This window comes from Pseudolactococcus chungangensis CAU 28 = DSM 22330, assembly GCF_002441885.1.
GTDB classification, from domain to species: Bacteria; Bacillota; Bacilli; order Lactobacillales; family Streptococcaceae; genus Pseudolactococcus; species Pseudolactococcus chungangensis.
On record NZ_JXJT01000016.1, the window covers coordinates 1 to 47,284 of the forward strand.

Here is a 47,284-nt window from a genome sequence, read left to right on the forward strand (position 1 = left end):
AAATCGCTAAAGATTTGTGCTTTTTGTCTACAGTCTGAAAGCCATCGGGCTTTTTTTATTTATCTTAAAAACTTCCGAGGTAAAAGGCAACCGTATCCCCTTTTTTCAAATGAATATCTGCAGCACCTTTTTCGGCCATTTTACCGTTGACATCAAATAGCCAATATTTATTAGCCGCTTGATCTTGAGTTTTACCATCAATCGACGTGATAAAGCCACTTTTTTCCTCAATCTTAAAATTCTCTTTAAGCGCATCAAGTAAAGTTTGATCTTTAATAATCGTGATTTTTTTCGTTTCATCGACTTTTTTATCGTTTTCAAAATCTAGCGTAATGGTTGCAGTATCTTGAGAAACGGTGCTTTTCTTTGGTGATTCAGCTTGCTTGCCACAGGCCACTAAAGAAACAGCAAATCCAGTCGCCACTAAAACCGTCACGGTTTTCTTAAAAGTTAAAGTTGTCATAATAGTCAAATCTCCTTATTCTATATTGTACTATGAATGATGGAAATGGCAAAATAAATTATTTTGTAGGAATGTTATAAGAAGGGGCTATAATCGCAACAGTTGCAAGACTTTATGCTCAAATCTTGAAAGAAAATGGCATTTTATCAAAGGGTGAATTATATGAAGTTGGACGATCTGTTTGAAACTGTCAGTCATCAAAAAGATTTTGGCAATGGGCGTTTTGTCAGAAATTTACTTGAAAAAGCAGAATTGAAACAAGCATCAAGACTTATTGCGTATGGCGTTGAAAACCTTTGCGAAGAAGATTTGACAACATTTATGGCAGAGGATTTTGAAACACCACAGGAAATGTTGGTCTGCAAGAACCAATAGGTTTTTTCTGCTAGTCTAGTTCAATAAACAGTCTTTGCAAATTCCTCGAAATAATGGTAATATAAAACCAGAAATAATGGTAATATAAAATCGAAAATAATGGGAATAGGTAAAAATAATGTATAAAAAAAGATTGATGGATAGCTTATTACAGGAGTATTTGGAAGATTTTCCTGCTGTTTTAATAGAAGGCGCTAAAGCTGTCGGTAAAACGTCAACTTGTCAAGAGTTTTCAAAAACTGAATATCACTTAGATATGCGTGAGCAATTAAGTATTGTGCAAGCAGACGCATCAATTTTATTTAGGCAAGAGTTGCCAGTTTTAATAGATGAATGGCAACGTTTTCCAGAGATTTGGGATATTGTTAGACGTGAAGTTGATGCTGATTTACCACTAGGTTCGGTCTTATTAACTGGTTCTTCTCCTAGTTTACATCAAGGTTTGCATAGCGGCTCTGGTCGGATTGAACGCTTAAAGATGAGACCATTTAGCATTGAAGAACGTGAATTAGCCGAGCCTGTGATAACAATTAAGACCTTATTAACAGGTGTCGCATTGACTGTTAGTGGGAAAACGGCATTGACTTTATTTGATTATATAGATGAAATTTATAAATCAGGTTTTCCGGGTATTCGGGTTAGGAGTGAGCGTGCTATTAAAAGGTCTTTAGCAAGTTATATTGACAATATTATTGAACGAGATTTTCAGGAAAATAATATCATCGTGAGAAAGCCTAAAGCCTTAATGGCATGGCTAAAAACTTATGCAGCAGCGACTGCGACAACAACAAATTTTAAAACGATATTAGAGGCTGCCTTAGTGAATGAAAATATTTCGCCTTCAACTAAAACGGCGACTAGCTATCGAGATTTGTTGCAAAATATTGGTATCATTGAAGAATTGCAACCTTGGATAAAAATGGGGAAAATCTTTTCTAATATTGCCAAAGCACCGAAACATTTTTTATTGGATCCAGCTTTAAGTGTTACACTTTTAAATATTACAAGAGAAACACTACTTGCTGGACAACCGCCTAAAGTAATTGGAACGCTTAATAAAAGTTTTTTGGGACAAATTTTTGAGTCATTTGTTTATCAAAGTTTGGCGGTTTATGCTGAGGTAAATGAGGCTGAATTATCACATTTTAGAACGAGTGACGGCACAAGAGAAATTGATTTTATCATTGAAAAAGATGATGTCATTGTTTTAATTGAAGTAAAATCTAAAAGTGCGATTACAACTCATGATGTTCGGCATCTAAATTGGTTTGAGGAGAAAGTTAAAGGTGAGTTCAAAGTTCAAAAAATAATTGTGACAACAGGTAGTCAAGCTTATACAAGACAAGACGGTGTTCATGTCGTACCCGTTGCCTTACTTGGCGCGATATAATAAGAAAATATAGAGATAGACATTCGTTTAACAAGCCTGTTATTTATAAAATAGGACAGTTAAAATGTCATATTTTAATGAATTAGATGACGGAACAATCAAATTGATGGAAGTATTCGCTGCATAGGGGAATTTATGGATATAAAAGTAATAGCTGAAAATATAGAGAAATTTCGTTCATCTGAATGTAACACTAAAGAAAATGGTAGATATCGGTCATGGGAAATTGTTTTCAAGGATTTTGATGAGCATCAAGATGACAAGGATTACGACTACCTAGCTCGTAGCTTAGCTTTATACCTTGCAAGTTGGGGGATGATGCGAGGGTCATCAAAATTATTGACGGATTATAATTATCTTATTCATATTCCAGCAGTGCAAATAATTTTAGTTGATTTTCCAGAATTAAAAAACTATCCTCAAAATGAAAAAGAGATTGATGCTTATGTCAGACTTGTCTGGAAGAAAATAACCGCTTTAAAAAATTATTATTCAAAGGTAGGTATTTCTCCAACAGATACCCTATTAACAAAAATAATGCTAGGAACCGAAGCAGCTACTCCTGCCTATGACCAATATTTTAGGAAATTTTTGAAAGCTAATGGCTTAGCCCAAAAACTTGGGGAACAATCCTTAAAAGAAGTCTGGGCATTATGGTTTAAAATAAAATCTGATTTATCCAATGAGGTAGATTACCCACCAGTGAAGCTACTTGACATGGCTGGTTTTCAATATGGACAAGAGAATTAAGCACTCAGTAAATCACTAATTTTTTGTTATCAAGACAATGCAGACACTTATATTTTATAGATAGAATTATCTTTAATGTTAAGAGGGAAAATATTTATTTTTGATAGATGGTGATTTAGTTACTACCCCCTAGTGAATTTTGGGCAAAATCAATCCCTCTAAAATCTGCTATAATAGAACTATTATGGATTAAGAAGGCTTATGCAAGAAGAACTATCGGAAATAAACCGATGGGAATAGTATAAAGATGAAATTTAAGAAAGAAGCCCAATGAACGATTTATTTGAAAGACTCATGGATCAGCTCAATATGCCAGCAGAAATTCGTCAGAATCCGGCATTTCGTGGCAATATTGACAAGGTTGAAGTTCATGCCATCAGTAAAGTCTGGCATTTTTATTTGAAGTTTCCAGCGATTTTACCGATTGACTTATATCGAGAGTTAGCCGATCGTCTTGAGCAGGCTTTTTCGGATATCGCGAAAACGCAAATGACGATTCTAACAGAGGATGGTCATTTTGATGAAGACTTGCTCAATAGCTATCTTCCTCTCATTTTTGATTTGCCGGGTTGCGATACGCCAAGTTTTACAGCGATTTTCAAGAAATATAAATTCATAGCGGTTGATGCATCTGCGACAGCTAAACTATTGGTGGGCGAATTGTCAAATCTGGAATATTTTGTCAAACATTATTTTCCAGTTATGGCGCAACATTATCAAAGTTTTGGGTTCACAGATTTACAGATTTTACCAGAGATTGACCATCAGCTAACGGATAAATTAGTCGCTGAGTATGAGAAAAAATCTGAGGAGGCGTTAGCAGATATTCTGGCTAACCAACCCGAAGCCCCTTTCCTAACAGATAATCAAGCCCCTACTCCAAAAGAGGCGGTTGCATCCCCTAATCACCTCGCATTGGGCAAGGAAATTAAGGCGTCTGATACCGTGTTCCAAATGAAAGATGTGGTGACAGAAGAAGCCAATGTCGTTTTTGAAGGTTACGTTTTTGCGGCGGAACATAAGGTTTTTAAAAACCGTACGACCGGTAAAGAAAGCCATATGTTGGAAGTCAAGATGACGGACTACAGCAGTTCTTTTATCGTCCAAAAGTGGGGGCGTAAGCCTGAGGAGCAGGCCATGTTTGATATGGTCAAAAAAGGCATGTGGGTCAAGGTCAAGGGCAGCGTGCAGATGGATCAGTACAAGCATGAGTTGGTCATGAGTGCGCGTGATATGGTCGAAATCAAGGCGAAAAACGTTCGTAAGGATCTCATGCCCGAAGGGCAAAAACGGGTCGAATTCCATGCGCATACCAATATGTCAACCATGGATGCCATTCCAGATGTGTCTGATTTGGTTGCGCAAGCCGCGCGTTGGGGACACAAAGCCATCGCTATCACCGATCATGCTGGGGCGCAAAGCTTTCCGCATGCCCACTCGGCAGGTAAGAAAAATGGTGTCAAAATTATTTATGGGATTGAGGCAAACTTAGTCGAGGACAGGGTACCCATCACTTATAATGAAGATGACAGTAGCCTTTCAGATTCGACCTACGTTGTTTTTGACGTGGAAACGACCGGCCTTTCTGCCGTTTATAACAAATTGATTCAAGTTGCGGCATCCAAAATGCACAAAGGTAATGTCATTGAACAATTCGATGAATTCATTGACCCGGGGCATCCGCTGAGCGAATTTACGACACAGCTGACAGGGATTACTGATGACATGGTCAGAGGCTCTAAACCACTAGAACAAGTCTTAAAAGCATTTCGAGCATTTTGTCAGGGCAGCATTCTCGTTGCGCATAATGCGACCTTTGACGTTGGGTTCATGAATATGAACTATCAGCGTCATGATTTGCCGGTGATTACCCAGCCCGTCATTGATACTTTAGAGTTTGCGCGTAATCTCTATCCAGAGTTCAAGCGTCATGGCTTGGGGCCTTTAACTAAACGTTTCCAAGTTTCTCTCGAGAGCCATCACTTGGCGAATTTCGATGCGGAAGCAACGGGTCGTTTACTCTTTATTTTCTTAAAGGATGCCAAAGAGAAATTTGGCATTGAGTTATTAAGCGATTTGAATACAAAAGTTGTAGATGCAGATTCCTATAAACGTGCGCGGGTCAAGCACGCAACGATTTATGCCAAAACTCAAGATGGTCTGAAAAATCTTTTTAAACTCATCTCCTACTCAAATGTCAACTACTTTTCAGGTGTGCCAAGGATTCCAAAATCAGTCCTTGAAGCACACCGTGAAGGTTTGATTATCGGATCAGCTTGTTCTGAGGGTGAAGTTTTTGAGGCGGTCACCAACAAATCTTTTGATGATGCTTTGAAGGTTGCGGCTTACTATGATTTCATCGAAATCATGCCACCAGCTATTTACCGCCCTTTGATTGCCAAGGAAACCATCAAAGACGAAGTGGAACTCCAACGGATTTTGAAAGACATGATGCAGATTGCTGATAAATTGGGCAAGCCAGTCCTAGCAACAGGAAATGTCCACTATCTCAATCCAGAAGATGCCGTCTACCGTGAAATCATCGTTCGCTCTTTAGGTGCTGGTGCAATCATTAACCGACCTGTTGGTCGCGGTGAGCACGCTATGCCCGCACCATTGCCAGAAGTCCATTTTCGGACGACCAATGAAATGCTGGACGATTTTGCCTTCCTTGGAGCAGAAACGGCACGCCAGATTGTCATTGAAAATACGCAGAAAATGGCAGAGTCTTTCGATGTTCTGACGCCAGTCCGTGATGATCTCTATACACCTTACATTCCTGAGTCTGAGGAAAAAATGGCTCAGATGACTTATGAGAGAGCGCATGCGACTTATGGCAATCCTTTGCCAGATATTGTCGATTTGCGGATTGAAAAAGAGCTGAACTCGATTATCGGGAATGGCTTTTCCGTGATTTATTTGATTTCACAGATTCTAGTTCAGAGGTCTAATGAGCGGGGTTATCTCGTTGGATCGCGAGGGTCTGTCGGCTCCTCATTTGTCGCGACCATGACAGGGATTACTGAGGTTAATCCGCTGCCACCCCACTATGTTTGCCCAGAGTGCCAGTATTCCGAGTTCTTTACTGAGGGGCAATATGGCTCAGGCTTTGATATGCCAGAGAAACAATGCCCAGAATGTGGACACAGGCTCACAAAAGACGGACACGATATACCATTTGAAACTTTTCTAGGGTTCAAGGGGGATAAAGTACCCGATATCGACTTGAACTTTTCTGGTGCTGACCAACCGAGCGCCCATTTGGACGTCCGCGATATATTTGGCGAAGACTATGCCTTTCGTGCTGGAACCATTGGCACGGTGGCTGAAAAAACTGCCTTTGGTTTCGTCAAAGGCTATGAACGTGATTACGGTAAATTCTACCGTGGTGCTGAAATCGAGCGACTTGCAGCAGGGAGTACTGGTGTCAAACGGACGACGGGTCAGCATCCGGGTGGGATTATTGTTATTCCTGGTTATATGGATGTCTATGATTTCAGTCCAGTGGCTTATCCAGCTGAGGATGTCAATGCCGAGTGGAAAACAACTCACTTCGATTTCCACGCCATTCATGATAATATCCTCAAGCTCGATATTCTAGGGCATGATGACCCGACCATGATTCGTAAACTCCAAGATTTATCAGGTATGGACGCCTCGACTATTCCCATGGATGATCCAGAAGTCATGAAAATCTTTGCAGGCACGGAAGTGCTGGGCGTGACGCCTGAGCAGATTTTCTCGAAAACGGGCACTTTAGGGGTACCCGAAATGGGGACCAACTTCGTTCGTGGCATGCTAGAGGAAACAAAACCTAGCACTTTCGCAGAATTACTCCAAATTTCCGGTCTCTCCCATGGGACGGATGTTTGGTTGGGAAATGCGCAAGAGTTAATCAAGCAAGGTATCGCTAATCTGGCAAATGTAATCGGCTGTCGAGACGATATCATGGTTTACCTGATTCACGCAGGGCTTAACGAGTCAATGGCATTTACGATCATGGAGCGAGTGCGTAAGGGCTTGTGGAATAAGATTGACGATGAGGAGCGTGAAACCTATATCGCTGCCATGCGTGAAAACAATGTCCCAGAGTGGTACATCGATTCATGTAGTAAAATCAAATACATGTTCCCCAAAGCCCATGCGGCGGCCTATATCATGATGGCGCTCCGTGTTGCCTATTTCAAGGTGCACATGCCGATTTACTACTACTGTGCCTGGTTTTCTATCCGTGCCAATGCCTTTGACCTTAAAGTCATGGGGGACGGCTTAACCGCCGTCAAAGCTAAAATGCAGGAAATCAAGGCCAAGGGCTTTGATGCTAGTAATGTCGAAAATGCGCTATTTGGGACGCTAGAATTATGTAATGAAATGTTAGAGCGAGGCTTTAAATTTGGTAAGCTAGACCTTTATCGTAGTGAGGCAAGCGATTTTATCATAGAAGGTGATACGCTGATCCCGCCATTTTCTGCCATGGATGGGCTTGGTGGCAATGTCGCTAAGCAAATCGTAGAGGCACGCAAGGCTGGAGAGTTTTTGAGCAAAACAGAACTCCGAAAACGTGCAGGTGTCTCTCAAACATTAGTTGAGAAGATGGATGAAATGGGCATTCTCGGCAATATGCCAGAGGATAATCAGTTGAGCTTGTTTGATGACTTATTTTAAACAATAAAGTTAAAAAATTCGTGAGCAATCACGGATTTTTTTCGTATATAAAAGTAGGAGGCAAAATGATGATAAAGGAAATGGCGCAGACAGTATTGGCAGAAGCTGCGGATTTTGGTGCCAATGATATTTACGTATTGCCGGTCGAAAAAGGCTTTTCAGTTGTTTTTAGAAAGTCAACACATCGATATAATTACCTGCTGCTCTCAAATGCTGATGGTCAAAGTCTCATCTCTCATTTTAAGTTTACAGCTGGTATGAATGTTGGCGAAAAGCGGCGACCACAACTTGGAGCTTGTTTGTATGATTTTTCAGGCAAAAAAATTCGACTGCGACTATCTTCAGCAGGTGATTTTGAGAACCGTGAAAGCCTAGTGATTCGGATTTTACATCATGTAGATAGACCGCTCGTTTTTTGGTTTGATACAGACTTGCAACAGGTTGAAAATTTAGTGACTAAGCGAGGTCTTTATCTATTTTCAGGACCAGTCGGTTCTGGCAAAACGACGCTGATGCATTATATTGCAAAGCAAAAATTCTCAGGTCAACAGGTGATTACGATAGAAGATCCAGTAGAAATTGTCTCACCTGACTTACTGCAGTTTCAGCTGAATGAGGTGATTGGCAATACCTATGATAGTTTGATTAAGTTATCCTTGCGTCATATGCCTGACCTTGTAATTGTCGGTGAAATTAGAGATAGGGAAACTGCACGAGCAGTCATGAGAGCGAGCTTGACCGGCTATACTGTTTTTTCAACAATTCATGCTAAGTCAATTTCAGGTGTTGATGCAAGACTTCTGGAGCTTGGTGTAACGAGAGAAGAAATCAAAAATTCGCTATCAGGTGTTGTCTATCAACGGTTGATTGCTGGAAAGGGGGTGTTAGATTGTGCCGACAAAGCATTCGAAAAGCATACTAACGACAAGTGGCATACCAAAATTGAAAAATTGGTTACAGATGGACATCTCACACCTAGTCAGGCGGAAACGGAAAAAATTAGCGATTAAACAGCAAGTTAAGTTGATGCAACTCATGACGAATCTTTTTTCAAGTGGTTTTCATTTAGCAGAAATTGTCGATTTTTTAGCTCGTTCGAAGTTGGTAGAGTCAAAATTTGTGACGACCATGCGAGAGGGGTTATCAAATTGTAAAAGCCTTTCAGAAATTCTAAATGAATTACGTTTTTCAAACTCAGTCATTACACAAGTCGCTTTGGCAGATTATCATGGGAATACGCAGCAAACGTTACAGTTGATAACAGAAAATTTGACAAAAATGCAGAAAGTTAGACAAAAATTGGTAACAGTAGCGACTTATCCTATTATTTTGCTTGTTTTTCTGATTGTCATCGTGCTTGGTTTAAAAACTTATTTGCTACCGCAAGTGGAGGCTAATAATTTTGCGGGTGAAGTGATTAATGTCCTACCGTGGCTATTTATCGGCTTTGGTGTCATGTTAACTGGTCTTGCACTAGGGATGGCGCGATATTTCAAGACAACATCACCCTTACGTAATATTCAAAAAATAGGGCATTTTCCTTTAGTTCGAACTTATTTGAAACTCTATTTATCGGCTTTTTATGCGAGAGAATGGGGAAATTTGATTAAGCAGGGGTTGGAGATGCGGCAAATCTTTGCAATGATGACTGAACAAAATAATCAACTTTTTCGGGAAATGGGTCAAGACTTGCTAAACGCTATGGCGTTAGGTCAAGAATTTCACGAGAAAATTCATCGTTATCCTTTTTTCACGCCAGAATTGGCATTGATTATCGAATATGGGGACATGAAAGCCAAGCTAGGCGATGAATTACTTGTCTATGCGGACGAATCATGGACTAAATTTTTTGAAAAGGTTGAAAAAACGATGACGCTTATCCAGCCGTTAGTCTTTTTATTTGTAGCTCTGATGATTGTCCTGATTTATGCAGCAATGTTGTTACCGATTTATGCTCAGATGGAACTAGGAATGTAGTTTGAGACGGTAGGGCTTAGTTCGTGAAAGCCTAAGTTATCAAGCGTAACGCTAATACAGAAAGGAAAAAGATGAAAGAAAATTCAATTTTTAGTAAGATAAAGCAAAAACAGGTCGCTGGATTCACTTTGGTGGAAATGTTAATCGTCCTGCTTATTATCAGTGTTCTGATTTTGCTGTTTGTGCCGAACCTCTCCAAGCAAAAAGAGGCGGTCAAAAATACAGGTAATGGGGCGGTTGTGAAAGTGATTCATTCACAAGCTGAGCTTTATAAATTGGACCATACAGATGAAGCTACACTAAGCAAGTTGGTTAGTAATGGCAATATCACGCAAAAGCAGGCGGATGCTTATAATGAATACTACAAGAAAAATACATCTGAAACACGTGATATTGCCAATTAGAGCTTTCACTTTATTTGAGAGTTTGTTGACGTTAACACTTACTTGTTTTGTAGTTTTAATGTTCTCGGCGACCTTACAGAAAACTGTTCATATTATTCGAGGGGAGTTATTTGTCTTGCAATTTGAAATGATTTTGAAAAATCAGCAGGCACAGGCTGTTACAAATGCTGAGCCTAGAAGTCTCTCATCATTCAAAGGGGTAGTCAAAGTCAATGGTGTAAGGCAACCTGTTCCTAAAGAAACGACATTCTCGGATTTCGAGGTTACTTTTAAGGAAAACGGTAATATTCAGTCAATCAAGGATGCTAAAATCGTGATTTCGTTGCCTTATGAGAGCGAGAAGCAAATCACTTATCAGTTACAGCTAGGAAGTGGACAATATAAGAAAACAACAAGTTAAGGGCTATATTTTATTGGAGAGTCTCATAGCTATGGCGTTGTTAGCGGTGTTATCCAGCGTGGTAGTGACAGAAGTTTCAGTTAGTCGTGCACAAGTGGTTAGGCAAAATCAAGCTATTGAGGTCTTAAATGTGGGGGTGATGGCGTTTGATAGTAAGCAACCCAATTTGCATGAAAATGGTGTTAGCGTGACGGTGACACGGACGGATAAAACGGTGGTATTAGAAAATGCTGGGCAGGAGGTATTGCGTCTTGAAATTCTGCAAGAAACGCCTTAGAGCTTTCACTTTACTGGAATGTCTGGTGGCGCTTTTATCAATCAGCTTATCGATGCTTGTGATTCAGGGGATGACGGTACTGGTGACGCAAGAGTTTAAAGCCATTCGGCAATCAGATGACAAAAATTGGCAAAACTTTTCAAATCTACTAAGACGAGAACTTGAAAATGCTGAGCTGGACAAGGTGACAAAATATTTTCTCTATGTGCAGACGCCTAATGGGTCAAGACGCTTTGGGATGAAAACAGGGTCGGATGATTTTCGAAAAACCAATGAGCAAGGACAAGGTTATCAGCCAATGATTTATGGGGTATCTTCTGCTGAGTTTTCAAATGACGGTAACGTTGTCACTATTCATATAACGTTTAGCAAAGGAGGTGAACGAAGATTTATTTACGCATTTTCAAATGTCAAGTGAAAGCAGGTATTATGCTTTATGCCTTAGTGATGGCAGTCATATTCGGAATGATTTTAAGTTTCTATCTGAGTGCTGTAATTGACAATCAAAAAAATCTGATAACTCAGAAATCTTTTTTAAGTGCACAACTGATGGCTAGGATGACACAGGCGCGGGTTGTTAAGCAAAAATCAGGTCAAATTCGATTTAATACTGGCATCTCTGAATATCAACAAATGGGCAATGTCCTGAAAGTAACTGTTCGCTTAGAAAATGCAAGAACTTATCATTTTGAATTACCGAATATGGTAAAATAGATGTATGGAAATTACAGAAAAAGCACCAGCTAAGATTAATCTTGGCTTGGACGTCCTAGGCAAGCGCGCTGATGGCTATCATGAGCTCGACATGATTATGACTAGTGTTGATTTGGCGGATCGTATCACGGTAAGAGAACTTGAGAATGAGCAGGTGATTCGTTTACAATCCAACTCTAGTTTTGTCCCTCTTAACAAAAAAAATCACGCCTATAAAGCAGCCGTGGTTATGAAAAAGGCCTTCGGTATTAAAAAAGGTGTCGAGATTTATATTGATAAAAAAACGCCAGTTGCAGCAGGACTAGCAGGTGGGTCATCAGATGCGGCAGCGACTTTGCGTGCGCTCAATCAACTTTGGCAGCTTAATTTAACAACGCAAGAGTTGGCAAAATTAGGGGAGCAGATAGGTTCAGATGTTCCGTATTGCGTGTATGGTCAAACGGCACGCGTGACGGGACGAGGTGAACACGTCCGACCAATTGATAATCCGAAAAAATTCTGGGTGATTCTTGTGAAACCATCATTTGGCGTTTCAACACCTGAAATTTTTCGGCATGTCGAGATGGATAAAATTCAACATCCCAATATTGACGCCCTGGAAAATGCAGTCGTCAATTCTGATTTTGATGCCCTACTTCAAAATCTTGGCAATGCATTAGAAGCTGTCACATTAGCTAAACATCCCTTGATTTCTAAGATTAAGGAGCGGTTATTGGCGAGTGGCGCAGATGCTGTTTTAATGAGTGGAAGTGGTCCAACTGTTTTTGCGCTTTGTCAACAAGAAAAAAAAGCGCAACGTATTTGTAACAGTATCAAAGGGTTTTGTGACGAAGTTTACCTGGTGAGAATGCTTTAGACTAATGCATTGTCAAGAGTATATTTAGGTCATTAGATGTTTTATTTGCAAAAGTTACTTCAAATTCATGATGATGTCAAAGGAGAGCGTTCAATAATGGAAAATTTAGCTTATTACAATGGAAAAGTCATGCACTTATCAGAAATGATGGTGCCATTTAATGATCGCTCGCATTTTTTCGGTGATGGTGTTTATGATGCTAGTGTTGCGAGAAATAGGATTATCTTTAAACTAGAGGATCATATAGAGCGTTTTTTCAATAGCATGGCACTTATTGACATTCAACCTGATTTTACAAAAAATGAGTTAAAAGAATTGTTACAAAACTTGTGTCAAAAGCTAGAAACAGGAGATTTGTTCGTTTATTTTCAGGTCAGTCGTGGTACAGCCGTCAGAAATCACAGCTATGATCGAACAATCAAACCCAACTTGGCCATTTATATGATACCTTGGACAGGCGATTTTTCTGGCAGTCGTCGTCTTAAACTGATGACCGCGCCAGATCACCGATTTGAGTTTTGTCACATTAAGACACTTAATCTGTTGCCCAATGTTCTAGCCACTCAAGCCGCGACAGCTCAAGGATTAGATGAGGTGGTTTATCATCGGGAGCAACGCGTGACAGAGTGTGCACATAGTAATATCAGCATCTTGACGAATGGTGTTTTCCAAACGGCACCACTAGACCATTGGATCTTACCAGGAATTGCGAGAAAGTATTTATTACTCGCTAGTCAATCACTTGGTTTTGGTATTTCGGAAAAACCTTTCACCATTGAAGAAATGTTAGCAGCGGATGAAATTATTGTGTCAAGCTCGGGGACCCTCTGTGCACCGGTCTCAGAGATTGATGGGTGTGTCGTAGGTGGTAGAGATCCTGAAAGATTGCAACGACTCCAAACTAAAATTTATCAAGATTTTTTCAAGGAAACAGATATCGACTGAATCTGTTTTTTTGATTGACATTTTTATCTAGGATGATATACTTAACTGGTAAAGGAAATGACAAGATATGAAAAAGAAAATACAACCGGTCAGTCAACAAGTTGATATGTTATTCACAAAAATCATGCAACTTGCTGAAAATAAACAAGAAGTGCTTTTGGGCAAATGTGAGTCTGATGCTGGACTGACAAACACACAAGAGCATATTTTGATGTTACTCTTGCATGAAAAGTTAACCAATGCCAAACTCGCTGAAAAACTTAATATATCACCTGCCGCAGTGACTAAGGCATTAAAAAAATTACAGCAATTGCATTTAACGCATTCGGAAAAATCATCTTCTGATGATCGGATTGTACTTTGGAGCCTTTCCGAAACAGGTCAACCGATTGCACAAGAACATGGTCATCATCATCAAGCTACACTTGCAACTTACGATCAGATTGCTGACGCATTTTCAGAAGAGGAACAGCGGACTATCGTTAAATTTCTGGAAAAATTGGAAAAGGAGTTCTAATGGATTATATCAAAGTAAACAATTTAAGCTTTGTCTACGATGCTGAACCAGTTCTGGAAAATGTTGCCTTTAGAATTAGTGCCGGTGAGTTTGTTACTTTGACGGGCGAAAATGGTGCGGCTAAATCGACACTTGTCAAAGCAACTTTGGGTATTATCAAGCCGAAAACAGGTGAGATTAAGATAGCTAAGCAGAATATTAAGGGTAAAAAACTAAGAGTTGCGTATCTGCCCCAACAAATCGCGAGTTTTAATGCTGGTTTTCCAAGTACGGTCAAAGAATTTGTGATTAGTGGTCGTTTTCCACGCAGTGGGTGGTTTAAACGCATCACGCAACATGATTTAGAACATGTTGAGAAATCACTGCGTTCTGTCGGCATGTGGGAACAACGTGATAAACGGATGGGTGCTTTGTCGGGTGGGCAAAAGCAACGTGTGGCGATTGCCAGAATGTTTGCGAGTGACCCGGATTTATTTATTTTGGACGAGCCAACGACAGGGATGGATGATGTCAGTCGTTCAGAATTTTACCGTCTGATGAGCCATGCCGCACATCGACATGGCAAAGCAGTTTTGATGATTACACACGATGCAGAAGATGTTAAAGCTTTTTCTGATCGCAACATTCATCTAGCACGTAAACAAAATACGCATTGGCGTTGTTTTAGTGTTCATGAAAACACAGCTGAACAAAGTAGCAAGGCATTAGAAAATAAGGAGGCAAGCGGTGTTTAGTTTATTTCAGTATGAATTCATGCAACGTGCTTTCTTAGCCATTGTTGCTATGTCTTTATTTGCACCACTTCTAGGTGTTTTCCTCGTTTTGCGTCGCCAAAGTTTAATGAGTGATACGCTCAGTCATGTTTCTTTGGCAGGTGTTGCTTTTGGTCTATTCATCGGGATATCTCCTAATCTCTCAACCATTGTTGTTGTGATTTTAGCAGCCATTCTCCTCGAATATCTGCGAACACTTTATCGTAACTTTTTGGAAGTAGCCACTGCTATTTTGATGAGTGTTGGTTTATCACTCGCTTTGATTTTTGCTAACACCGGTCGCGGGAAAGGCATTAATCTTGACCAATATCTCTTTGGCTCGATTGTGACAGTTTCCCAGACTCAAGTCATCTTGCTGGCGATTTTAGCAGCTGTCGTCTTAGTCGTCTTTGTCCTTTTTATGCGCCCAATGTATGTCATGACTTTTGATGAAGACACGGCTTTCGTTGATGGTCTCCCTGTGAGACTTATGTCAACCTTGTTCAATGTTGTAACAGGAGTTGCTATTGCCTTGATGATTCCAGTTGCAGGTGCCCTATTAGTTTCAGCTATTATGGTCATGCCAGCATCTATCGCTATGCGAGTTGGGTTAACCTTTAAACGCGTTCTAATGTTCTCTGTCATCATCGGCTTCATCGGCATGCTAACAGGCCTAGTCATTTCCTATGAGAGTGGTGCACCAGCCAGTGCTACTATTACTCTTGTCTTTATCTTCGTCTTTGTTATGACGCTAAGTATAAGCAAACTGAAAACAACGCTCAAATAAAATAAAAAATCGTTACAGCTCAGTCTGTAACGATTTTTCTCATGACGCGCTCAAACGATTCAGAAACTGCCGTAACGCGGATTTTTTCTTTGGTAAATGGTTGACTGAGTTCAAGATGTTTCGCGTGTAACATTAAACGTGGGGCTTTGTGGCCTCTGTAAACAGTATCTCCTAAAATTGCATGTCCTAGACTGCTGAGATGCACGCGAATTTGGTGCGTCCGTCCTGTTTCAAGCTGGCATTGAAGCAGAGTATCAGCTGCAAAACGTTTCAAAACATGAAGATGCGTCACCGCACGCTGCCCACCTCGTGAGACGACCATTCGCCTTTTTTTATCATGACGGTCAGTTCCGATAGCTTGATTAATCGTTAACTTATTTTGGGTGAAACGTCCGGCACACAAGGCTTGATAAGTACGATGAATCTGTCTATCATGCAACATTTGATCTAAAATAGGTAGCACAAAAGGATTTTTGGCAAACAAAATGGCGCCAGAAGTTTCAAAATCTAAACGGTGGACGACATAAACGATTTGTCCGCAAGCCGCCGCGATGTGATTCTGTAAGGCGATTTCAGAGGTATCATTGCCATGCGTTTTCATATTTTCGGGTTTATTAACAATGACAAGATGATCATCTTCATATAAAATCAAAGATTTGCCAAGCTGTCTGTCACCAAGAATCAATTTTTTGTCGGGAAAATCTGCCACATCAAATATGACAGTAATTTGATCGCCACCACTAACTAGGTCAGAAAATTTGGCGATATCACCATTGATTAGGATATGTTGTTTAGTCCTCAAAAAATGTCGTTGTTTTTTTGGTACAAGCCATTCGGTCGTTAAAAGTTCTGCCACTGTCATTTTTTTTAAGTTGGTGGGGAGTTTTATCGTGAATTTCATATAGCTATTATACCAAAAATATGCTATTCTATTTTAAAATAAATCATAAAATTTGGCGCCTGACATATCTTGTTTTGCTTAATTAAATACTAGAAAGAACCTTATGTATTACTTAAAAATGAGTAACCTCGTTTTATCTTTTCTCTTAGAGCTCTACGCTCTTTTTATGTCAGGATACTGGGGACTGACATTCAAATTTGATAAGAGTTTAAATGTTCTAATTTGTTTATTAATACCGGTGATGTTAATGATTTTATGGGGGATACTTTGTGCGCCCTCGTCGGTCTATAGATTATCGGGGTTTAAATTGATTGCATTAAAAGTGCTGATATTTGGCGGGATTGCTTTATTATTGCTTAGTATGCACTATCCGAGGCAGGCTACCATTTTTGTTGTGCTTGTTGTCGTAAATCTGTCAATCAATGGCTATTTTAAAACGATATAATCTAATCGGTAATGATAGCTGTATTACCACTAACATCAACTTTGAGGTGCTTTGACTAAAATATGGTAGAATAAGATTATGACAGAAAATGAAGTAAAAAAATCAAGTTTAAGTCGATCGCAAAAAAATGTTGATCCTGAATTAGATAGGAAAGTAAAAACAAAAAAACGACAATTTATTCCTGCGCCGATTAAGCGTTTTTGGAAACGGTATAATTTGACCAAAATCACAATTGCTTTGGTCCTTTTCATGGTACTATCTATTGCTAGCTATCTTCTTTTTCTAGCCAAAACAGCTGATGTTGAGACACTCAAGCAATCGATGGAAGCGCGGACGGAAATTATTGACAAAAACGGGCAGTCTGCAGGTGCCATGTACGGTCAAAAAGGAACGACGGTCAAATTTAATGAGATTTCAGATAATCTTAAAAATGCTGTCATTGCAACAGAGGATCGTTCTTTTTATGACAATAATGGGATTAACTTTAAGCGGACGCTTTTAGCAGTTGTAACTCTAGGAAAATTTGGTGGTGGGTCAACGATTACCCAACAGTTAGCTAAAAATGCTTTCCTATCTCAGAAACAAACCGTTGACCGTAAAGCTAAGGAATTATTTCTAGCCCTTGAAATTAATAAAAAGTACGATAAAAAAGATATTTTAACCATGTACCTGAATAATTCTTATTTTGGGAATGGGATATGGGGGATTCAGGATGCGAGTCTTAAATACTATGGTAAGTCAGCTAAGGATTTGTCAATAGAAGAGGCGGCGACGCTTGCGGGGATTCTCAAGTGGCCGGAAGTTTACAATCCTCTGTATAAGGAGGGGAAATTTGCTAAAGATCGTCGGGATACGGTCTTGCAAAATATGGTAAATGCGGGATATATTAAGCAAGCAGATGCTAAAGCAAATATGCAAATCGGGATTACGAGCAATTTGGCAGATGCTTATGTTGGTAAAGATGATAACTATAATTATCCGAGTTATTTCGATGCGGTGATTCAGGAAGCGATTAATGTCTATGGACTTACTGAACACGATATTTTAAATAATGGTTACAAGATATATACTGGTTTGGATCAGAATATGCAGACAGGAATGCAGACGACTTATGCAAATACCTATCAGTTTCCAGTCGCTGCAGATGGTGTCAGTGCTCAGTCTGCATCAGTTGCAATTAACCCGAGCACAGGGGAAGTGGAAGCGCTGATTGGACGGGTACCGACGACAGATAATAATAGTTTCCGTGGTTTTAACTTTGCAACGCAATCTGGTCGAAGTCCTGGTTCAACGATTAAACCTTTAGTTGTCTATACGCCAGCGATTGAGGCAGGATGGTCAATTAATAAGATGGTTCGTGATGAACCAATGGATTATGATGGCTGGCAACCGCTCAATGCGGATCGACAATGGCATGGTGATATGCCGATGTATCAAGCGCTTGCTAATTCTTATAATATTCCGGCGATTAATACTTTCAAAGCTATCGGCATTAAAACTGGTGTTGCTAAGGGCAAACAATTTGGTCTTAATTTGACAGACAAAAATGATACTTTAACGACAGCGCTTGGTGCGGGTGTTGAGACGAATCCATGGCAGATGGCGCAAGCCTATGCGACCTTTGCCAATGATGGGGTTATGAATGAGGCACATCTGATTAAAAAAATCGTCAGTGCATCTGGTACGACGATTGCAACTGCAAAAGTGAAATCAACGCGCGTGATTGATAGTCAAACGGCACAAAAAATGACCTCGATGATGTTAGGTACTTATACCAATGGTACAGGGATTTATGCAGCACCCTACGGTTATACCTTGGCAGGGAAAACCGGAACGAATGAAGACATTGATCAATGGGTTATCGGTTATACACCAGATGTTGTCATGACGCTTTGGCTAGGCTATGAAAACCCTGAGAGTGAGTTACATCGTTTGGATGATACATCTGCTGGCACGGCTTCGGAAGTATTCAGAACGATGGCAAGTACTATCTTACCTTATACGAATAATACGCAGTTCAAGGAAGAAAATGCCTATAGTTTAGCGGGGTTGAGCTCTGTTTCAACAGCAGCAGAAGATCCAGCTACCAGTGATGTTGTTGAAGATGCCAAGAATAAAGCCAAGGACATCACTGACAAAGCCAAATCTTTTACAGACAAAGCTGGCGAAAAAGCCAAAGAAGTTGGTGATAGCATTTGGGATCGTGTTAAGTCTTGGTTTGACTAATGTATGATATTCTGGTAAAATTATAAATTGGAGATAAATAGATGATTAAAAAAGCAAGCCTAGCTTGTACGGTCTGTGGATCGCGCAACTATTCAATAACTGTCAGCTCAAATGGACGCGATAAACGTCTTGAAGTTAATAAATTCTGCAAAACGTGTGGAAAATATACCCTGCATAAGGAGACTAGATAATGTTTAAATTTATCAATTCAATTGTTGCTGAAATGCGCCTTGTTACATGGCCAACACGCTCAGAAGCAGTAAAAGATTTTGGTATGGTCATTCAATACTCAATATTCTTCATGGTTTTCATCGTGATTTTTGACTGGCTTGTTAAGAGCGGTGTGACACAAGCTGTTAAATTATTGGTACCAATGATCAAATAATGTGGTATAATATTGGAAAAGGGCGAAAAGCCTTTTTCTTGTACCAAAAGGTACTCTAAATTGTCATAAAAGGTCGTCCCATCGGTCAGGCTATAAGCACCTCGGCGCTTATCTATTTATAAGGAGAACTATCATGTCAGACACATTTGAAGAAAACATTGAACAAGAAGCGGCAAAAGAGCAAGTTGTAAACTTTGACCAAGGCTGGTTTGTCATCCAAACCTATTCTGGTTATGAAAACAAAGTGAAAGAAAACTTACTTGAACGCGCGCAAACTTACAATATGACGGATAATATCTTACGCATCGAGATTCCGACAGAAACGGTTGACAAAGAAGTCAATGGTAAACGTAAAGAAGTTGAAGAAAATCTATTCCCAGGTTATGTTCTAGTTGAAATGAACATGACAGATGAAGCATGGTTTGTCGTGCGTAATACGCCAAATGTGACAGGATTCGTTGGTTCCCATGGTAACCGATCAAAACCAACGCCTTTATTTGAAGAAGAAATTCAAGAAATTCTGCAAGGTATGGGTAAAGTCGTTCGTGAAATTACGTTTGACATCCATGTTGGTAAACGTGTCAAAATTATTGATGGTGCCTTCTCTGGATTTGAAGGTCCGATTACAGAAGTGAATGGCGATAAAGTGAAAGTAACGGTTGATATGTTTGGACGTGAAACACCTGTTGAACTTGATTTACAACAAATCGACGAGATTAGCTATTGATCCAGAGGATGAGTACTAGTGTAAAAAAGCTTCCTTTTTTGGAAGTTTTTTTGAAATATTCTGATAATTATGCTACAATATGACTAACCAAAATGCAATCATGAGGAGCCAAAAATGACTTTAATTTACCAATCAACGCGTGACAAAACTAATCAAGTAACTGCTAGTCAAGCCATTCTTCAAGGTCTTGCGACTGATGGAGGGCTCTACGTACCGACTGAAATACCAAATGTTAAGTTGGATTTTGAGATATTAAAAAATGCTAGCTATCAAGAAGTAGCGACGTTTGTTTTGTCCGCTTTTCTGGATGATTTCACAGCTGAGGAGATTGCTTACTGTGTGCACCATGCCTACGATGATAAATTTGATGATGCGGCAATTGCACCACTTGTTAAGTTGAATGGTCAGTATAACCTTGAATTGTTCCATGGTAATACCATTGCGTTCAAAGATATGGCGCTTTCTATTTTGCCTTATCTGATGACAACAGCTGCCAAGAAACACGATGTTGACCGTGAAATTGTCATTTTAACGGCAACTTCTGGGGATACTGGTAAAGCTGCAATGGCTGGCTTTGCGGATGTGCCTGGCACAAAAATTGTTGTTTTCTATCCAAAAGATGGGGTTTCTAAAATTCAAGAGCATCAAATGACGACTCAAGTTGGTAAAAATGTTAAGGTTATCGCTATTGACGGTAATTTTGATAATGCTCAAACTAATGTTAAGGCTATGTTTAATAATGAGGCCTTGCGTGACAAGATGTTTGCTAATGGCAAACAATTTTCGAGTGCAAATTCAATGAACATTGGCCGTCTAGTACCACAGATTGCTTACTATGTTTACGCCTATGCGCAACTTGTTAAATCAAATGAAATTGAAAATGGAGCTGAAATCAACTTCACTGTACCGACAGGTAATTTTGGGAATATTTTAGCGGGATACTATGCCAAACAAATTGGTTTACCTGTTGGTAAATTAATCTGTGCCTCTAATGAAAATAATGTCCTGACTGACTTTTTCCGTACAGGTACCTATGATAAAAATCGTGATTTCTTTGTGACTAGCTCTCCTTCAATGGACATCTTGGTCTCATCTAATTTGGAACGATTAATTTTCCATTTGACTGGTGATAACGATGTGGCGACATCCGAGTTGATGACAAGTTTAAATACAACTGGTCTCTACAAAATCAGTGATGATATGTTAGCAGAGTTGACAGGATTTTATGCAGATTTTGCAGATGAAGGTGATATTTCAGAAGAAATCGCTGCAACTTTCAAAGGTGATCACTATGTTGAAGACCCACACACAGCGGTTGCGAGTGCTGTATACAAAAAATACCTTGCTGAAACGCAAGATAAAACACCAACTGTCATTGTTTCGACGGCTAGTCCATATAAATTTCCAAAAGTTGTTGTTGAAAGCCTGACGCCATTGACAGGGGAAGAAGACGATTTTGATTTAGTTAAAAAACTTGAAGAAATTTCAGGTACACCTTTGCCAAAAGCGGTCTCAGAACTATTTGATGCGCCAGTTTTACATGATACAGTGGTTCCTGCTGCTGAAATGCAATCAGCTGTTGAGCGCTATTTAGCGTTAGATTAATAATTTGTATTGAGAATAGAAGAAAGACCTCAGAAATTAATCTGAGGTCTTTCTTCTATAATAATATAGGTGATTATTTTTGTTTTAATAGATCACGGATTTCTTTCAATGTTTCGACTTCTTCATTGATAGCAGCAACTTCTTCATTTTCTTCTGTTTTGTTAGCAGCGAATAATTTATTAACTGTTTTGATAATGATAAAAACAATAAAAGCCGTAATCAAAAAATTCAAGACGTCGTTCAAAAATTTACCATAAGCGAATGTTGCATTGCCTAACTTGAAACTAAGTTGGGCTAAAGCACCATCTTGAACGAAAATGCCAATGAGTGGATTAATGAGGTTATCAACTAATGATTTGACGATGGCAGTAAACGCACCCCCGATAATGACCCCAACAGCCAAGTCAAGAACGTTACCACGCAAAATAAATGCTTTAAATTCTTTTAACACTATGTTTCCTCCTATATATTATGTAGTCTAATTATATCATAAAGGGCACTGTAAAGGGATGTGCAAAGCAGTTAGAAAAAAATAGATGAAAAGCTTGCAAATAGTCAAGCATTCTGTTATCATAGATAAGTACTGCGTAAAGCGTTGTATGTAGCTGTGAAGCGAGAGGTTGTGATACACCCGGAGGCGTTGCCACGCATCCTGTATTAGTTTTCTCGTGGAGCTAGCCTATTCTAAGAAATAGACGAGAGGAGAAAAAATGGCAAACAAAAAAATCCGCATTCGTTTGAAAGCGTACGAACATGGTATTCTTGATCAAGCGGCTGAAAAAATCGTAGAAACTGCGAAACGTACTGACGCATCTGTAGCAGGTCCAATCCCGCTTCCAACAGATCGTTCAGTTTACACAATCATCCGTGCGACTCACAAATACAAAGACTCGCGTGAACAATTCGAAATGCGTACACACAAACGTTTGATCGACATTATTAACCCAACACAAAAAACTGTTGATGGCTTGATGAAACTCGACTTACCAAGTGGCGTAAACATCGAAATTAAATTATAAGGAAAGGAACTCTAATGACAAAAGGAATCTTAGGGAAAAAAGTGGGAATGACCCAAATTTTCACTGAAACTGGCGAATTAATCCCAGTAACTGTCATTGAAGCTGCAGCTAACGTTGTGCTTCAAGTCAAAACAGTCGCAACTGATGGCTACGAAGCTGTTCAAGTTGGTTTTGATGACAAACGTGAAGTTTTGAGTAACAAACCTGCCAAAGGCCATGTTGCAAAAGCAAACACTGCTCCTAAGCGCTTCATTCGTGAATTCAAGAACATTGAAGGCTTAGAAGTAGGCGCTGAATTGACAGTAGAACAATTTGAAGCTGGAGATGTTGTTGACGTCACTGGTACGACTAAAGGTAAAGGTTTCCAAGGGGTTATTAAACGCCACGGACAATCACGCGGGCCAATGGCTCACGGTTCACGTTACCACCGTCGTCCAGGGTCAATGGGTCCTGTTGCACCTAACCGTGTATTCAAAAATAAACACCTTGCAGGTCGCATGGGTGGCAACCGCGTAACAGTTCAAAACCTAGTTATCGTACAAGTTGTCCCTGAAAAAAATGTTATCCTTGTTAAAGGTAATGTCCCAGGTGCTAAGAAATCACTTATCACAGTTAAATCAGCTATTAAAGCTAAATAATAAAGAAAGGAGATAAGTTAAAAATGACTAACGTATCATTATTTAAACAAGACGGATCGCAAGCTGGCGATATCACATTGAACGATGCAGTCTTTGGTATTGAACCAAATGAATCTGTTGTCTTCGACGTCATCCTAAGCCAACGTGCTAGCCTTCGTCAAGGTACTCACGCAGTTAAAAACCGTTCAGCAGTACGCGGTGGTGGTAAAAAACCATGGCGTCAAAAAGGAACTGGCCGTGCACGTCAAGGTTCTATCCGCTCACCACAATGGCGTGGCGGTGGCGTCGTCTTCGGACCAACACCACGTTCATACGGTTACAAATTGCCACAAAAAGTTCGTCAACTTGCACTTAAATCAGTTTATTCTGAAAAAGTTGCAGAAAACAAACTCGTGGCAGTTGATGCGCTGAACTTCGACGCACCAAAAACTGCAGAATTTGTAAAAGTTCTTGAAGCATTGGCAATCGAACGTAAAGTTCTTGTTATCTTCGAAAACGAAGGAAATAAATTCGCTGAATTGTCTGCACGTAACATTCCAAATGTTCAAGTCACAACTGCTAACTCAGCATCTGTTCTTGATATCGTAAACAACGATAAAATTTTGGTGACACAAGCAGCTCTATCTCAAATTGAGGAGGTTCTTGCATAATGTCATTGTACGACGTAATCAAAAAACCAATCATCACTGAAAGCTCAATGCTTACAATGGATGAAAAAAAATATACCTTTGAAGTTGATGGGCGTGCCCACAAACTTTTGATCAAACAAGCTGTTGAAGCTGCGTTTGAAGGGGTTAAAGTTGCTTCTGTTAACACTGTCAACGTGAAACCTAAAGCGAAACGCGTAGGTAAATACACAGGTTATACAAATAAAGTGAAGAAAGCTATCGTGACCCTGACGGCTGATTCTAAAAACATTGAAATTTTCGGGGAATAAGAAAGGAGTAATCAGTGGGTATTAAAGTATACAAACCGACGACCAACGGTCGTCGTAACATGACAAGCCTTGACTTTGCTGAAATTACGACTAACAAACCTGAGAAATCATTGTTGGTATCACTTAAAAGCAAAGCCGGCCGTAACAACAACGGACGCATCACAGTACGTCATCAAGGTGGCGGACACAAGCGTCATTATCGTGTGATTGACTTTAAACGTAATCACGATGATGTCGTTGCTAAAGTTGCAACTATCGAATACGATCCAAACCGTTCAGCAAACATCGCTTTGGTTGTTTATGCTGATGGTATTAAAACGTACATCCTTGCACCTAAAGGTCTTGTTGTTGGTCAAACAATCGTTTCTGGCCCAACAGCTGACATCAAAACTGGTAACGCTTTGCCACTTGCAAACATTCCAGTAGGTACATTGATTCACAACATTGAATTGAAACCTGGTAAAGGTGGACAATTGGTACGTTCAGCTGGTGCTTCTGCGCAAGTACTTGGTCAAGAAGGTAAATACACACTCGTGCGTTTACAATCTGGCGAAGTTCGCATGATTCTTTCAACTGCACGTGCAACAATCGGTGTTGTCGGTAATGGTGAGCATAGTCTTGTCAATATCGGTAAAGCTGGCCGTAACCGTTGGAAGGGTATCCGTCCAACAGTCCGCGGTTCAGTAATGAACCCGAACGATCACCCACACGGTGGTGGTGAAGGTAAACAACCAGTTGGTCGTAAATCGCCATCTACACCATGGGGCAAACCAGCACTTGGTCTTAAAACACGTAATAAGAAAGCTAGATCTAGCAAACTTATTGTTCGTCGTAAAAACCAAAAATAATCTATCCGCCAGCTCCGGCGTAGCACCGGCAGTGGTTCTAATACAAGTTGTTCAAATATTTAGTTTGAACAACTAAAAATTAAAGGAGAAACCATAACACATGGGACGCAGTCTTAAAAAAGGCCCTTTCGTCGATGATCATTTGATGAAAAAGGTTGTTGCTCAAGAAGGCAACGAAAAGAAAACAGTTATTAAAACTTGGTCACGTCGTTCTACGATCTTCCCTAACTTCATCGGTTACACGATTGCAGTTTATGATGGTCGCAAACACGTTCCAGTATATATCCAAGAAGACATGGTAGGACACAAATTGGGCGAATTCGCACCAACACGTACTTACCGTGGCCACGCAGCAGACGATAAAAAGACACGTCGTTAATTTATAGAGGAGGAAAAAAATGGCAGAAATTACTTCAGCTAAAGCAACTGCTCGTACAGTCCGCGTTTCACCTCGTAAATCACGTCTTGTAATCGACTTGATTCGTGGGAAAAACGTTGCAGATGCTATCGCAACACTTAAATTCACACCGACTAAAGCAGCAAATGAGATTGAGAATGTATTGAACTCTGCAATCGCAAACGCTGAAAATAACTTTGGTCTTGAAAAAGCAAACCTTTTTGTTTCAGAAGCCTACATTAATGAAGGCCCAACAATGAAACGTTTCCGTCCACGGGCTAAAGGTTCTGCTTCACCAATTAACAAACGCACAAGCCACATCACTGTGGTTGTGACAGAAAAATAAGGAGGTAAAATCGTGGGTCAAAAAGTACATCCTATTGGTATGCGTGTCGGCATCATTCGTGATTGGGACGCAAAATGGTATGCTGAAAAAGAATACGCAAGTTACCTCCATGAGGACCTTGCAATCCGTAAACTTGTTCAAACTAAACTTGCGGATGCTTCAGTTTCAACTATCGAAACTGAACGTGCTGTTAACAAAGTCATCGTGACTTTGCATACAGCTAAACCAGGTATGGTAATCGGTAAATCAGGTGCTAGCGTTGATGCACTTCGTGCAGAATTAAACGCTTTGACTGGTAAACAAGTTCACATCAACATCGTTGAAATCAAAAAACCTGACCTTGATGCTCACCTTGTCGGTGAAGGTATCGCGCGTCAACTTGAACAACGTGTGGCTTTCCGTCGTGCTCAAAAACAAGCGATCCAACGTACGATGCGTGCTGGTGCCAAAGGTATCAAAACTCAAGTATCTGGTCGTTTGAATGGTGCAGATATTGCCCGTGCTGAAGGTTATTCAGAAGGAACAGTGCCATTGCACACACTCCGTGCTGATATTGACTACGCATGGGAAGAAGCAGATACAACTTATGGTAAACTTGGCGTTAAAGTTTGGATTTACCGTGGTGAAATCTTGCCAACTAAAAAATCAGTGAAAGGAGACAAATAATGTTAGTACCTAAACGTGTGAAACACCGCCGCGAATTCCGTGGTAAAATGCGTGGGGAAGCTAAAGGCGGCAAAGAAGTCGCATTTGGTGAATTTGGTCTCCAAGCAACAACTTCTCACTGGATCACAAACCGTCAAATCGAGGCAGCTCGTATTGCCATGACACGTTACATGAAACGTGGTGGTAAAGTTTGGATCAAAATCTTCCCTCATAAATCTTATACTGCAAAAGCTATCGGGGTCCGTATGGGTTCTGGTAAAGGGGCACCTGAAGGTTGGGTTTCTCCAGTTAAACGCGGTAAAGTAATGTTCGAAATCGCAGGTGTTTCTGAAGAAGTCGCTCGCGAAGCATTACGTCTTGCATCACACAAACTGCCTGTTAAAACTAAGTTTGTAAAACGTGCTGAGGAGGAAACAAATGAAGCTTAATGAAGTAAAATCACTTTTGACAGAACTTCGTGGTCTTTCAGCTGAAGAACTCGCAACACGCGAACAAGATTTGAAAAAAGAATTGTTCGACTTGCGTTTCCAAGCAGCTGCTGGTCAGCTTGAAAACACTGTCCGCCTCAACGAAGTTAAGAAAACAATTGCTCGCGTGAAAACTGTTCAACGCGAAGCGAAATAATAGATAGGGAGAAACCTTTAAAATGGAACGTAATCAACGTAAAGTTTATCAAGGCCGCGTGGTTTCTGACAAAATGGATAAAACCATCACTGTTGTCATCGAAACAAAACGTAACCACCCTGTCTATGGTAAACGTATTAACTACTCTAAAAAATTGAAAGCTCACGACGAAAACAACTCAGCTAAAACTGGTGATATCGTTCGCGTGATGGAAACTCGTCCTTTGTCAAAAGACAAACGTTTCCGTCTTGTTGAAATCGTTGAAGAAGCAGTCATCATCTAACATTCTAAAAGGAGGAATTTGCTGTGATTCAATCAGAATCTCGTTTGAAAGTTGCTGATAACAGCGGTGCCAAAGAAATTCTTGCTATCAAAGTCCTGGGTGGCTCTGGTCGTAAATTCGCTGGTATCGGTGATGTTATTGTTGCATCTGTAAAATCTGCAGCTCCTGGCGGAGTTGTTAAAAAAGGTGAAGTTGTCAAAGCGGTTATCGTGCGTACAAAATCAGGCGCACGTCGTACAGACGGTTCATACATTAAGTTCGACGAAAACGCTGCTGTTATCATCAAAGATGACAAAACGCCTCGTGGAACACGTATCTTTGGCCCAGTTGCTCGCGAATTACGTGAAGGTAACTTCATGAAAATCGTATCATTGGCACCAGAAGTACTTTAAGCTTTAAATTCATTTTTAAAACTTAAACCAACAAAACACAAACACAGTCCCCTTGTGCTATACTCGTTTAAACATAAAATCAAAACAGATTTTGACTAATTTTAGCGAACTCATCGTTAACCGAATGTAACGTAAACTAATATGGTGCGACTGGTTTACTTGATTTGTCTAAAACTATTTCAAGATTTTACGATTCGGTTTCATACTTAAACGAGTATATAAGGGTGTCGCAATTCGCGACGTAAGAAAATTAGGAGAAAATTCAAATGTTTGTAAAAACAGGTGATACTGTCAAAGTCATCGCAGGTAAAAGCCGCGGTTTGACTGGTAAAGTCATTAAAGCTTTGCCAAAGGCTAACAAAGTTGTTGTTGAGGGTGCTAACATGATCAAAAAACACCAAAAACCAAACAACGAAAATCCAAACGGTGCGATTCTTGAACTTGAAGCGCCTATCCATGTGTCAAACGTACAAGTACTTGACAAAAATGGTGTAGCTGGCCGTGTTGGTTATAAAGTTGAAGGCGACAAAAAAGTGCGTTACAACAAAAAATCTGGCGAAATCCTAGATTAATAGACACGGAAAGGAGAATATAATGACTAATCGTTTGAAAGAAAAATACACTAACGAAGTAATCCCAGCGTTGACTGAACAATTCAACTACACATCTGTTATGGCTGTGCCAAAAGTTGATAAAATCGTCCTCAACATGGGTGTTGGTGATGCAGTAAACAACTCAAAAAACCTTGATAAAGCAGTTGCTGAATTAGCTTTAATCTCTGGTCAAAAACCATTGATCACAAAAGCTAAGAAATCAATCGCTGGTTTCCGTTTGCGTGAAGGCGTAGCGATCGGAGCAAAAGTAACACTCCGTGGCGAACGTATGTACGAATTTCTTGATAAATTGGTAACTGTCTCTCTTCCACGTGTCCGTGACTTCCATGGTGTGTCAAACAAAGCGTTTGACGGCCGCGGTAACTACACGCTAGGTGTGAAAGAACAGCTTATCTTCCCAGAAATTACGTATGATAACGTAGATAAAGTACGTGGTTTGGATGTTGTGATTGTAACAACAGCTAACACTGACGAAGAATCACGTGAATTGCTTGCTAAACTCGGCATGCCTTTCGCTAAATAATATAGGAGGTAAATATCTTGGCTAAAAAATCAATGATTGCAAAGAACAAGCGTCCAGCTAAGTTCACAACGCAAGCGTACACACGTTGCGAAAAATGTGGTCGTCCACATTCAGTATACCGTAAATTCCAACTTTGCCGTATTTGCTTCCGTGAATTGGCATATAAAGGGCAAATCCCAGGCGTTAAAAAAGCATCTTGGTAATTTTTGACGCTGTCTGCTTCGTTGGTGTTCAGCTCACAACCGCAAGGTTGCGTTGCTTCCACCGCCTTGCAGACAACGCCAAAAACTTTACTTAGCATTTGCTTTGTGAAGACCTTGCTTTTTGAATGATGGGCTTAGGTTACCTAAGTTTCTGAACTCTGGTATTTATAAATCCGCTAGCGTTTGCTAGTGGAGTCGTTAATGAACAAGTGATGTTCGCATCAAACTATTCATAATAGGAGAAAAATTAAAATGGTAATGACAGATCCAATCGCAGATTTCCTCACTCGTATTCGTAACGCTAACATGCGTAAATTCGAAGTTGTTGAAGCACCTGCATCAAAAATCAAACGCGATATCGCAAACATCCTCAAAACTGAAGGTTATGTTAAAGACGTAGAATTCATCGAAGATGATAAACAAGGTATCATCCGTGTTTTCCTTAAATACGGTAAAGATGGTGAAAAAGTTATCACTAACTTGAAACGTATCTCTAAACCTGGTTTACGTGTTTACGTGAAATCTGGTGAAGTACCTAAAGTCCTTAACGGTCTTGGTACAGCTGTGATTTCAACTTCTGAAGGTGTTGTGACTGATAAAGCAGCTCGCGCGAAAAACATTGGTGGAGAAGTTCTCGCTTACGTTTGGTAAGAATTGGTTTCCAATTCTATCTGCAACTGGAAACTCGTTAGATTTTCTAGCGAAACCCGTGAAAACTGTTAAGCAATGGTGTAAGCCGTTGCTTAACTGACAATTTAACAGGAGACAAACATGTCACGTATTGGTAATAAAATCATTACTATCCCTGCTGGCGTTGAGGTTAAACTTGACGGCGCAACAGCGACAGTAAAAGGTCCTAAAGGTGAGTTAACTCGCGCTTTTTCTAAGGACATCGAAATTAAAATCGAAGGTACTGAAATTACTTTACATCGTCCAAACGATTCTAAAGAAATGAAAACAATCCATGGCACAACTCGTGCTAACCTTAATAACATGGTGATTGGTGTATCTGAAGGGTTCAGAAAAGAACTTGAAATGCGCGGGGTTGGTTACCGTGCACAACTTGCTGGTAATAAATTAACTTTGTCAGTAGGTAAATCACACCCTGATGAAGTCGTTGCACCTGACGGTATCACTTTTGAAGTGCCATCAAACACACAAATTAACGTGTCTGGTTCAAACAAAGAAGTGGTCGGTGAAGTAGCAGCTTACATTCGTGGTTTACGCCCACCAGAGCCATATAAAGGCAAAGGTATTCGTTACGTTGGGGAATTTGTACGACGTAAAGAAGGTAAAACAGGTAAATAAGTTAGTTTTCTGTTTTCTAGGCTTTGTAACACAATTAAACGCATCCTATGCGTTATAAACTTGTGTCACTTGATAGACGCAGATAAATTGCTTACTGTTTAAAGTAAAACAACCAACAATAACCTTTTGGAGAGAATTTGGCTGCGCAAAGCGGCTTGATAGCTACTAAGAGGGACTAGAAAAAAATAAGAGGTAAATATTGTGATTTCTAAACCAGATAAAAATAAAACGCGTCAAAAACGCCACCGTCGCGTACGCGGTAAAATCTCTGGTACTGCAGAGCGCCCACGTTTGAATGTTTTTCGTTCTAACACAAACATCTATGCACAAGTAATTGATGACATAGCAGGTGTAACGCTCGCAAGTGCCTCATCGTTGAAAGAAAACGGTACTAAAACTGAACAAGCTAAAGCAGTTGGTACTGCAGTAGCTAAAGCAGCAGTAGCTGCTGGTGTTTCTGAAGTAATCTTCGACCGTGGTGGATACCTTTACCATGGACGTGTGCAAGCGCTCGCTGAGGCTGCACGTGAAAATGGACTTAAATTCTAAGGAAAGGGGTAGACACTAAAATGGCTAGAAACGAAGAAGTAAAAGAATTCGAAGAACGCGTTGTTGGTATCAACCGTGTTACTAAAGTTGTAAAAGGTGGACGTCGTCTGCGTTTTGCAGCGCTTGTTGTAGTTGGTGACCGTAACGGTCGCGTTGGATTTGGGACTGGTAAAGCACAAGAAGTACCAGAAGCTATCCGTAAAGCTATCGAATCAGCTAAGAAAAACTTGATTACAGTACCAATGGTTGGTACAACTGTACCGCATCAAGTACTTGGTGAATTTGGCGGCGGTAAGATCTTAATCAAACCTGCTGTTGAAGGGGCTGGAGTCGCAGCCGGTGGTGCTGTACGTGCCGTCCTCGAACTTGCTGGTGTTGCAGATGTCACATCAAAATCACTTGGTTCAAACACACCAATCAACGTTGTTCGCGCAACTGTTGATGGTTTGAAACAACTTAAACGTGCTGAAGATGTTGCCGCATTACGTGGCGTATCTGTAGCAGACTTAGCGTAAGGAGGATATCATGGCTCAAATTAAAATTACTTTGACTAAGTCTCCAATTGGCCGCTTGCCTGCACAACGCGCAACAGTTAAAGCGCTTGGCCTTGGCAAATTGTCAAGCTCAGTCATCAAAGAAGAATCAGCAGCTATCAATGGTATGGTCACTAAGATCGCTCATTTGGTAACAGTTGAAAAAGTTTAATCGGCTAACGATTAACCAAAAATAAAAGCGAGCCTGACACTTCCGCGATTTCCCGCGAAAGTGTCTTGGCGTTTAGTAAAGGCTATCTCTATTGAGGTGCCATAATAGGAGAAATTTATAATGAAATTAAATGAACTCAAAGCTGCTGAAGGTAGCCGTAAAGTCCGTAATCGTGTTGGTCGTGGGACTTCGTCTGGTAATGGTAAAACATCTGGTCGTGGTCAAAAAGGCCAAAAATCTCGTTCAGGTGGCGGTGTTCGTCTTGGTTTCGAGGGTGGTCAAACACCTTTGTTCCGTCGTATGCCTAAACGTGGTTTCTTGAATGTTAACCGTAAAGATTACGCAATCGTTAACCTTGACACATTGAACCGTCTTGAAGATGGCGCAACAGTTTCTGCTGAATCATTGGTTGCTGCTAAAATCATCAAAGATGTTAAATCAGGTGTTAAAGTTCTTGGTAACGGTGAACTCACAGTTAAAAACCTTAAAGTTGAGGTAGCTAAAGTTTCTGCTTCTGCAAAATCTGCTATTGAAGCTAACGGTGGTTCAGTTGTAACTCCTGAAGCCTAAAAACACGCATTAGTCTGTCGGGAATTTCTCGTCAGACTTTTGATGATTTTAGTCAAACATTTGAAATTCGGCTTTGATTATAGTATAGTTAAAGAAATGATATTTTTTTCAAAATACTATTAGATAAAGCTGATTTAAAATCAGAATAAAGGGGTTCTATGTTTTTTAAACTCTTGTTTCAAGCATTCAAAGTGAAAGAGATTCGAGGTAGAATCTTATTCACGCTTGGCATTCTATTCGTTTTCCGTCTAGGCGCACATATTACAGTACCTGGCATTAATGTTAACAATTTAAATGCCTTGAGTGATCTGCCATTTTTGTCAATGATGAATATGGTTTCAGGGAATGCAATGCAAAGTTTTTCGGTTTTTGCAATGGGCGTGTCGCCGTATATCACAGCATCAATCATTGTCCAACTATTGCAGATGGATATTCTACCTAAGTTCGTCGAATGGGGCAAACAAGGTGAGATTGGTCGCCGAAAACTCAATCAAGCTACACGCTACATTTCGTTAGTTTTAGCTATGCTACAATCTGTAGGGATAACAGCAGGTTTTCAGGCTATGAGTGCCCAAAATATTGTAACGAATCCGACTTGGCAGACTTATCTGTTTATCGGTGCCATCTTAACTACAGGATCTATGATTGTTGTTTGGTTGGGTGAGCAAATCACTGATCGTGGATTTGGTCAAGGTGTATCGGTTATTATCTTTGCTGGGATTATCTCGTCAATTCCTGGTGCCATTAGTCAAGTTTATCAAGATAAATTTGTCAATGTGCGTTCGGGGGAACTACTCAACTCTAGCATATTTGTGGTGATTTTACTTGTTGCTATGGCAGCGATTATCTTTATCACGACATTTATTCAACAGGCTGAGCGTAAAATTCCAATTCAATATACAAAACTAGTACAAGGTGCACCGACAAGTTCATACTTGCCATTGCGGGTCAATCCTGCGGGGGTCATTCCAGTTATCTTTGCTAGTTCAATTTCTACGGCACCACAAACGATTTTACAACTCTTGCAACGTTCTAATAATAATGTGACTTGGATTGAAAATATCAAAAATGCTCTAGATTATAATACTTGGACAGGTATGCTGTTTTATGCATTGTTGATTGGTCTTTTTACATTCTTCTACGCCTTTGTTCAGGTCAATCCTGAAAAAATGGCGGAAAACTTACAAAAACAAGGGTCGTATATTCCATCTGTTCGTCCTGGTAAGGGCACAGAAAAATATATCTCACGTTTGTTGATTCGTTTGTCAACAGTTGGCGCATTATTCCTCGGACTGATTTCAATTGTTCCGATTGTTGCGACTAACTTGTTTGGTCTACCTAGAATGGTAGCCCTTGGCGGTACGAGCCTTCTCATTTTGATTTCCACTGCGATTCAAGGTGCGAAACAATTAGAGGGGTACATGTTTAAACGTCAGTATAAAGGATTTATGGACGATCCAATTAAATAATGAAAGACTGGTCGAAAGATCAGTTTTTTGTTTTAAAAAAGAATGTTACCTTGATGTTGTCAAAATGATGCGAAAACGCTAAAATAGAAGGGTAGACAAAATTAGACAAATGGAGAACAAATGAATTTATTAATCATGGGCCTACCAGGTGCTGGTAAAGGAACGCAAGCTGAAACAATCGTTGAAACTTATGGCGTGCAACATATTTCAACAGGAGATATGTTCCGTGCAGCGATGAAAAATGAGACTGAAATGGGTAAATTAGCCAAATCATTTATTGATAAAGGTGAATTGGTACCAGATGATGTGACAAATGGCATCGTCAAAGAACGTTTAGCGCAAGAAGATATTCAAGCATCCGGTTTTTTGTTAGACGGTTTTCCACGAACGATTGAACAGGCTGAAGCACTCGACACAATGCTTGCCGATTTGGGTATTAAGCTTGATGCTGTTGTGAATATTGATGTAGATCCTGCTATCTTAGTTGAACGTTTGTCAGGTCGTTTCATTTGTCGTACATGTGGTGCAACTTATCATAAAGTATTTAATCCAACAAAAGTTGCGGGCACTTGTGACAAATGTGGAGGTCATGATTTCTATCAACGCGAAGATGATAAACCTGAAACCGTTAAAAATCGGTTGGATATCAACATTAAACAAGGTGCACCAATACTTGAACACTATGGCAAACTTGGTTTAGTTAAAGATGTTGACGGGCAACAAGATATCGCTAAAGTATCAGAAGCCATTAAAGCCATTTTAGGGTAAACAAACGTTTTAACAGCTGTTAAAATAAATTCGTCTCATTAACTTGTAAAAGTCGGACTAGTATGGTATAATATCCTAGTCCGACTTTTAGATATTTTATCAAAAATGGACAAATTTAAAGAGGAGGTAAGTTGACGTGGCAAAAGATGACGTAATCGAAATTGAAGGCAAAGTGATTGACACAATGCCTAACGCGATGTTCACAGTTGAGCTTGAAAATGGACACAAAATTTTGGCGACTATTTCAGGCAAAATGCGAAAGAATTATATCCGCATCTTAACTGGTGACCGTGTTACTGTTGAGATGTCGCCGTATGATTTGACCCGTGGACGTATTACATACCGCTTTAAGTAGTCCAAACATTTTTATAGGAGGTATATACAATGAAAGTAAGACCATCGGTTAAACCAATGTGCGAATACTGTAAAGTAATTCGTCGTAACGGTCGTGTTATGGTAATTTGCCCTGTCAATCCAAAACACAAACAACGTCAGGGATAGAAAGGAAACATAAAGAATGGCTCGTATTGCTGGAGTTGATATTCCAAACGATAAACAAGTAGTAATTTCACTTACTTACGTTTACGGAATCGGTCTCAAAACGTCACAAAAAGTTCTTGCAGCCGCTGGCGTTGCAGAAGATATTCGCGTGAAAGATCTTACAACTGACCAAGAAGATGCTATCCGTCGTGAAGTTGATGGACTTAAAGTTGAAGGCGACCTACGTCGTGAAGTAAACCTTAACATCAAACGTCTCATGGAAATCGGTAGCTATCGTGGCATGCGTCATCGTCGCGGATTGCCTACTCGTGGTCAAAACACGAAGAACAACGCACGTACACGCAAAGGCCCTGCTAAATCTATCGCAGGCAAGAAAAAATAAGAAAGGAGATTAACATTGGCTAAACCTACTCGTAAACGTCGTGTGAAGAAAAATATCGAATCTGGTGTTGTCCACATTCATGCAACTTTCAATAACACAATCGTGATGATTACAGACGTTCATGGTAACGCGCTTGCTTGGTCATCTGCTGGTGCCCTTGGCTTCAAAGGATCTAAAAAATCGACTCCTTTCGCTGCTCAAATGGCATCTGAAGCTGCTGCTAAGTCTGCTCAAGAACATGGTTTGAAAACTGTAGCCGTTACTGTTAAAGGTCCTGGACCAGGTCGCGAATCTGCGATCCGCGCGCTTGCAGCTGCAGGTCTTAACGTAACAGCAATCAGCGATGTGACGCCTGTACCCCACAATGGTGCACGTCCTCCAAAACGTCGTCGTGTATAATTTCGAGAGTGCTTGTTGCTACTCTAACATTTTGCACTGAAAGGATATACACATGATTGAGTTTGAAAAACCAAAAATTACAAAATTTGATGAAGCTAATACCTATGGCAAATTTGTCGTAGAGCCGTTAGAACGTGGTTATGGGACAACCCTAGGCAACTCATTACGTCGTATTCTTCTATCGTCACTTCCTGGTGCTGCTGTTACAAGCATCCAAATTGACGGTGTACTCCATGAGTTCACAACAATTCCAGGTGTACATGAAGATGTGATTCAAGTGATTCTTGCGATTAAAGGGCTTGCGATCAAATCATATGTTGAAACGGAAAAAATCATTGAACTTGACGTCACAGGTCCTGCTATTGTAACAGCAGGAGATATCTTGACTGATAGCGATATTGAGATTGTCAACAAAGATCATTACCTTTTCACACTTGCGGAAGGGCACTCTGTGAACGCTCGTATGACTGTGAAATCAGGTCGTGGTTACGTCCTTGCAGAAGATAATAAACAATCTGACGCGCCTATCGGGACAATTGCTGTAGATTCATCTTACACACCTGTCAACAAAGTGAATTATCAAGTTGAACCAGCTCGTGTGGGTGAAAAAGATAACTTTGACAAATTGTCACTTGAAATCTTTACAAACGGCACAATCTCAGCAGAAGATGCCTTGTCATTATCTGCAAAAATCTTGACTGACCATTTGAGTCTCTTTGTTAACTTGTCTGAAGTAGCACAAGCTGCCGATACATTGGTTGATAAAAATGAGGTGAAACCAGAGCGTGCTTTGGACAAAGTCATCGAGGAACTTGATCTTTCTGTTCGTTCATATAACTGTTTGAAACGTGCTGGTATTAATACCGTCGCTGATCTTGCTGATATGAGTGAGCCTGAAATGCTCAAAGTGAAAAACTTGGGTCGTAAATCTTTAGTGGAAGTTAAAGATAAACTTGATAGCCTAGGCTTGTCACTCAAAAAAGACTAAATTAAAATCTAATAGGAGGAATCATGGGTTACCGTAAACTTGGACGTAAATCTGATCAACGTAAAGCAATGCTTCGCGATTTGACGACTGACTTGATCATCAACGAATACATCGTAACAACTGAAGCTCGCGCTAAAGAAGTTCGTAAAACTGTTGAAAAAATGATTACACTCGGAAAACGTGGCGATCTTCACGCACGCCGTCAAGCTGCTGCTTACGTACGTAACGAAATCGCTGAAAAAGATTTCAACGAAGAAACTGAAACTTTCCCAACTGCACTTCAAAAATTGTTTGGCGACATCGCTACACGTTATGAAGGCCGTAATGGTGGATACACACGTATTCTTAAAACTGAACCACGCCGTGGCGATGCTGCACCGATGGCAATTATTGAACTTGTTTAATAATTGATTTCAGTTTAAAAAATAAAGCAGTAAGGGGCACCTGTCATTTATGATTTTGTGGTGTTTTTGAAAGCATTTTTGAAAAGATATAGAATCGGAATGTCAGTGTGGCCCGATAGTCTTCATCAATCTTTTGTGGAGTGTTATGATGGTGGTGCTTGCACTTAGTCTAGCTCTTACTGTCTAGTCTTAAAAACTAGGCCGCTTATCCTTTGGGATAAGTGGTTTTTATTTTACCTAAAATTTGAAACGGTTATACATAGCAAGTATGCCTCGTAATAAAATATTTCAAAGTCGAGACAAGCGCATTGTATGTTAGAATAGACATACTAAAACTAAAAAGATGTCAAACGTCTGATGTCGTTTAAGATGTCAAATGATGCTAGAGGTAAGAAGCTAAGTGCACCTTATGATTGCAACAACAGGGGATGAAACTTCTTAAAATACAAGGTGGTTAGATAAAAAAGGAGCGAGGATGAATATTGCACGAGAGCTCTTACGTGAGCGCTATTTTACAAATTTGAAGCACTCAAATGACTTATTCGTTGGTATTGAGTTAGAACTACCAATTGTTAAGCTCACGGGTGAAGCTGTTGATTTTTCTGTTGTCTTCGCCTTATTTGATGAAATGATTGAAAAACTGCCGTTGTCGATTGAGAAATCGGATGATAACGGTCAAGCCATTCAATTGGTTTCAGATGAAAACAACGACCGCATTTTGTTTGAAGTTGGCTACAATACTATAGAATTTGCATTTGATAAAGCAGAGACTATAGGTGAAGTCGAACAACGTTTTTCAAACTATCTTGCTGTCATGCAACCATTTTTAAAAAATCAAAATCACCTTTTAACTGGTTTTGGCGTCAATCCTTTCTGGGATAAAAATGACAACAGACCTGTTGCTAGTCCTCGTTACGAGATGTTGATGGCTTACTTGAAGTTGGGGGAGACAAGAGAAGAAGTGCGGGTCAGCCAGAATAATTATGGTGCTTTTATTCAAGGAAGTCAAGTTCAGCTAGATGTGACGCGTGAGAATTTAGTAACAACGCTAAATACCTTTAATGCCATAGAAATGGTTAAAGCTTGGCTTTTCGGAAACTCTTATCTTTGGAATGGACAATTAGACACTTTAATTTCACGGGATGTTTTTTGGGAAGAGTCAATGCATGGCATATTTCCTGAAAATACAGGTGTATTTCCAGAAGCTTTTGAGAGTCTAGAAACATTTCTTGATTATTTAATGAAAACTGCCTTATTCACAAGGACTTCTGAAGCAAGTACTTTTTATTTTGAACCAATTCAAGCGATGGATTACTTCAATCATGATGAAATTCCAGCCTTTGATCTGCTCGGCAATGAATTGGTCTTAATGCCAAGTCCGTATGATTTTGAAGCACATCGGAGTTATCAGTATCAGAATCTCACGACACGCGGAACAGTCGAGTTTAGAAGTACTTGTGCCCAGCCTATTGCTACGTCATTTACTGTTGCAGCTTTCCATTTAGGATTGATGCAGGAGTTAGCATCTTTTGAGACATTAATCGCAAGCCATGCTTTTTACGAAGATTATGGCCGAGATTATCCACAACTTCGTCGCAGGTTTTCAGCGCAAAACTTATCATCCGAGGAAATAGAGGATGTTGCAAGTTTTGCAGAAGATTTAGTAAATCTCGCAGCAGTAGGTCTTGAAAAACGTGGATTTGGTGAAGAAAAGTATTTAACAGCGCTCTATCAACGAATTGAAAGAAAAGAGAATCCGGCCGTTAAAGCATTGCACTTGCTTGAATCCGGCAAAACATTATCAGAAATATCGGAGATTTTTGCAGATGGAAAAGACATTTAAGATATCAAGGACTACCTCACCTAACAAGCTCAATATGCAGAATGTTTACTGGTACATCAATGGTGATTTGCTTACGATTACCTACCATACCAATCGGGACCTATCCGCCATTTTAGCTGTCCTCGGTCGTCATGGTATTGAAATCCAGTATGTTCAGGCGCCTGCCAATGACTTTCAACTCCCGGGTTACGAAAATTTGGAATTATCAACTCAAAATTTAATTGCAGATGCCATTAAATATGGCATTCAGTTTCAAGTCCTTGATGAAGTTGAACAAATCTTAAAATTGACCTATGGTTCACATACGGAGTACATCAAAGAAGGCAATATTACGCATTTTGACAGCGCCCTATCTCATGCTTTAATGGAAAACAAAATCGTTACTAAAGCGATTTTAAATACTGCTGGCATTCAAGTGCCGTCTGGCTTTGAATTTCATGACCTTAACGACGCCTTGCGCCATTTTGACCAGTTACCTTCGGCTTTTGTAGTCAAACCCAAGTCTACCAATTACGGCATCGGCATCAGTATTTTTAAAGAAACGACGACACAAGCAGACTATGAAGAAGCGGTGAAAATTGCTTTTGAAAATGATGATGCCGTTATCGTTGAGACCTATGCTCATGGTACAGAATTTAGATTTTATGTGCAAAGCGGAGAAGTATTAGCTGTATTAGAACGCTTTCCAGCGAATGTCGTTGGGGACGGTGTTCATAATATCCAACAATTGGTGGCCATAAAGAATACAGATATTAGGCGGGGGGAGCATCATAGAACACCGCTTGAAAAAATTAAATTGGGGGATGTTGAAAGATTGACACTTAGTTTACAAGGTTTTGATGTGCAATCAGTTCCCAAAGCACAAGAACGTGTTTTTCTAAGAGAGAACTCGAATGTTTCAACTGGTGGTGATTCAATTGACCGGACTGAACAAGTCAGTGACTATTATAAAGCAATCGCTGTAAAAGTTGCACATGCATTGGACGTGACGATTACTGGAGTTGATATTATCATTCCAGACGCCAGTCAAAAAGGTCCTTATTTTGTTATTGAAGCGAATCAAAATCCGATGATGCAAATGCATCTTTTTCCTGCAGTTGGTAAATCACGCCGTGTTACTGAAAGTTTGATTAAACTATTATTTCCAGAAAGTGTTTAATTCAGATGATGACCATGCTGAAAGCGTGGTTTTTATTTGACAAAATTTTCTGATAATTGCTTGACGAAAGTTTTAAAAGTGTTAAAATGGTAATAATAGATTTGTTTGAAAAGAGGAAAAATTTAAGTTTAATTTCAGAATTAAGCTTAATCTCATGTTTAAGTCTCGAATATCGCAAGTCTTTTGAAATCAAACGCTAATAACTTAGGCAAGGAAGGCACGTATGAAATTTACATATAACGGTACGACAACAGAAGTTGAGCTTAACAAGTATTCTAAAACGCTCACGCAAGATCCGACACAACCCGCAACTCAGGCTATGTTCTATGGCATCGGATTTAAGGATGAAGATTTTGATAAAGCGCAAGTTGGGATTGTGTCAATGGACTGGGATGGAAATCCTTGTAATATGCACTTAAATCAACTCGGTCAAAAAGTTAAATCATCTGTTGACGCAACGGAAGGTCTTTTGGGCTTACAGTTCCACACGATTGGTGTTTCTGATGGCATTGCTAATGGTACAGATGGGATGCGTTATTCGCTAGTATCACGAGAAGTAATTGCAGACTCAATCGAGACAAATGCTGGCGGTGAGTACTATGACGGAATTGTTGGTATTCCAGGTTGTGATAAAAATATGCCAGGTACAATTATCGGCATGGCGCGTTTGAACCGACCGTCTATCATGGTTTATGGTGGGACAATTGAACATGGTGAATATAATGGTCAGTCTCTCAATATTGTTTCGGCCTTTGAAGCCTTGGGGGAAAAATTAACAGGTCACATTAATGATGAAGACTACCATGGTGTGATTTCCAATGCTATTCCTGGTCAAGGAGCTTGTGGTGGCATGTATACAGCTAATACAATGGCTGCAGCGATTGAAACACTTGGGATGACCCTGCCATTTTCATCAACTAACCCAGCTAAATCTGATGAAAAACAACGTGAAGCAGCATCAGTTGGTGAATATATGAAGACGCTTCTTGCCTTGGATATTAAACCAAGTGATATCATGACGCGTGAAGCCTTTGAAGACGCCATTACAGTTGTCATGGTACTTGGCGGTTCAACCAATGCTGTTTTGCATTTGATTGCCATGGCACGTACAGTTGGGATTGACCTCACACAGGATGATTTTCAAGCTATTTCTGACCGTACACCTGTAATTGGTGACTTCAAACCTTCTGGTAAATACATGCAAGAAGATTTGCACCGAATTGGTGGCCTTCCAGCTGTCCTTAAATTTCTCCTTAAAGAAGGTCGGATCCATGGTGACCGGATGACAGTCACAGGTAAAACTCTAGCAGAAAATCTGGAGCATGCAGCAGATTTAGACTTTACAGTTCAGGATATTATCAGACCTTTTGACAAACCAATCAAAGCCACAGGGCATTTGCAAATCCTTTATGGCAATCTCGCATCGGGCGGTTCAGTCGCTAAGATTTCGGGTAAAGAAGGTGAGCAATTCACTGGAACAGCGCGTGTCTTTAACGGTGAACAACATTTTATTGAAGGCATAGAGACAGGGCGCTTACACGCCGGTGATGTTGCAGTCATTAAGAATATAGGCCCAGTCGGGGCACCTGGGATGCCAGAAATGCTGAAACCAACATCTGCTTTGATTGGTGCAGGATTAGGAAAATCAGTTGCTCTGATTACCGATGGACGTTTCTCTGGTGGGACACATGGCTTTGTTGTAGGGCATATTGTCCCTGAAGCCGTTAAGGGTGGGGTGATCGGTCTCGTTGAAGATGATGATATCATCGAAATTGATGCCATTAACAACACCATTGATCTGAAAGTATCTGATGAAGAGTTGGCAAAACGTCGCGCTGCTTATCAACAACCAGCACCCAAAGCGACTCGTGGTGTCCTTGCAAAATTTGCAAAATTAACAGATGATGCCGCGCATGGCTGTATTACTGATTTTTAATTGATTTTCAACATTGATAATCAAAACAACTGGTTAAATCGACCAGTTGTTTTGATTAAGAAAACAACTTTATCTGATATTTTTAAAAGATACAATATTTTAAGCATCGCTTGAAATCGCACATTTGAATTCTGAATTTCTGTCAGGTAAATCATGATGAATATTAGAAGTTTTATAATTCAAATTATACCGAAATCACTTGAAAAAAAAGGGCAAAAGTGTTAAAATCTAAACATAATTCATAATTTTCAGAAATTTCGAAATATGAAAATCCTTGAAGGAGAGCTAATATTGAAACAAATAAAACTTGAAACCCCAAAAAGTGGTTCGCAACTCGTCCTTGATACCCTTAAAGATTTGGGGGTTGACACTATTTTTGGTTATCCAGGTGGCGCAGTTTTACCACTCTATGATGCTATTTATGATTACGAGGGGATTCAGCATATTCTTGCTCGCCATGAACAAGGGGCAACGCATGAGGCGGAGGGATATGCGAAATCATCAGGTAAGTTAGGGGTTGCTCTGGTCACATCAGGTCCTGGGGCAACGAACGCGATTACAGGTATTGCAGATGCCAATGCAGATTCAGTACCGATGCTAGTTTTTACTGGTCAAGTGGCAACGCCTGGTATTGGTAAGGATGCTTTTCAGGAAGCTGATATTATCGGTGTTACGATGCCAATTACCAAATATAACTATCAGATTCGTGAAACGCAAGACATTCCTCGCGTGATTACAGAGGCGGTTCACATTGCGACGACAGGACGTCCGGGTCCTGTTGTTATTGATTTACCTAAAGACGTCGCAGCTCAAGAAGTTGATTTTATTAATGATGTGACGATTGACTTGCCTTCTTATAACCCAACTGTTGAACCAAATGTCAAGCAATTGAAAAAAATTGTTGCGTTGTTAGCTAAAAAGAAGCGTCCACTAATTTTAGTGGGTGGTGGTGTCAATTATTCAAATGGCAATCTTGCCTTAACACAGTTTGCTGAAAAATATCAAATTCCAGTCGTTTCTAGTCTACTAGGGTTAGGTGCGATACCAGTTGAAAATCCGTTATTTTTAGGGATGGGCGGAATGCATGGGTCTTATGCTGCTAATATGGCATTAGCTGAAACTGATTATCTCATTAATTTTGGGAGTCGGTTTGATGACCGATTGGCCTCAAATCCTTCCTTATTTTTGAAGGAGGCGACGGTAGCACATATCGATATTGACCCAGCAGAGATTGGCAAAATTGTCAAAACGCATTTACCGGTTGTAGGAGATGCAAAGCGTGCTTTGGAAATATTACTTGAGATTGAAGCACCTTCGACTCATTTTTCAAAATGGGTTGAACAAGTTCAGGACAATGCGCAAAGAGCACCATATAGTTATGAACCTGAGGATGATTATAATAAGCCTCAGGAAGTTATCAAATTAATTGGTGAGTTGACCAACGGTGATGCCATCATTGTGACAGATGTTGGGCAGCATCAGATGTGGGCAGCTCAATGGTACCCGTACAAAAGTAACCATCAGCTGATTACAAGTGGTGGACTTGGGACTATGGGATTTGGTATTCCTGCAGCCATTGGAGCCAAATTAGCCAATCCAGATAAAGAAGTTATCGTTTTTGTTGGTGATGGTGGTTTCCAAATGACCAACCAAGAATTGGCGATTTTAAATGGTTATCATGTGCCAATCAAAGTTGTACTCTTTAATAATCACTCGCTGGGAATGGTACGTCAGTGGCAAGAAAAGTTCTATGAAGAACGTCGAAGTCAATCTGTCTTTGATTTGGAACCCAATTTCCAATTATTAGCTGAGGCTTATGGTCTAAAGCATGATAAATTTTTAAATCCACAAACAATCGCTGAAGATTTAAAAGTTATCACAGAAGATGTGCCAATGGTATTGGAAGTTGGTATTTCTAGAGCAGAACAAGTCTATCCGATGGTGCCAGCAGGTTGGCATAATGACGAAATGTTGGGGGTGAAATTCAATGCGTAGAATGTTAACAGCCAAACTCAATAATTCAACAGGTGTCCTAAATCGCTTTACAGGCGTCTTATCACGCCGTCAGGTTAATATTGAAAGTATTTCTGTTGGACATACAGATGTGCCACATATTTCAAGGATTACGGTTATCATTGATGTTGAAAGTATCGATGAGGTCGAACAGATCATTAAGCAACTGAATCGGCAAGTTGATGTTTTGCGCGTACGTGATATTACAGACGTGCCACATATTGAACGAGAAGTGATCCTTGTCAAGGTATCAGCACCTGCTAATATTCGAGCAGAATTATTTGCGATGATTCAACCTTTTCGTGCCAGTGTAGTTGATGTTGCCCCTAAAACAGTAACCATTCAACTAACTGGAGGCTACGATAAAATTGAAGCGCTATTAAGAGTGGTTAAACCTTATGGCATTAAAAACATTGCTAGAACTGGCGTCACAGGTTTTACGCGAGATTAAAAGACAATCAGAATTAAAAGGTTCATAATTATCCTTGACAAATTGTCTGAAAAATCGTAAAATTATATCATATTTAAAAATTGATTGAATTTTCTATCTTTTGCTAATTGACAGATAACTAGCAATGTCCATAAAAGATAGATACAAAAAAGCTTATAGGAGATTTAAAACGATGGCAGTAACGATGTATTATGAAAACGATGTAAAAACACCAGCACTTGCTGGTAAACAAATTGCAGTAATTGGCTATGGCTCACAAGGTCATGCACATGCTCAAAACTTGCGCGACTCAGGTGAAAACGTCATCATTGGCGTACGTGCAGGTAAATCATTTGATGCTGCTAAAGAAGATGGTTTTGATGTTTATCCAGTGGCAGAAGCCGTTGCAAAATCTGATGTTATTATGGTTTTGGCACCTGATGAAATTCAAGCAGACCTTTACGCGAAAGATATTGCTCCTAACCTTAAAGATGGTGCAGCACTCGGTTTTGGTCATGGCTTTAATATTCATTTTGGTTACATTAAAGCACCAGAAACAGTTGATGTTTTCATGCTTGCTCCTAAAGGACCAGGCCACTTAGTACGTCGTACTTATACGGAAGGTTTTGGTGTACCAGCACTCTTCGCTGTCTATCAAGATGCAACAGGAAATGCGCGTGATATCGCAATGGACTGGGGACGTGCAGTAGGTGGCGCACGTGTTGGGATGCTTGAAACAAGCTTTAAAGAAGAAACTGAAGAAGATTTATTCGGTGAACAAGCGGTACTTTGTGGTGGTACAACTGCCTTGATTGAAGCTGGCTTTGAAACCTTAACAGAAGCAGGATACGCCCCAGAATTGGCTTATTTTGAGGTACTACATGAATTGAAACTTATCGTTGACCTTTTGTATGAGGGTGGTTTCAAGAAAATGCGTCAATCTATTTCGAATACAGCAGAATATGGTGACTATATTGCTGGACCACAAATCATCACAGCTGAAGTTAAAGCTAACATGAAAAAAGTTCTCAATGATATTCAAACAGGTGCTTTTGCAAAAGATTTTGTAGAAGACTACAAGGCTGGTAATCCGAAAATGAAGGCTTTTCGTGCTGCTGCAGCAGATCTTGAAATTGAAAAAGTTGGTGCTGAATTACGTAAGGCAATGCCATTTACGCAAGCAAATGATGACGCAGCTTTCAAAATCTACAACTAAGCCAAAAATACAGACACTTCTGTCTATCGTTTTTTACTTGGAAGAAAGCTGAGCTTGGTCTCAGCTTTTCTTTTTGATTAGTTTGAAAAAATGAAGGAATTTAATTTTATGGTAACTTACAAAGATGTATTAGCTGCTAACGATGTATTGAAAAATGTTGTCATTCGAACACCGATGAGACGAGATAGCTACTTATCTGAAAAATATGATGCGAATATTTATCTCAAGCAAGAAAATGTCCAGAAAGTACGGTCGTTTAAGTTGCGAGGCGCTTATTATGCAATTCATAATTTACCACAAGATAAATTAAAATGTGGGGTTGTTTGTGCCAGTGCAGGAAATCATGCGCAAGGCGTAGCTTATACTTGTCAAGAATTGAAAATCCCTGCAACAATTTTCATGCCGACAACCACGCCACAACAAAAAATTACGCAAGTTAAATTTTTTGGCGGAGATTATGCCGAAATTGCACTTGTTGGTGACACATTTGATGAGTCCGCTACTGCGGCCATCGATTATGCGCTCCGTGAAAATAAAACATTCATCGACCCGTTTGATAATCCCGATGTGATTTCTGGTCAGGGTACTGTTGCCGTAGAGATTTTTGAAACAGCTAAGCAAGAACACCTTAAAATTGATACACTTCTAGCTGCAGTTGGTGGAGGTGGCCTGATTTCGGGTGTCTCACTCTATGCAAAATATGCGAGTCCAGAAACCAAAGTTATTGGTGTAGAAGCATCAGGAGCCAGGTCGATGCAAGCAGCATTTGACAACAATGGTCCAGTTAAACTTAAGACAATTGATAAATTTGCAGATGGTATTGCTGTTCAAAAAGTGGGACAGTTAACCTATCAAATTGCCAAAGAAAATGTCGATGAACTGGTGCATGCGGATGAAGGATTGATATCAAGTACGATTTTAGATCTCTACTCTAAACAGGGTATCGTAGTTGAACCAGCGGGTGCAACTAGTGTAGCAGCGTTAGAGTTAATAAAAGATGAAATAAAAGGTCAGACAATTGTTTGCATTATATCTGGTGGCAATAACGATATCAATCGGATGCAAGAAATTGAAGAAAAAAGTTTAGTTTATGAAGGTTTGAAACACTATTTTGTCGTAAACTTTCCGCAAAGACCAGGAGCCTTACGTGAGTTTGTCAACGATATCTTAGGACCTCACGATGACATTACGCGTTTTGAGTATATTAAGCGAGCGAATAAAGGTACTGGACCGGTTTTGATTGGCATTTTGCTGGCGAATAAACAAGATCAAGCTCAACTCATTGAACGATTAGCAGAGTTTGACAATAAATTTATTGATTTAAAAGGACAAGAAAGTTTATATAACTTATTGGTCTAAAATAACTAATATAAAAACATCTAAAATGAGCAGTGTCAGTAAAGGTAATTTTAGGTGTTTTAATTAACCCTTCTGTTAAGAGAAAAATAGAAAACGAAAGTTTATGATGCTTAAACTACCTTAAAATCAATTGTTAACGAGAAATAATAGGTCTTCAAGATATAATATATTTTAAAGATTAAAAATAAAAACAAAAATATTTCAAAAAAGAGTTGACATGTTTGGTAAGATTTG

At 39.9% G+C, this 47,284-nt stretch carries 61 protein-coding genes; 58 read left to right on the forward strand and 3 right to left on the reverse strand.

Features of this window, described 5'->3' with window-relative positions; translation table 11 throughout:
• Positions 1-64 precede the first annotated feature (64 nt).
• Positions 65-463: a DUF4430 domain-containing protein gene (locus RR45_RS07225; protein ID WP_031366971.1), complete on the reverse strand. Its 399-nt coding sequence runs from the start codon at positions 461-463 to the stop codon at positions 65-67.
• Positions 464-625: 162 nt separating this feature from the next.
• Here RR45_RS07225 and RR45_RS07230 point away from each other — a divergent pair, with 162 nt between their 5' ends.
• The 16 genes from RR45_RS07230 (at position 626) to RR45_RS07305 (ending at position 15,272) form a co-directional block, all read left to right on the forward strand.
• Positions 626-838, forward strand: a complete 213-nt coding sequence (locus tag RR45_RS07230) for a hypothetical protein (protein ID WP_031366972.1) — start codon at positions 626-628, stop codon at positions 836-838.
• A gap of 118 nt (positions 839-956) precedes the next feature.
• Positions 957-2,228, forward strand: coding sequence for an ATP-binding protein (locus RR45_RS07235; RefSeq protein ID WP_031366973.1), 1,272 nt, complete (start codon positions 957-959; stop codon positions 2,226-2,228).
• A gap of 135 nt (positions 2,229-2,363) precedes the next feature.
• The gene (locus RR45_RS07240; protein WP_031366974.1) at positions 2,364-2,978 is read left to right on the forward strand and encodes a hypothetical protein; all 615 of its coding nucleotides are present in this window, start codon (positions 2,364-2,366) and stop codon (positions 2,976-2,978) included.
• 270 nt (positions 2,979-3,248) lie between these two features.
• Positions 3,249-7,643 carry a PolC-type DNA polymerase III gene (locus RR45_RS07245; protein ID WP_031366975.1) on the forward strand — a complete coding sequence of 1,465 codons (4,395 nt, stop codon included), beginning with the start codon at positions 3,249-3,251 and terminating at the stop codon, positions 7,641-7,643.
• 68 nt (positions 7,644-7,711) lie between these two features.
• Positions 7,712-8,653, forward strand: coding sequence for a competence type IV pilus ATPase ComGA (comGA, locus tag RR45_RS07250; RefSeq protein WP_031366976.1), 942 nt, complete (start codon positions 7,712-7,714; stop codon positions 8,651-8,653).
• Positions 8,604-9,620, forward strand: coding sequence for a competence type IV pilus assembly protein ComGB (gene comGB, locus RR45_RS07255; RefSeq protein ID WP_031366977.1), 1,017 nt, complete (start codon positions 8,604-8,606; stop codon positions 9,618-9,620). The genes comGA and comGB overlap by 50 nt, the downstream gene beginning before the upstream one ends.
• 71 nt (positions 9,621-9,691) lie before the next feature.
• Positions 9,692-10,024 (forward strand): competence type IV pilus major pilin ComGC, encoded by a 333-nt coding sequence (gene comGC, locus RR45_RS07260; protein ID WP_031366978.1) that lies wholly within the window; start codon positions 9,692-9,694, stop codon positions 10,022-10,024.
• Complete coding sequence (comGD, locus tag RR45_RS07265) at positions 9,975-10,424, forward strand: competence type IV pilus minor pilin ComGD (protein ID WP_273098690.1); 450 nt, start codon at positions 9,975-9,977, stop codon at positions 10,422-10,424. The genes comGC and comGD overlap by 50 nt, the downstream gene beginning before the upstream one ends.
• A 31-nt stretch (positions 10,425-10,455) precedes the next feature.
• On the forward strand, positions 10,456-10,701 hold the full coding sequence (gene comGE / locus RR45_RS07270) for a competence system putative prepilin ComGE (RefSeq protein ID WP_084463490.1): 246 nt from the start codon (positions 10,456-10,458) through the stop codon (positions 10,699-10,701).
• The gene (gene comGF, locus RR45_RS07275) at positions 10,676-11,119 is read left to right on the forward strand and encodes a competence type IV pilus minor pilin ComGF (protein ID WP_031366981.1); all 444 of its coding nucleotides are present in this window, start codon (positions 10,676-10,678) and stop codon (positions 11,117-11,119) included. Before comGE ends, comGF begins: the two co-directional genes overlap by 26 nt.
• Entirely contained in the window at positions 11,116-11,415 is a 300-nt protein-coding gene (gene comGG, locus RR45_RS07280) for a competence type IV pilus minor pilin ComGG (RefSeq protein WP_072353643.1), read from the forward strand. Before comGF ends, comGG begins: the two co-directional genes overlap by 4 nt.
• Positions 11,416-11,419: 4 nt before the next feature.
• Complete coding sequence (ispE, locus tag RR45_RS07285) at positions 11,420-12,271, forward strand: 4-(cytidine 5'-diphospho)-2-C-methyl-D-erythritol kinase (RefSeq protein ID WP_031366983.1); 852 nt, start codon at positions 11,420-11,422, stop codon at positions 12,269-12,271.
• 96 nt (positions 12,272-12,367) lie between these two features.
• Positions 12,368-13,216 carry an aminotransferase class IV gene (locus tag RR45_RS07290; RefSeq protein ID WP_031366984.1) on the forward strand — a complete coding sequence of 283 codons (849 nt, stop codon included), beginning with the start codon at positions 12,368-12,370 and terminating at the stop codon, positions 13,214-13,216.
• 67 nt (positions 13,217-13,283) lie between these two features.
• Positions 13,284-13,733: a zinc-dependent MarR family transcriptional regulator gene (locus RR45_RS07295; protein ID WP_031366985.1), complete on the forward strand. Its 450-nt coding sequence runs from the start codon at positions 13,284-13,286 to the stop codon at positions 13,731-13,733.
• On the forward strand, positions 13,733-14,467 hold the full coding sequence (locus RR45_RS07300) for a metal ABC transporter ATP-binding protein (protein WP_031366986.1): 735 nt from the start codon (positions 13,733-13,735) through the stop codon (positions 14,465-14,467). Before RR45_RS07295 ends, RR45_RS07300 begins: the two co-directional genes overlap by 1 nt.
• On the forward strand, positions 14,460-15,272 hold the full coding sequence (locus RR45_RS07305) for a metal ABC transporter permease (RefSeq protein ID WP_031366987.1): 813 nt from the start codon (positions 14,460-14,462) through the stop codon (positions 15,270-15,272). The genes RR45_RS07300 and RR45_RS07305 overlap by 8 nt, the downstream gene beginning before the upstream one ends.
• Before the next feature lie 19 nt (positions 15,273-15,291).
• On the opposite strand, the gene RR45_RS07310 is transcribed toward RR45_RS07305, so the two are convergent.
• Positions 15,292-16,173 (reverse strand): RluA family pseudouridine synthase, encoded by an 882-nt coding sequence (locus RR45_RS07310; protein WP_031366988.1) that lies wholly within the window; start codon positions 16,171-16,173, stop codon positions 15,292-15,294.
• 118 nt (positions 16,174-16,291) lie between these two features.
• Here RR45_RS07310 and RR45_RS11650 point away from each other — a divergent pair, with 118 nt between their 5' ends.
• The 6 genes from RR45_RS11650 (at position 16,292) to thrC (ending at position 21,561) form a co-directional block, all read left to right on the forward strand.
• Positions 16,292-16,618 (forward strand): YrdB family protein, encoded by a 327-nt coding sequence (locus RR45_RS11650; protein WP_425268462.1) that lies wholly within the window; start codon positions 16,292-16,294, stop codon positions 16,616-16,618.
• A 78-nt stretch (positions 16,619-16,696) separates the two neighbouring features.
• Positions 16,697-18,844, forward strand: a complete 2,148-nt coding sequence (locus RR45_RS07320) for a transglycosylase domain-containing protein (protein ID WP_031366990.1) — start codon at positions 16,697-16,699, stop codon at positions 18,842-18,844.
• A gap of 41 nt (positions 18,845-18,885) precedes the next feature.
• Positions 18,886-19,035 (forward strand): 50S ribosomal protein L33, encoded by a 150-nt coding sequence (gene rpmG / locus RR45_RS07325; RefSeq protein ID WP_072353644.1) that lies wholly within the window; start codon positions 18,886-18,888, stop codon positions 19,033-19,035.
• On the forward strand, positions 19,035-19,229 hold the full coding sequence (secE, locus tag RR45_RS07330; RefSeq protein WP_003138111.1) for a preprotein translocase subunit SecE: 195 nt from the start codon (positions 19,035-19,037) through the stop codon (positions 19,227-19,229). The genes rpmG and secE overlap by 1 nt, the downstream gene beginning before the upstream one ends.
• Positions 19,230-19,362: 133 nt before the next feature.
• Positions 19,363-19,956 (forward strand): transcription termination/antitermination protein NusG, encoded by a 594-nt coding sequence (nusG, locus tag RR45_RS07335; protein ID WP_072353645.1) that lies wholly within the window; start codon positions 19,363-19,365, stop codon positions 19,954-19,956.
• 114 nt (positions 19,957-20,070) lie between these two features.
• Positions 20,071-21,561, forward strand: coding sequence for a threonine synthase (gene thrC / locus RR45_RS07340; RefSeq protein WP_031366992.1), 1,491 nt, complete (start codon positions 20,071-20,073; stop codon positions 21,559-21,561).
• A gap of 73 nt (positions 21,562-21,634) precedes the next feature.
• Here the strand turns inward: thrC and mscL are convergent, their stop codons facing one another.
• On the reverse strand, positions 21,635-22,012 hold the full coding sequence (gene mscL, locus RR45_RS07345; RefSeq protein WP_031366993.1) for a large-conductance mechanosensitive channel protein MscL: 378 nt from the start codon (positions 22,010-22,012) through the stop codon (positions 21,635-21,637).
• A 259-nt stretch (positions 22,013-22,271) separates the two neighbouring features.
• On the opposite strand from mscL, the gene rpsJ reads away from it, so the two are divergent.
• From rpsJ to ilvA, 36 genes are all read left to right on the forward strand, one after another.
• Positions 22,272-22,580 (forward strand): 30S ribosomal protein S10, encoded by a 309-nt coding sequence (gene rpsJ / locus RR45_RS07350; protein WP_003138102.1) that lies wholly within the window; start codon positions 22,272-22,274, stop codon positions 22,578-22,580.
• Between the two features lie 14 nt (positions 22,581-22,594).
• The gene (gene rplC, locus RR45_RS07355) at positions 22,595-23,218 is read left to right on the forward strand and encodes a 50S ribosomal protein L3 (protein ID WP_003138100.1); all 624 of its coding nucleotides are present in this window, start codon (positions 22,595-22,597) and stop codon (positions 23,216-23,218) included.
• Positions 23,219-23,241: 23 nt separating this feature from the next.
• Positions 23,242-23,868, forward strand: coding sequence for a 50S ribosomal protein L4 (gene rplD / locus RR45_RS07360; RefSeq protein WP_031366994.1), 627 nt, complete (start codon positions 23,242-23,244; stop codon positions 23,866-23,868).
• Positions 23,868-24,155, forward strand: a complete 288-nt coding sequence (locus tag RR45_RS07365; RefSeq protein WP_031366995.1) for a 50S ribosomal protein L23 — start codon at positions 23,868-23,870, stop codon at positions 24,153-24,155. Before rplD ends, RR45_RS07365 begins: the two co-directional genes overlap by 1 nt.
• A gap of 14 nt (positions 24,156-24,169) precedes the next feature.
• Positions 24,170-25,003, forward strand: a complete 834-nt coding sequence (gene rplB / locus RR45_RS07370) for a 50S ribosomal protein L2 (protein ID WP_003138096.1) — start codon at positions 24,170-24,172, stop codon at positions 25,001-25,003.
• A 100-nt stretch (positions 25,004-25,103) separates the two neighbouring features.
• Entirely contained in the window at positions 25,104-25,382 is a 279-nt protein-coding gene (gene rpsS, locus RR45_RS07375; RefSeq protein WP_003138095.1) for a 30S ribosomal protein S19, read from the forward strand.
• Between the two features lie 19 nt (positions 25,383-25,401).
• Positions 25,402-25,746, forward strand: coding sequence for a 50S ribosomal protein L22 (gene rplV, locus RR45_RS07380; protein ID WP_003138094.1), 345 nt, complete (start codon positions 25,402-25,404; stop codon positions 25,744-25,746).
• 12 nt (positions 25,747-25,758) lie between these two features.
• Positions 25,759-26,412 carry a 30S ribosomal protein S3 gene (rpsC, locus tag RR45_RS07385; RefSeq protein ID WP_003138093.1) on the forward strand — a complete coding sequence of 218 codons (654 nt, stop codon included), beginning with the start codon at positions 25,759-25,761 and terminating at the stop codon, positions 26,410-26,412.
• Positions 26,412-26,840: a 50S ribosomal protein L16 gene (rplP, locus tag RR45_RS07390; RefSeq protein ID WP_003138092.1), complete on the forward strand. Its 429-nt coding sequence runs from the start codon at positions 26,412-26,414 to the stop codon at positions 26,838-26,840. Before rpsC ends, rplP begins: the two co-directional genes overlap by 1 nt.
• A complete protein-coding gene (gene rpmC / locus RR45_RS07395; protein ID WP_003138091.1) occupies positions 26,830-27,036 on the forward strand; it encodes a 50S ribosomal protein L29 in 207 nt (68 codons plus the stop codon). The genes rplP and rpmC overlap by 11 nt, the downstream gene beginning before the upstream one ends.
• Positions 27,037-27,058: 22 nt before the next feature.
• Positions 27,059-27,319: a 30S ribosomal protein S17 gene (gene rpsQ / locus RR45_RS07400; RefSeq protein ID WP_003138090.1), complete on the forward strand. Its 261-nt coding sequence runs from the start codon at positions 27,059-27,061 to the stop codon at positions 27,317-27,319.
• A gap of 23 nt (positions 27,320-27,342) precedes the next feature.
• Positions 27,343-27,711, forward strand: coding sequence for a 50S ribosomal protein L14 (gene rplN / locus RR45_RS07405; protein WP_003138089.1), 369 nt, complete (start codon positions 27,343-27,345; stop codon positions 27,709-27,711).
• Positions 27,712-27,977: 266 nt separating this feature from the next.
• The gene (gene rplX / locus RR45_RS07410) at positions 27,978-28,283 is read left to right on the forward strand and encodes a 50S ribosomal protein L24 (protein WP_003138088.1); all 306 of its coding nucleotides are present in this window, start codon (positions 27,978-27,980) and stop codon (positions 28,281-28,283) included.
• 22 nt (positions 28,284-28,305) lie between these two features.
• Positions 28,306-28,848, forward strand: coding sequence for a 50S ribosomal protein L5 (gene rplE, locus RR45_RS07415; protein ID WP_003138087.1), 543 nt, complete (start codon positions 28,306-28,308; stop codon positions 28,846-28,848).
• Positions 28,849-28,865: 17 nt separating this feature from the next.
• Positions 28,866-29,051 carry a type Z 30S ribosomal protein S14 gene (locus tag RR45_RS07420; protein ID WP_031366996.1) on the forward strand — a complete coding sequence of 62 codons (186 nt, stop codon included), beginning with the start codon at positions 28,866-28,868 and terminating at the stop codon, positions 29,049-29,051.
• Positions 29,052-29,303: 252 nt separating this feature from the next.
• Positions 29,304-29,702 carry a 30S ribosomal protein S8 gene (rpsH, locus tag RR45_RS07425; RefSeq protein WP_031366997.1) on the forward strand — a complete coding sequence of 133 codons (399 nt, stop codon included), beginning with the start codon at positions 29,304-29,306 and terminating at the stop codon, positions 29,700-29,702.
• Between the two features lie 120 nt (positions 29,703-29,822).
• Complete coding sequence (gene rplF / locus RR45_RS07430; protein WP_031366998.1) at positions 29,823-30,359, forward strand: 50S ribosomal protein L6; 537 nt, start codon at positions 29,823-29,825, stop codon at positions 30,357-30,359.
• Positions 30,360-30,560: 201 nt separating this feature from the next.
• A complete protein-coding gene (rplR, locus tag RR45_RS07435) occupies positions 30,561-30,908 on the forward strand; it encodes a 50S ribosomal protein L18 (protein WP_003138082.1) in 348 nt (115 codons plus the stop codon).
• 20 nt (positions 30,909-30,928) lie between these two features.
• Positions 30,929-31,423 carry a 30S ribosomal protein S5 gene (gene rpsE, locus RR45_RS07440; protein WP_031366999.1) on the forward strand — a complete coding sequence of 165 codons (495 nt, stop codon included), beginning with the start codon at positions 30,929-30,931 and terminating at the stop codon, positions 31,421-31,423.
• 10 nt (positions 31,424-31,433) lie between these two features.
• Positions 31,434-31,613: a 50S ribosomal protein L30 gene (gene rpmD, locus RR45_RS07445; protein ID WP_031367000.1), complete on the forward strand. Its 180-nt coding sequence runs from the start codon at positions 31,434-31,436 to the stop codon at positions 31,611-31,613.
• 120 nt (positions 31,614-31,733) lie between these two features.
• Positions 31,734-32,183 (forward strand): 50S ribosomal protein L15, encoded by a 450-nt coding sequence (rplO, locus tag RR45_RS07450; RefSeq protein ID WP_031367001.1) that lies wholly within the window; start codon positions 31,734-31,736, stop codon positions 32,181-32,183.
• A 158-nt stretch (positions 32,184-32,341) separates the two neighbouring features.
• The gene (gene secY, locus RR45_RS07455; protein ID WP_031367002.1) at positions 32,342-33,652 is read left to right on the forward strand and encodes a preprotein translocase subunit SecY; all 1,311 of its coding nucleotides are present in this window, start codon (positions 32,342-32,344) and stop codon (positions 33,650-33,652) included.
• A gap of 120 nt (positions 33,653-33,772) precedes the next feature.
• Entirely contained in the window at positions 33,773-34,420 is a 648-nt protein-coding gene (locus tag RR45_RS07460; RefSeq protein ID WP_031367003.1) for an adenylate kinase, read from the forward strand.
• A 136-nt stretch (positions 34,421-34,556) separates the two neighbouring features.
• Positions 34,557-34,775 (forward strand): translation initiation factor IF-1, encoded by a 219-nt coding sequence (gene infA, locus RR45_RS07465; RefSeq protein ID WP_003138071.1) that lies wholly within the window; start codon positions 34,557-34,559, stop codon positions 34,773-34,775.
• A gap of 29 nt (positions 34,776-34,804) precedes the next feature.
• Positions 34,805-34,921, forward strand: a complete 117-nt coding sequence (gene rpmJ, locus RR45_RS07470; protein WP_072353646.1) for a 50S ribosomal protein L36 — start codon at positions 34,805-34,807, stop codon at positions 34,919-34,921.
• Positions 34,922-34,937: 16 nt separating this feature from the next.
• Positions 34,938-35,303 (forward strand): 30S ribosomal protein S13, encoded by a 366-nt coding sequence (gene rpsM / locus RR45_RS07475; RefSeq protein ID WP_031367004.1) that lies wholly within the window; start codon positions 34,938-34,940, stop codon positions 35,301-35,303.
• Positions 35,304-35,318: 15 nt separating this feature from the next.
• A complete protein-coding gene (gene rpsK, locus RR45_RS07480; RefSeq protein WP_003138068.1) occupies positions 35,319-35,702 on the forward strand; it encodes a 30S ribosomal protein S11 in 384 nt (127 codons plus the stop codon).
• A gap of 52 nt (positions 35,703-35,754) precedes the next feature.
• The gene (locus RR45_RS07485) at positions 35,755-36,690 is read left to right on the forward strand and encodes a DNA-directed RNA polymerase subunit alpha (protein WP_031367005.1); all 936 of its coding nucleotides are present in this window, start codon (positions 35,755-35,757) and stop codon (positions 36,688-36,690) included.
• A 23-nt stretch (positions 36,691-36,713) separates the two neighbouring features.
• On the forward strand, positions 36,714-37,094 hold the full coding sequence (gene rplQ, locus RR45_RS07490; RefSeq protein ID WP_031367006.1) for a 50S ribosomal protein L17: 381 nt from the start codon (positions 36,714-36,716) through the stop codon (positions 37,092-37,094).
• A 475-nt stretch (positions 37,095-37,569) separates the two neighbouring features.
• On the forward strand, positions 37,570-38,937 hold the full coding sequence (locus RR45_RS07495; RefSeq protein WP_072353647.1) for a glutamate-cysteine ligase family protein: 1,368 nt from the start codon (positions 37,570-37,572) through the stop codon (positions 38,935-38,937).
• Positions 38,921-40,096: a bifunctional glutamate--cysteine ligase GshA/glutathione synthetase GshB gene (gene gshAB, locus RR45_RS07500; RefSeq protein WP_072353648.1), complete on the forward strand. Its 1,176-nt coding sequence runs from the start codon at positions 38,921-38,923 to the stop codon at positions 40,094-40,096. The genes RR45_RS07495 and gshAB overlap by 17 nt, the downstream gene beginning before the upstream one ends.
• Before the next feature lie 223 nt (positions 40,097-40,319).
• Positions 40,320-42,032 carry a dihydroxy-acid dehydratase gene (gene ilvD / locus RR45_RS07505; RefSeq protein ID WP_031367009.1) on the forward strand — a complete coding sequence of 571 codons (1,713 nt, stop codon included), beginning with the start codon at positions 40,320-40,322 and terminating at the stop codon, positions 42,030-42,032.
• A gap of 291 nt (positions 42,033-42,323) precedes the next feature.
• A complete protein-coding gene (locus RR45_RS07510) occupies positions 42,324-44,027 on the forward strand; it encodes an acetolactate synthase large subunit (RefSeq protein ID WP_031367010.1) in 1,704 nt (567 codons plus the stop codon).
• Positions 44,020-44,496, forward strand: a complete 477-nt coding sequence (ilvN, locus tag RR45_RS07515; protein WP_031367011.1) for an acetolactate synthase small subunit — start codon at positions 44,020-44,022, stop codon at positions 44,494-44,496. The genes RR45_RS07510 and ilvN overlap by 8 nt, the downstream gene beginning before the upstream one ends.
• Before the next feature lie 124 nt (positions 44,497-44,620).
• Positions 44,621-45,691, forward strand: a complete 1,071-nt coding sequence (gene ilvC, locus RR45_RS07520; RefSeq protein WP_072353649.1) for a ketol-acid reductoisomerase — start codon at positions 44,621-44,623, stop codon at positions 45,689-45,691.
• Positions 45,692-45,799: 108 nt separating this feature from the next.
• Positions 45,800-47,050, forward strand: a complete 1,251-nt coding sequence (gene ilvA, locus RR45_RS07525; RefSeq protein ID WP_031367013.1) for a threonine ammonia-lyase IlvA — start codon at positions 45,800-45,802, stop codon at positions 47,048-47,050.
• Positions 47,051-47,284: the final 234 nt, after the last annotated feature.

Excerpts from the sequence above, each read along its gene's own strand:
- nusG (WP_072353645.1), top strand. The coding sequence starts at position 19,363 with ATGTCAGACACATTTGAAGAAAACATTGAACAAGAAGCGGCAAAAGAG.
- RR45_RS07290 (WP_031366984.1), top strand. The coding sequence starts at position 12,368 with ATGGAAAATTTAGCTTATTACAATGGAAAAGTCATGCACTTATCAGAA.
- rpsH (WP_031366997.1), top strand. The coding sequence starts at position 29,304 with ATGGTAATGACAGATCCAATCGCAGATTTCCTCACTCGTATTCGTAAC.
- secE (WP_003138111.1), top strand. The coding sequence starts at position 19,035 with ATGTTTAAATTTATCAATTCAATTGTTGCTGAAATGCGCCTTGTTACA.
- RR45_RS07310 (WP_031366988.1), bottom strand. The coding sequence starts at position 16,173 with ATGAAATTCACGATAAAACTCCCCACCAACTTAAAAAAAATGACAGTG.
- rpmC (WP_003138091.1), top strand. The coding sequence starts at position 26,830 with ATGAAGCTTAATGAAGTAAAATCACTTTTGACAGAACTTCGTGGTCTT.
- rpsM (WP_031367004.1), top strand. The coding sequence starts at position 34,938 with ATGGCTCGTATTGCTGGAGTTGATATTCCAAACGATAAACAAGTAGTA.
- RR45_RS11650 (WP_425268462.1), top strand. The coding sequence starts at position 16,292 with ATGAGTAACCTCGTTTTATCTTTTCTCTTAGAGCTCTACGCTCTTTTT.
- thrC (WP_031366992.1), top strand. The coding sequence starts at position 20,071 with ATGACTTTAATTTACCAATCAACGCGTGACAAAACTAATCAAGTAACT.
- comGE (WP_084463490.1), top strand. The coding sequence starts at position 10,456 with ATGGCGTTGTTAGCGGTGTTATCCAGCGTGGTAGTGACAGAAGTTTCA.
- RR45_RS07300 (WP_031366986.1), top strand. The coding sequence starts at position 13,733 with ATGGATTATATCAAAGTAAACAATTTAAGCTTTGTCTACGATGCTGAA.
- rplX (WP_003138088.1), top strand. The coding sequence starts at position 27,978 with ATGTTTGTAAAAACAGGTGATACTGTCAAAGTCATCGCAGGTAAAAGC.
- rplV (WP_003138094.1), top strand. The coding sequence starts at position 25,402 with ATGGCAGAAATTACTTCAGCTAAAGCAACTGCTCGTACAGTCCGCGTT.
- rplP (WP_003138092.1), top strand. The coding sequence starts at position 26,412 with ATGTTAGTACCTAAACGTGTGAAACACCGCCGCGAATTCCGTGGTAAA.
- rpmD (WP_031367000.1), top strand. The coding sequence starts at position 31,434 with ATGGCTCAAATTAAAATTACTTTGACTAAGTCTCCAATTGGCCGCTTG.
- rpsS (WP_003138095.1), top strand. The coding sequence starts at position 25,104 with ATGGGACGCAGTCTTAAAAAAGGCCCTTTCGTCGATGATCATTTGATG.
- RR45_RS07240 (WP_031366974.1), top strand. The coding sequence starts at position 2,364 with ATGGATATAAAAGTAATAGCTGAAAATATAGAGAAATTTCGTTCATCT.
- rpsJ (WP_003138102.1), top strand. The coding sequence starts at position 22,272 with ATGGCAAACAAAAAAATCCGCATTCGTTTGAAAGCGTACGAACATGGT.
- rplF (WP_031366998.1), top strand. The coding sequence starts at position 29,823 with ATGTCACGTATTGGTAATAAAATCATTACTATCCCTGCTGGCGTTGAG.
- RR45_RS07230 (WP_031366972.1), top strand. The coding sequence starts at position 626 with ATGAAGTTGGACGATCTGTTTGAAACTGTCAGTCATCAAAAAGATTTT.
- comGC (WP_031366978.1), top strand. The coding sequence starts at position 9,692 with ATGAAAGAAAATTCAATTTTTAGTAAGATAAAGCAAAAACAGGTCGCT.
- RR45_RS07495 (WP_072353647.1), top strand. The coding sequence starts at position 37,570 with ATGAATATTGCACGAGAGCTCTTACGTGAGCGCTATTTTACAAATTTG.
- ilvC (WP_072353649.1), top strand. The coding sequence starts at position 44,621 with ATGTCCATAAAAGATAGATACAAAAAAGCTTATAGGAGATTTAAAACG.
- ilvN (WP_031367011.1), top strand. The coding sequence starts at position 44,020 with ATGCGTAGAATGTTAACAGCCAAACTCAATAATTCAACAGGTGTCCTA.
- comGD (WP_273098690.1), top strand. The coding sequence starts at position 9,975 with ATGAATACTACAAGAAAAATACATCTGAAACACGTGATATTGCCAATT.
- rplD (WP_031366994.1), top strand. The coding sequence starts at position 23,242 with ATGACTAACGTATCATTATTTAAACAAGACGGATCGCAAGCTGGCGAT.
- rpmG (WP_072353644.1), top strand. The coding sequence starts at position 18,886 with ATGATTAAAAAAGCAAGCCTAGCTTGTACGGTCTGTGGATCGCGCAAC.
- RR45_RS07235 (WP_031366973.1), top strand. The coding sequence starts at position 957 with ATGTATAAAAAAAGATTGATGGATAGCTTATTACAGGAGTATTTGGAA.
- rpmJ (WP_072353646.1), top strand. The coding sequence starts at position 34,805 with ATGAAAGTAAGACCATCGGTTAAACCAATGTGCGAATACTGTAAAGTA.
- RR45_RS07225 (WP_031366971.1), bottom strand. The coding sequence starts at position 463 with ATGACAACTTTAACTTTTAAGAAAACCGTGACGGTTTTAGTGGCGACT.
- RR45_RS07365 (WP_031366995.1), top strand. The coding sequence starts at position 23,868 with ATGTCATTGTACGACGTAATCAAAAAACCAATCATCACTGAAAGCTCA.
- RR45_RS07320 (WP_031366990.1), top strand. The coding sequence starts at position 16,697 with ATGACAGAAAATGAAGTAAAAAAATCAAGTTTAAGTCGATCGCAAAAA.
- RR45_RS07460 (WP_031367003.1), top strand. The coding sequence starts at position 33,773 with ATGAATTTATTAATCATGGGCCTACCAGGTGCTGGTAAAGGAACGCAA.
- rpsE (WP_031366999.1), top strand. The coding sequence starts at position 30,929 with ATGGCTAGAAACGAAGAAGTAAAAGAATTCGAAGAACGCGTTGTTGGT.
- rplQ (WP_031367006.1), top strand. The coding sequence starts at position 36,714 with ATGGGTTACCGTAAACTTGGACGTAAATCTGATCAACGTAAAGCAATG.
- gshAB (WP_072353648.1), top strand. The coding sequence starts at position 38,921 with ATGGAAAAGACATTTAAGATATCAAGGACTACCTCACCTAACAAGCTC.
- rpsQ (WP_003138090.1), top strand. The coding sequence starts at position 27,059 with ATGGAACGTAATCAACGTAAAGTTTATCAAGGCCGCGTGGTTTCTGAC.
- rplO (WP_031367001.1), top strand. The coding sequence starts at position 31,734 with ATGAAATTAAATGAACTCAAAGCTGCTGAAGGTAGCCGTAAAGTCCGT.
- ilvD (WP_031367009.1), top strand. The coding sequence starts at position 40,320 with ATGAAATTTACATATAACGGTACGACAACAGAAGTTGAGCTTAACAAG.
- rplE (WP_003138087.1), top strand. The coding sequence starts at position 28,306 with ATGACTAATCGTTTGAAAGAAAAATACACTAACGAAGTAATCCCAGCG.
- RR45_RS07485 (WP_031367005.1), top strand. The coding sequence starts at position 35,755 with ATGATTGAGTTTGAAAAACCAAAAATTACAAAATTTGATGAAGCTAAT.
- comGB (WP_031366977.1), top strand. The coding sequence starts at position 8,604 with ATGGACATCTCACACCTAGTCAGGCGGAAACGGAAAAAATTAGCGATT.
- RR45_RS07295 (WP_031366985.1), top strand. The coding sequence starts at position 13,284 with ATGAAAAAGAAAATACAACCGGTCAGTCAACAAGTTGATATGTTATTC.
- comGA (WP_031366976.1), top strand. The coding sequence starts at position 7,712 with ATGATAAAGGAAATGGCGCAGACAGTATTGGCAGAAGCTGCGGATTTT.
- ilvA (WP_031367013.1), top strand. The coding sequence starts at position 45,800 with ATGGTAACTTACAAAGATGTATTAGCTGCTAACGATGTATTGAAAAAT.
- secY (WP_031367002.1), top strand. The coding sequence starts at position 32,342 with ATGTTTTTTAAACTCTTGTTTCAAGCATTCAAAGTGAAAGAGATTCGA.
- RR45_RS07245 (WP_031366975.1), top strand. The coding sequence starts at position 3,249 with ATGAACGATTTATTTGAAAGACTCATGGATCAGCTCAATATGCCAGCA.
- rplC (WP_003138100.1), top strand. The coding sequence starts at position 22,595 with ATGACAAAAGGAATCTTAGGGAAAAAAGTGGGAATGACCCAAATTTTC.
- ispE (WP_031366983.1), top strand. The coding sequence starts at position 11,420 with ATGGAAATTACAGAAAAAGCACCAGCTAAGATTAATCTTGGCTTGGAC.